This is a genomic window from Acidaminococcales bacterium, from assembly GCA_031290885.1.
In the GTDB taxonomy this organism is placed as follows: Bacteria; Bacillota; Negativicutes; order Acidaminococcales; family JAISLQ01; genus JAISLQ01.
The window spans coordinates 57,672-112,598 of the sequence record JAISLQ010000006.1 but is presented as its reverse complement, the minus strand read 5'-3'; the positions used below and the strand labels follow the sequence as shown (position 1 = coordinate 112,598).

Genomic DNA, 54,927 nt, shown 5'->3' with positions numbered 1-54,927 from the left:
AGGGAAAATATTTTCACGACAACAAACAGAGCCGCGAGTGCCAACAATAAAACAGCCAGTTCCGACAAAAAAATCATTCCCCCGTCAATTTTTCCGGCCAGCGGCGGTTACATTTTACGCCTGTTCTCCAGCGCCAGCGACAAAGTCAGCCCGTCCGCGTATTCCAGGTCGCCGCCGGCCGGCAGTCCGTGCGCGATCCTTGTTACCTCTACGCCCAAGGGTTTAAGCAGCTTGGCGATGTAAACCGCCGTAGCGTCCCCTTCAATGTCGGAATTGGTCGCGACGATCACCTCGCGGACATCGCCGTCGTTTATCCGCCCGATCAATTCCCGCAGCTTGAGCTGTTCCGGGCTGACGCCGTCCATCGGGGACAAAACGCCGCGCAGCACGTGATACACCCCGCCGTATTTTCCGCCGCGCTCCAGCGCCGCCACGTCCTGCGGCTGCTCAACCACGCAGATTGTACGGCCGTCCCGCTCCGGCCGGCGGCAAATTTCGCACAATTCTTCGTCCGACAGGTTGAAACAGCGCGCGCAAAAGCGCGTTTCTTTTTTGGCTTCAACGAGCGCGCGCGCCAGTTCCGCGACTTCGTCCCCGCTCATGTCCATGATGTGATAGGCCAGGCGCAAAGCGGTTTTTGAGCCAACGCCCGGCAGTTTTCTTAACTGCTCGTACAGCCTGCTCAAAGATTTTATCATGCGCATGGCCCGCGCTCACAACAAGCCGGGCAGTTTCATGCCGCCGGTTATCTTGCTGATTTCCCTTTCCAGGGTTTCGTCTATTTTCCGGTGCGTTTCGTTGACGGCGGCTATTATCATGTCCTCCAGCATCTCGGCGTCGCCTTCGTTTAAGGCCGAAGGGTCGATCTTTACCTTGAGCAGCTCTTTGCCGCCGCTGGCCGTAACGCAAACCGCGCCGCCGCCGACGGCGGTTTCAAATTCGCGCGACTTTATTTCCTCCTGCATTTTCGCCATATCGGACTGCATTTTTTGCATTTTTTTTGCCATCGCCTGCATGTTGCCCATGTTGCCAAACATCGCCGCGCCCCCTCATCCATTTTTTTTGCAAAGTTTCCCGCCAAACACATCCAGCGCGTCTTTTACCGCCGCCGGCAGTTCTTCCGTTTCCGCCCGCGCAAAATCGCTGGGCGGCGGCTCCTGCTCCCCGTCCGCCAGGGCGCCTTTTATTGGCGCGCCGCCGGCAATTTCCAGCGCTGTCGGCCGCCCGGTTATGCCGGAGATTATTTCTTCCAGCAATTTAAGGTATTCATCTTTTTTCAGCTTTTGCAGAAAATGGCTGTCGCCAAATTCTACCCTGAGCCGATCGCCGGTAAATTCTGCCGCCCGGCCCTTCAAGGCGTAGGCGTACAAAGACCCTTTTTTGCGCCCAATGAGCTGGCGCAGGGTTTCCTCCCAGACGCCTTCCGCTGTTTGTTCTTGCGCCGCCGGCAAGCCCCCCGCCGTTTCTGCGGCGGCGGGCGGGGGGCTTGCCGGAGCCGTTCCCAAAGCGGCCGGCGCGGCCGCTTTGGGAACGGCAGCCTTTAACGGTGGATTTTCCCGCCCGGCTGCCGGCGCGTCCGGCGGCATCCGGGCATCTGCCGGTTTTTCAGGCGATTGGCCTGACGCGCCAGTCCATTTCCCTTCTTGAAGCATGTTTTCCAATTTTTCCAGCCGCATGGCGACATTTTCTCTTTCCAGCGTATCCTGCAGCCGACAAAGTTCCAGGAGACAAAGTTCCGCCGTTATTCTGGGCTGGAAACTAAGGCGCAGCTCGCCCGCCGCTTCGTGCAGGCGTTTGCCGGCTGCCGCGAGCTGCTCCCAGTTGAAAAGCGCCGCCAGTTCATTGAGGCTTTCCGGACTGTCGGCCAGATATATGTCGGAAAAAACCGGCGGCCTTTCTTGCCCTTGGTACAGGCTGTGCAGCATGAGCGCGCGAAAATATTCCCCCAGCTCCGCCAATAGCTGCCTTACATCGGCGCCGCCCGACAAAAGAGCCGAGAAAGCTTCAAGCGCCCGCCGCCCGTCCCGCCGCCCGACCGCCCCGGCCAGGGCGCGCAGTTCTTCGCGCCGGACCGAGCCTAAAAGCAAACGCAAAGTTTCTTCGTTTACCTCTTTTTCCGCCATTACCGCGCATTGGTCAAGCAGGCTCAAAGCATCCCGCATGCCGCCGTCCGCCTGGCCGGCGATAAGCGCCAGCGCGCCGGGCGTCGCCTTTATTCCGCTGTCTTGCAAGACCTCGTTCAGCCGCCCGATCATGTCAGGCACGCTAAGGCGCCTGAAATCGTATCTTTGGCAGCGCGACAGTATGGTGGGCGGCACTTTATGCGGCTCGGTCGTGGCCAGAATGAAAAGGACATGTTCGGGCGGCTCTTCCAATGTTTTTAAAAGCGCGTTGAAAGCCTCGCTTGTCAGCATGTGCGCCTCGTCGACGATATAGACCCGCTTGCGCCCTTCCACCGGCGAGAAGCAGATGTTTTCCTGCAAGTCGCGGATCATGTCAATGTTGCGGTTGGAAGCCGCGTTAATCTCAAACACGTCCATGGAAGCGTCTTTGTTTATGCGCTGGCAGTTCATACAGGCATTGCAGGGTTCCGGCGTCGGGCCTTCGGCGCAGTTGACCGCTTTGGCCATTATCTTGGCCGCGCTGGTCTTGCCGGTGCCGCGCGGGCCGGCAAAAAGATAAGCGTGCGCCAGGCGGTTGGACAAGAGCGCGTTGGAAATGGCCGACCGTATATGGTTTTGTCCCACCAGCGACGAGAAACCCTGCGGCCGGTATTTTCTGTATAAGGCCATATATTCCATGAGTCTTGCCTCCCGCAATCCACAAACAAAAAGGGCGTCCGCCAAAAAAGCGTTCGCCGCGCCTTTCGCTCTCCCGCCGGGCCGCGGCGCAGCCAGGTTTGCCTGCGGCGCCTGCAAAGGGCCACTTACCGCTGCTTCCTTCCGGACCTGACGGGGTTCATGGTTTTGCAACGCGCAGGGCCAGGCCGCCGCAGCCCGGCGGAAGAGCGAACCGTTGCCGGGAAAGCCCCGGGCGTCCGCCAGTCTCTCCAACAGGTTTCATATCTTCCAGCGTTTTTATTTTATTATACACCAAGGGACGCTATCCAGCAAACGCTTCTTTGCGCGGGCGTTTATCGGCGCCGCCGTTCAGCGCCCGCCTTGCGGCGGATTTTCCGCTATATTTTGCGGGAAAACCCAAGCTAAGCATGCCGTCGATTTTCTGCCGCGCCTTACGAAAAATTCCATCAGGAATTGAACGTTTCAGACAGCGGCAAAACGCCCTATGGAAAAAATTTGAGCATTTCCCCAAAAATTTTTTCCGCCTCGGGCAACAGTTCATTGTTATTAAAAAGCCAGACGGCGAAAACGCCGGCAGGCCCGGATGCCAAGCTAAACGCCGTGCCGACGATGTCGCCGAGCACGGAAAGAAAACGGAGCAGCCGCAAAAAAAGCCAGCAAATGCCCATGCCCAAAAGCAGAGCGGCAATATAATAAACGCACGCCTCCGGCGCTATTGTCACAAGGATATAAAACACCATGCCGATGGCGGCAAAGATAGACGCCACGTTGCTGATGTTGCGCAGCGACAGCAAAAAACCGCCGATAGAGCCCAGATGCTTGTTTTGCCAGGAGGAGAAACCAACGAAAAAACCGACGATAAAGCCCAAAAGCAGAATATCGTCAGGCCGTCCGGCCCAAAAAGTCTTTGCCCAATCCACGACATTGCCCCCCAAATTGCCAATTTCCGCCATGAAACAACCCCTTCCGGCCCGTCTGCGCCGCGCCGCCGCCCGGCAAAATTTAACACGGGGCCTCCTTATTTATTCAAAGATATTGTGCTATCATAAAAATACCAATAAGTTCACCAATGAACATCGGAGATGTCGGATGCTCAAAACGCAAATAACCCGCTATGCGATGATTACTTTGGGCGCCGCCCTGTGCAGCGCCGCCATAAACATTTTTTACATCCCCAACAACATGTTGAGCAGCGGCGTCGGCGGCGTTTCCATGATCTTGTACTTTACTTTGGGTTTGCCCATGAGCGCGGTCAACATCGCGGCCAACGCGCCGCTTTTTATCTTCGCCTACCGCCTGATGAACCGAAGTTATGTGCTTGCCTCGCTTTACGGCATGTTTGTTTTCGCTTTTTCGCTGGACGCTTTCCGCTTCATGTCTTACTGGCGCGCGACCGACGACCTTTTGCTCGCCGCTTTGTGCGGCGGCCTCGGCAATGGCGTCGGCGGCGCGCTTATGTACAGGGTGAACGGCGGCAGCGGCGGCACGGACATCATCAGTGCCATTTTGAATAAATTTTACGGCATAAGCTACGGCACGGTCAGTTATGCCATAAACAGCGTCATCATGGTTGTATGCGTGTTCCTTTTCGGCTTGCAGCCGGCCGCGTATACTTTCATCGCCATATATATAGCCGCGCGCGCGACCGACAAGGTTACGGCCGGCTTTGACAACAAAAAGAGCATTCTGATCGTCTCTGCCCTCAACGATGAAATCGCGTGGGACATTACCCGCGAAATCGGGCGCGGGGTTACTTTTTTGTTCGGCGAGGGCGCTTATACGGGGCAGCGGCGCAAAGTGGTTTTCGTCGTGATCAAGCTTACGCAAATCGCCAGAGTAAAAAATATCGTCTATAGACACGACCCGCAAGCTTTCATGATCGTGCAGGAGGCGACCGACGTGATGGGCAAGGGGTTTACCCTGAAAAGCGACCGTGAACTGTCGGACGAGAAAAAACGCGTCCGTTTGAAAAACATCGCGCGCATACACAAAATGCGCCTGGAGCTTGAGGCTTTGCGCAACGCGGCCAAGCATCCCCCGCGCCCGGATTAGCGCCTCGGCGCCGCTGGGTTTTCCTGAAAAGCCGCCCCTTCGGCAAGGAAAATATGATATTCAGCGCCGATGGGTTTCCCTCTCCTCCAGCGCGGTCAAAAAGGCGGACAGCCAAGCGTTGTTTTGCTCTATATATTCAGGATGGGCGAGTATCTCCCGCGCGCTTTGCACATAGGGCGATTTGGTAAGGTCGCCGGCGAATTCCGCGGTAAATTGCCTAAGCAGCAGTTCGGTTGCCTCAAGATGAAACTGAAAGCCGAAAACCCGCTCTTTGTAAACAAACGCCTGATGGGCGCAGGCCGCGCTTTCCGCCAGCAGCCGCGCGCCGTCGGGCAGTTTGCTGAACGTGTCGCCGTGCCACTCAAGAACCGTCGCCTCCGGCGGAAAACAGGCAAACAAAGGGTCATCCAGCGCTTCTTTCCGCCAGCGGACAGGCAGCCAGCCAATCTCCGGCAAAGGGTTTTTGGTCACGAGCCCGCCCGTGACGCAGGCGATCAACTGGCCGCCGAGGCAAATGCCGATAACGGCCTTCCCCGCGTCTATGGCCGCGCGCAGAAAAACTTTTTCCCGTTTGAGCCACGGATGGCGATTTTCTTCGTACACATTCATCGGCCCGCCCATGACCACCAGCCAGTCAAAATCGCTTAAAAGAGGCAGCGGCCCGTCCGCGCACAAAAGCGTACAAGACGCGTCGTGCCCCCGCCGCTTTGCCCAGTCCAAAATGCTGCCGGGAGTTTCCGCCGGGTCGTGCTGCAAACAATGAATACGCACACCAAACATCCTTTCTCGCGGGGCTTCGTGGAGGCAAAATTGATTGCCGGATGTCCCCCTTATGAAAATAGAGCGCTTAGGCCATTTTGTGCTCACAGTAAAAGACATTGAAAAAACCATGCGTTTTTACACGGACGTGCTTGGCCTGGAGCCTGTCGCCGCCTAAGGAAGGCATGCGGTAAAATTCGGCGGGCAGAAGATAAATTTTCACAGGGAAAAAGGGGAGTTTTTGCCGGCCGCCCCAAACCCCGCCTATGGCAGCGCCGATTTTTGCCGGATTGCCGACGAGCCGTTGGCAGCGGTGGAAAGCCAGTTGAAGGAAAAAGGCGTAACGCCGGAAACGGGCATTGTCCGCCGCTCTGGCGCGGCCGGGCAGATCGACAGCCTATACCTTCGCGGCCCTGACGGCAACCTGGCGGAGATCGGCTGTTATCCGCAAAAGTCAAGGCGTGCGAAGGTCAAACGCCGTTGAAACGGTTCATCGCCGCATCCGCGCCCTCCGCCAGCCAACATTCGATCGCCTCGGCCGTTTTTTGCACGGCTTCCGCCACGGCCGGCAGTTCGCTTTGGGCAAAGCCGGTCAGGACGTGCCGCAATACCGCGCCTTCATAGTCCATGGGATGGCCGATGCCGATTTTAAAACGAACGAAAGCGTCCGTCCCCAATTCCTCTATAACAGATTTTACGCCGTTATGGCCGCCGTCCCCGCCTTTTTTGCGCACGCGTATCCGGCATCCGGGAAGATCCATGTCGTCGTGGACGATGGCCGTCCCTTGCGGCCCGACTTGAAAATAATCGGCATAATGCCTGACCGCCTGGCCGCTCAAATTCATGTAGGTGGCCGGCTTGATGACCAATACCTTGCCGCCCCGGTAAACTTCGCCTACCAGGGCAAGCCGCTCGGGGCGCCAGGCGAACCCCCAGCGGGCCGCCAATTGGTCGGCGACCGCAAAGCCTATGTTGTGCCGGGAGTTTTTATATTTTTCCCCAATATTGCCCAAGCCGGCGATAAGTTTCATCAGGCAGCCCTAAAAATCTTTCACAGGTTGAACAACTGGCTCACCGACATCTCATTGTAAATGCGCAGAATAGCCTCCCCCATAATGGGCGCGACCGACAGCACCTTGATTTTTTCGCTTTGCTTGTCCGGCGTAAGGGGTATGGTGTTGGTAACGACAAGTTCTTTAATCGGCGAATTTTCTATGCGCGGCACGGCCGGATGGGTGAGCACGGCGTGCGTGCAGCAGGCGTAAACGTCCCGCGCGCCGAATTTGACCAACGCGCCCGCCGCTTCCACCAAAGAACCGGCCGTATCGACCATGTCGTCGATCATAACTGCCGTTTTGCCTTTCACGTCGCCGATTATGTTCATTACTTCCGCCACGCCCGGCGCGGGGCGCCTTTTTTCGATAATCGCGATGTCGGAATCCAGTCGGTCGGCCAAGCTTCTGGCCCTGGTCACCCCGCCCAGGTCGGGGGAGACGACAACGAAATCCTCCAGCTTTTTGGCGCGGACATAATCGGCCAAAATGGGAACGCCCAAAAGATGGTCGACCGGTATGTCAAAAAAACCTTGGATCTGCCCGGCGTGCAGGTCCATAGTTACGACCCTGGTCACGCCGGCGACGGACAGTAGGTTCGACACCAATTTGGCCGAAATCGGCTCGCGCCCCCTGGTTTTCCTGTCCTGGCGCGCGTAGGCGTAATAGGGTATCACCGCCGTTATATGTTTGGCGGAGGCGCGCTTGAACGCATCGACCATTATTAAAAGCTCCATCAGGTTTTCGTTTACCGGCTGGCTGGTCGATTGCAGGACGAAAACTTCCTTCCCGCGCACGCTTTCCTCAATCATCACCTGTATTTCGCCGTTATTGAACCTGCCGATCCGCGCCTCTCCCATCGCCGCGCCCAAATAACGCGCTATCTCCTGCGCCAGAAGCGAATTCGCCGTACCGGTGAAAATGCGCAGCCGTTTGTTGTCGTCCGCCAGCATGATAGTCTCCCTCCACAAGCTTATTTGCCTATTTTTTCCAATTGTCCATATTTTGCTGCCTGGCGCGGGCTATGCCCAAAGAGTTGGCCGGCACTTCTTTGTTGATAGTGGACCCGGCCGCCACATAACAGTTCTCCCCTAGTTCCACCGGCGCGATAAGATTCGCGTTGCAGCCAATGAAAGCGTTGTCGCCGATTTTCGTGCGATATTTTTTCTTGCCGTCATAATTCACCGTAACCGTGCCGCAGCCCATGTTCACGTTTTCTCCTACATCCGCGTCCCCCACATAAGCAAGATGCGGCAGTTTGCTGCCTTTGCCCACCCAGGAATTTTTCACCTCGACAAAATTGCCTACTTTCACGTCGTCCGCTAAGCGGGTACCCGGCCTTATATGCACAAACGGGCCGATATTCGCGTTGCGGCCAATCGCCGCGTCGTGAGCGTAAGTAAAATGCAGGACGCTGTTGTCCCCCACCTGCGCGTTGCAAAGGCGCACGTTCGGGCCGATTACGCAATCTTTGCCGATGACGGTGCCGCCTTCTATCCACGTGTTGGGGCGCACCGTTGTGTCGCGGCCGATAATTGCCGTGGCGTCTATGTAAGTCCTGTCAGGGTCAACGATGGTTACCCCCTCGTCCATCAGGCTGCAGTTGGTTTTCATCCGCAGCCATTTCTCTGCGGCCGCCAGATCCCGGCGGGAATTGATCCCCATGACGGTATCTTTGTCCGCTGCGGCAACGGCGCCCACTTTTGCGCCTTTTTCCACCAGCCGGGCGATGACGTCGGTCAGATAATATTCGCCCTGGGCGTTGTCGCAGCCGACCGTCTCCAACGCGGCAAAAAGCTCATGGCTGTCGAAACAATAAATGCCTGTATTGATTTCTTTGATCGCCATCTCCTGCATGCCGGCGTCTTTTTGCTCAACGATCTTTGCCACCCGCCCGTCCTCGCCGCGCACTATCCGCCCGTAGCCGGACGCGTCGTTCAAAACGGCGGTCAACACGGTCGCTTTGTTGCCGACTTCGCTATGATGCTCATAAAAACGCCGGAGCTCGCGGCCGTCGAGAAGCGGCGTATCGCCGCACAAAACCATGACGGTGCCGTCAAACCCGGCCAGCAGGGATTTGGTTTGCCTGACCGCGTGCCCTGTCCCCAACTGTTCCTTTTGTTCGGCCAGTTCCGCCTGGCCCTCGGCTATGGCGGCTACTTTGCCCGCGCCAAACCCTATTACCACGATCTTTCGTGCGCAGCCGGCTGTTTCCGCCGCGCCGATAACATAAGACAGCATGGGCCTGCCGGCCACGCAATGCAATACTTTCGGCAATTCGGATTTCATCCGCGTACCTTTGCCTGCCGCTAAAATAACAGCCGCCAACATTGACATTTTATTTCCCCTCCATGAATTTCTCCTAAAATATTTGGCGTTGCCTTTAAAATCAAAATACCTCCACCTTGTACCCCGCCTGGCGGAGCGAGGCCACTACCGCTTCGGCGTGTTTGGCGTCGCGGGTCTCAAGATCCATTTCCACGTTGGTATAGCCTATCGGCAGGTTTTTCCCCGCGTGTTCATGGTATATATAAACAATGTTCGCCTGATGTTCGGCGATGGTTGTAATGAATTTGCGCAATTCGCCCGGCCTGTCCACAAGATCCGTTTCCAGTTTGATCCGGCGGCCGGCCTTGATGAGGCCGTTCTCAATTATCCGGGAAACAAAGTTTATGTCGATATTGCCGCCGGAGATGACGGTGGCGGTCCTTTCGTGATGCGGCACCAAGTTGTGCAATATAGCGGCGAGCCCCACCGCGCCGGCGCCTTCCGCAACCAGTTTGCTGCGTTCCAGAAGCAAAAGGATGGTTGCGGCGATATCTTCGTCTTTAACTACAAATATATCGTCAACGTATCTTTGTATATGGCGGAAAGTTATCTCGCCCGTTTTTTTCACCGCTATGCCGTCGGCCAGGGTATGGACGCCGGGCGCTTCCACCGGGCGGCCGGCGTTGCGGGAAAGATAGGCGGAGGGCGCGCCGCTCGCCTGTACTCCATAAACTTTGACGTGCGGGGCGATTATTTTGATGGCGGCGGCAATGCCGGCGATCAAGCCGCCGCCGCCGACCGGCACGACCACCGCTTCTATATCCGGCCTCTGGCGCATCATTTCAAGCCCGATCGTCCCCTGGCCGGCGATTACCGCCATATCGTCGAAAGCGTGGACAAAACTGAGACCTTGCTCTTTTTGCAGCCGCAGCGCCTCCTCGTAGGAATCGTCGTAAACGACCCCGGCTTGGATGACTTTTGCGCCGTACCCGCGGGTAGCGGCGACTTTGGGCAAAGGAGTGTTCTCGGGCATGACAATGGTGGCCGGCACATTGGCCGCCGCCGCGCCCAGAGCCACGCCCTGGGCGTGGTTGCCAGCCGATGCCGTGATGACCCCGCAGGCGCGCCTTTCCCCATCCATCGCCTGTATGCAGTTGTAGGCACCGCGCACCTTAAACGACCCCGTCCGTTGGAGGTTTTCCAATTTCAGGTAAACGCCCGAGCCTGACATTAAACTGAAGGTGTTGTTGTATTCAAGCGGGGTACATTTTATAACGCCGCCCAGCCGTTCGGCCGCCGCCTTTATATCGCCAAGCGCAACGAAATCCTGTGCTTTCATCAAATCACTTCCTTAAAAATAGCCGCTTTGGCGTTTTGCCGCCGAATCCGTCAGCTGTTCGCGCGCGCCGCCTCAATCGCTTTCAAAAGCGTCCGCTCGGCGTTGCGCATGTGTTCCAAAGCCCTTTGTTTTGCCAGCTCCGGCTCGCGCATGGCGATGCTTTCCACCAAAAGTTCATGTTCCAGCATAGTGTCTTTTATTCTGTCCTGATAATTCATGGAGGTTACGCGCAGCCTGGTGAGCTGGTCGCGCAGGTTGTTGATGATGCCCACCAGTCGGTCGTTTTTGCCCGCCTTGTACAAAACCTCGTGAAACGCCCAGTCGTATTCGCCGATTTTTTCCATATCGCCATGCTCGACCACTTCTTTTATGATTCCCAGGCGCTGGCGCAAAAGCGCAAGCTCATCGCCGGTTATGCGCTCGGCGGCCAGGCCGGCGGCCAAAACATCAAGCGCGATCCTTATTTCATATACATCTACGACATCTTTGATGGAAATATTGGCGACATACGCGCCGCGCCGCGGCAGCATGTCGATAAATCCTTCCTGTTCCAGTTTGCGGATCGCTTCCCTGATGGGGGTCCGGCTTACGCCAAGCTCTTCCGCCAGCTGTATCTCCATCAGGCGTTCCCCCGGTTTCAGCACCCCCCCGATGATCGCCGTGCGCAAAGATTCGCAGACTATTTCCCGGAGCGGGCGATAGGTATTGAGATCGACCGGCCGCAAACGATATTTGGTCATGCTTTTTCACGCCCTCCTGTTTTTGTAACCCATACCCGCGCCTTTGTTTTGTCTTTAACGGCGGCGGCGGCTCTTTCGGCCGTTTCCCTATCCGGCGCCAGAGCGAACACCGCCGGCCCGCTGCCTGACATGGCGCTTGCTGCGCCCGCGTCAATAAGCGTATGTTTTAACCGCTCAACTTCCGGGAACATCTTAAATGTGACAGACTCCAGCACATTGCAAAGCTGCCCGGCCAGAAGCTCCCGATCGCCCAGCGCCAGGGCCTTGGCGGCCAATTCCGTATCGGGCCGCCTGCCGGCGGCTGCCGGCGCGTAATTGGCGTATACCGCGCTTGTCGCCACCGCAAAATCCGGGCAAGCCAGGACAACCGCAAAATCCGGGCAATCCGGCAGAGGGGCGACAATCTCGCCGCGCCCGGACGCCAGCGCGCTGCCGCCGCGCAAACAGAAAGGTACGTCCGATCCGAGACTGGCCGCGATCGCCTCCAGCCGCGCATCGCACCAGCGCAGGTTCCACAGGCGGTCAATCCCCCGCAGGACGGCGGCGGCGTCGGCACTGCCGCCGGCCAGCCCGGCGGCGACCGGAATGCGCTTGACGATTTTTATCGTGAGCGCCGGCGACCTCCCGGCGGCTGCGGCCATAAGGCGCGCCGCGCCAAAAGCTATATTGCCCTCTCCGCCCGGCAAATCCGCCCCTTCCACGCTGACCGACAGCGGGCCGTCCGTTGCGCCGATCTCGATGCTGTCGGACAGGGCGAGCGACTGCATGATCGTCTTTATTTCATGATACCCGTCCGGCCGCTTTCCCAACACGTCGAGCGTCAGGTTGATTTTGGCGCGGGCGGTTTCCGTAACGGTCAAAAATGGCAAAAAAATCACCCTTTGGGAAGGACTCCGAGCCATTGGCCGGATTTTTGTATTGTTTTGACAATTCGCATTTATATTTTATACTGCCTTATCCATATTCGCAACATATTTTCTGGGGCAAGCGCCCAATTAATGCCGCGAGTGCATTGCAAAATGAAATGCCGCAGATAAAAACCACAGGGCAAAGCGCCATCATTTAGTCTGAGGAAACGACAATGAGGGGAGCGCAAGCCTGTGGCAGAGAAAGAGCATGACGGAAAGCGGCGCGGCAAAGGCGTTGATGGCGGATTATTCCGTCCGGCGGCTTGCTTTGTACAGCAATATGCCGTTTTCGTCCCGGCGCTCTATTTGCCCGCGCCGGCACAGGTGTTCCAAATGCGCCATCGCTTCCCCGGCGGCGAACCATTTTTGCGCCTTGGGAAAATCTTCCCACGATTTTGCCTTTATCTCCCAAGTCATCCTGCCCGCCGTAGCGGCCACGCTCTTTTCGCCGCCTTGCAAGATGTCCTTTATTTCCGCCAGCCGCTTTTCGTGATGGGCCATCAGCTGGCCTATCCGCCGGCCGTGGTCTTTCAGCAAAGCCCGGTGGCCGGTCAGCAGAAACTTCACGGGCAGCCGCCTGATTTTGTCCAAGGTATCGAAATACACCTGAAGTATGTCATGCTCAAAACCCCAGAAAGTAATGGTGGGGGTAATTTTCTCCAATATCAAATCGCCGCAAAACAGCAACCCATGTCCCGCTTCGTAAAGGGCTATGTGACCAAGGGTGTGCCCGGGCGTCAACAAAACCTGGAAATTGTAGCCGCCTTTTTTTAATGTTTCGCCCGCCGATAAAGTCCGATAATCGTTTATGTCGCCAGGCCGGAATCTGTAGCCGGGATGGTCGCCGATTTCCAGGCCGTATTTTTCCAGATCGTACACGTGCGCCAATTTTGCCATTTTGTCCCAATAGCGCGGGTCATTGAGGGCAACGATGCTTGGCGACTCCAATTCCCCCATCATTATGCGGGCGCCTCTTTCCTGCAATTCATGAATCAGCCCGCAATGATCGGAATGAAGATGAGTAATCAAAACGTCGGTTTGCCCTATGTCTATGGACAGTTCCTCCAGCCCGGCCAGAAAGCACTCGCGGCATTCCGGGCGGTTGAACCCGGTGTCGATGACCAAGGGGCGCTCGCCGTCTTTTATGATGTAACTGTTGAGATATTTCAGCGGGCTGTTGGGCAGGGTTATTTCGTTCAGATAAATATTTTCGTATATTTCACTAAGCATTGCGTTTTAAGTTTCCATGCTGGCGCCGCGCTTTTTGCGGTAACCTGCAAGGGCCGCTTTGCCAAGCAAAAAAGCCGCCGCGAAGGACAGGGCGACTCCGGCCAGCCCAGCCGCCGCAGACGCGATGGCCGCCGTCGCGCCGCCTTCTTCCTCGGCGTCCGCCAAAGTATAATCGGGAAAAACGGAAAACTTCTCCTGCGCCTGCGCCAGGGAATCGTATATGCCGCCCGCGGGCGTTTCTAACTCTTCCTGGCCGCTGGCGCGCAGGAGCGACCACTCCAGACCGTCCGGATAACTTGAGGCAAAAAGGGACAGCCCGCCCGCGGCAACCGCTGCCGCCAAAATGAAGAAGGCAAAAAGCGAGCGCAAAGAATAACTGTTTTTCAAATCAGCCTGTTCGCCGATATTTATGAGTTCCGGCCGCTGGCTGAAAACATACATAATGACCGCGGCGGTGATGAAACCTTCCACAATGCCGATCGCCAAGTGTATCGGCTGCATGAGCAAGAGAAACAAGCCCGTCGGCAATTGCGTGACGCCGGAGAGGGTAACTTCGGCCACGACGCCCAAGGCCCCGATCTGCAGGCCGATGGCCGACGCGCACACGGACGCGCGGCAGATGCTTTTGCCTGTGGGCCTTTCAGTCAAAAGCCGTTTGTAAATCAGGGGGTAGGCTATATAGCAAGGGATCGCGCCCATGTTGAAAATATTGCAGCCCAAGGCCAGAAGGCCGCCGTCCGCGAAAAATAGTGCCTGTACGGTCAAGATAGAGGCAATAGTCAAGAACGCCGCGTGCCTTCCGAGCAAGGCGGCCAACAATATGCTGCCGACCAAATGCCCGCTGGAGCCGGTAGCGGGGATGGTAAAATTTATCATCTGCGCGGCAAAAACAAAAGCGCCTACCGCGCCCATGAGCGGCGCCTTGCGCTCGTCGCCCAAGCCCCCGGTTTTTTTCGCCGAATACGCCACAAGCCCCGCCGACGCGGCCCACATTGCCGCTCCCACCGCCGGTGAAATCAAAGCATCCGCCATGTGCAATATGATCATCTCCCCATAACTTTTAGCGCGAACCGGCCTGCGGCAAAAGCCGAACTGCACATAAAACAGCGCCTAAGCAAGTCCCGTTCGCAGTTAGATTTTAACACAGCCCGGGCAATAAGGAAACCTACGCGGTTTTAAAATATGATAGGGCGTCCGGCCCTAATGTTTTTCAATTGGCCGTTTTCGAGCGCCAACGACCCATTGACAAACACATATCCGATGCCTTCCGGCGGGGCGTCCGGTTGCTTTTCCGGCAGAAAGCCCGCCCGGTCCGCCATCCGCGCCAAGTCAAAAGTCACAATATCGGCGTCACAGCCTGCGCGCAAACGTCCTTTTGTTTTCAGCCCCAGCGTTTGAGCCGGCAAAAGGGTCGCTTTGCGTACGGCTTCCTCAACCGTCAAAAAATTTTTTTCGACGACCATCTTGCGGAAATAACGCGGGAAACTGCCCGCAATCTGTGGATGGCCTTCGCCCGGCAGGTAGCGTCCCGTATCGGTAGACGGCATGCACCAGGGATGCCGGAGGGCGGCGTATATTTCCGACTCGACGCCGGTAAAGACGACGACCGAGGTATGCGCTCCGGGATTGCCGGCCGCGCGCAGCCGGTCGTAAAGTTCCGGGTCGAGCCGCCGCCCTTTGTAAGGGCCGGTTATTACCAATATGTCGCTGAAATCCCATTGGTTTTCCCGCAAATAGTCGCGGTCGAAAAGCACGGCCTGCAGGCCGGTGGCCCATTGGGTATACATGCCGCTGTCCAGCCGGACGTCGATGCCTTCCCCGCGCGCCCGGTCTATGGCGGAGAGAGCCTCCTCCACCAGGCCGTCGCCGTACTGATAGACAAAGTGCGATATCTGGACGCGCGCCCCGGTATTTTTGGCGAGCAGCAAAACTTCCACCAGCGAATACAGATCCAGCGGCGTGCGCATACGGGTGTCGACGCTGACGATCCGGCCGTATTTGGCCGCGATTTCGGCGAGGGAATATATTTCCTCGTCGGAGGAACCGGGGGCGTAGGCCAGGCCTATGGACAGGCCGCACGCGCCTTCGGCAAAGGCGGTTTGCGCCAGTTCCTTCATCTTTTCGATCTCTTTCCGGCCGGCCGCCATCAAGGGCTCTATCCCGCCCAAATGCGCGCGCAGGCTGTAGGTCATGCCAAAAAGCTCCGCTTGGTTTATCGGCAAAGGATCGGATTGCTGCCGGGCAAAGAAATCCGCCATTAAAAGCGGGCCGCTGCCGCAATTGCCGCCGACGGTAGTGGTGATGCCCTGGCGCAGGGACAACTCAGCGGAATAAAAATTGCCATCTATATGGCCGTGAATGTCAATAAAACCTGGCGCCACCAATTGCCCCGCCGCGTCAAAAGTATCTTTCCCGGATAGCTTTTCCCTGCTGACGGCGGCGATCCGGCCGCCGGTTATCCCGATGTTTTTGCGCTCGCTTGTCATGGCCTCCGGGTCAACCAATATTCCATTCTCGATTACCGCGTCAAAAAACATAATCTGCTTTCCGGCCCTAATGACGGCTGAATTTGAAAAATTCCTTTTGCGCCTTGAAATAGGCCATGCGTCTGTTTTTGTCAAATAAAATAGCTTTTGCTGCTATCAGATTAAAACCGTACCGTCTTTGCGGCCAATTTACCGCCCCGCTTTGTCCTGAAGCCTCGCCGAACGTAGGGGGGTCGCCTGTGTTTTGCGCCGCGCAGGACGCTAAATTGCCCCGCGAATCTTAAAGCGTGGTTTAGTCTTTGAACAGTATTAAATAGGGGCAATGTAAAAGGCGGCAAATCTTTGCGCTAACGTAAAGATTCGCCGCCCGTTTTCCCGCAATGCACTATGCATAGAACTTATGATTGTTCTGACGCATAGACACTGATTTGCCGGTCAAAGCGTCCGCGGCGCTCGAACGCGACTTTGCCCGCTATCTTCGCGAACAGGGTGTGGTCGCGGCCAATCCCGACATTGAAGCCAGGATAAAAACGGGTGCCGCGCTGGCGCACAAGTATGCTGCCGGCGGTAACGACCTGGCCGGCGTGCCTTTTTACGCCCAGGCGCTTGGATTGGCTGTCGCGCCCGTTGCGCGAACTGCTGACCCCTTTTTTATGCGCGAACAGTTGCAGATTAAATCTAAACATGGCACTTACCTCCGATATTCCGCCAGTTCCAGGCTGTTTTTGTATGTTCCGGCTATTTCCGTCAAGCCCAAAAGCATTGTTTCCAAAATAGCGTCCGTTTTGTCGTTCGGGGCGTCTTTTAAGGCAAAAGACAACAAGGCCGGCCGCCGGCTGACTTTGTATTCAAGCCGCGCCCCGGCGCAGCGCCCCAAGCCTAAAAGAGCGGTTTCCGTAAGCGCGGACACGGCCGCGCAAACAATGTCCTTGCCTTTTTCGTCCGTACCGGCGTGGCCGGTAACTTCGCAGGCCGTTATCCGGCCATTGCTGCGCCGGATTTTTATTTTTATCATCAAGCCTCAATTTTTTCGATTTCGATTTTGGTAAAAAGCTGCCTGTGCCCTTGGCGACGGCGATAATTGGATTTGGCCTTATATTTGAAAACAAGTATTTTCTTGTCTTTGCCTTGTTCCAGCACTTTCGCCTTGACGCTTGCCCCTTCCAATAAAGGCTGGCCGATCTTGACCCCTGAATCGTCCGCGCAGAAAAGCACTTGGTCGAAGACGACAGTTTCGCCTTCGGCGGCTTCCAGTTTTTCCACCGAAATGGCGTCGCCTTCGCTGACTTTGTATTGTTTGCCGCCTGTTTTGATAATCGCGTACATTGGGTGTTCACACCTCCTTAAAACATAGACTCGCCGGATACGGCACCGCTCAAGGCGGTTTGGGGGCGCACATTCGCGGCTTGGCAGCCGCAGGCGCGCAATCATGGCCTCTCCGTGCGGTTAAACAATACGGCCGCAAAAGCCGCATCGTCCAAAAAAGATTGGGTACAAAACTAATGCCCAATAAGTTCGCGCCCAAACAATATATCATTTATTGACTTTTTTGTCAAACGCCAACACACAAAAATCAATTTTCAAAAAGAGCGGGGAAGACAAGGCGCAATGAGAACATGAGAGAAGAAAGAGGGCTAAACATCCACATCCTGAAGCAGGTGGGCTAGCGCATAAATGCGCGCCGGTTGAAAGCCGGCACAAGGGCGCAATCCTCGGAAAGAACACTTGCTCAAAGCAAGCTGGAACTGACGGGAACTCATTTTTCGAATGGTTTCGCGCAAAATTCATAAAATCCGCGCCGAAAGGCGGCGGGCCCAGACCGCGCGGCAGAAGTTAAATCACTCTGATGACAAACCGAAAATTATCGTCGTATTCGCCGGGCCTGACCTTGCTGCTTTGCTCGGCGCTGCCGTTAAGGGAATAGGTGGCGGACATATAGGCTACGCCGCTTTTCAATCCCTCGGGCGTATGCAGGTAAAAATAGATGTAGTTCCAGTTGCGGCGGGCTTTGGCGTCCTTTTCGACAATGTCCCCGGCAATCCGCGCAAATTCCGCTTCGCTGGGGGTGTTCTTTTCGACCAGTATGTTATAGGTCAGGCTGCAGGCAAGGCCCCGGCGCCACGCCCGTACTTCCCGCTCGCTGGGCGCGTTCACCGACCGGATTTCGTATTTTATCAGGTCGGCTGGCTCAAATTGGATCTTCGGCGGCCGGATCTTTTCTTCAACGAAAGGGGCGGCGGCCAAGCCCGCCGCCGCCAAAAGACCGCAAAAGGCCATGCCGGCGCAAAATCCCTTCCACAAAGCGTTTTTTTTGCGCACCAAATAAAAAGCCGCAACGGCGCAAATCAAGGTGCCAAAAAAACCGGCGTTGATCAAAGGCTGCATAAATTACTCCTAACATTCTCGCAAAACTTCAGGGGATCTCTGGCAATCTCCTGTGGCGGCGGGCAACCTTGCCCTCTGAACGGGCATCTCAACGTTCGCCGTCCGCCCGCGGCCGGCAACGCGCTTTGAAGCGAAGCCGCCGCAAAGGGCCGCCGGGTGCTATGGACATTCTTGGCGCGCCCGGCATTTGCTCTCGCGCCCATTCGCCTGCTGCCCGGAAAATGTCCGGCAAAGCGTCGCCATGGATTTATCGGAGGCTTCCCCTGATCGTTTGCCGCAAAGCGGCTTTAATTGGGGTCATCTTATGGTTTTCAGTTCCGTCCAGTATTGATCGTAAAGGGTCAGGGCGCTACCGACGTCGGTCAGCCACTCGCTGTTTTTGATGGCGGCGTTGCTGTCGTTGAAAATTTTGTTTTCCCGGTATTCTTTGCTATGAAATTCATAGGCTTTCTCGTTCGGGTCAATATAGCCGATGGCTTCAAAATTCCTGGCGCTTACCCGGGGTTCGTAAAGATAGTTTATGAATTTTTCCGCCAGTTCTTTGTTTTTGGCGTTTTTGGGTATGGCCAGGGTATCGGCAAAGATGACGCCGTTTTCTTTGGCCGTGACGTATTCGATGTTGGGATTTTCCGCTTGGGTAAAGACGGCGTCGCCTGACCACATGGTACCGATCCAGACTTCTTCGGCGATGAATTTTTGCTTGATGTTGTCCGTATCGTAAGCCAGCACGTTGGGCGCGAGTTTTTTCAGGTCGTTAAAAGCCGCCTCCAGCTGCCGGCGGTCGCGCGTGCTGTTGGAAAACCCGTTTTTCCTGAGCGCCATGCCCAGCACTTCCCGCCCGTCGTTGAGCAAAATGACGCGCCCCTTGTAATCGGGCTTCCAAAGATCGGCCCAGCTTGACGGCGGTTGCTTGACATATTTTTTGTTGTAGGCGATGCCCGTAATCCCCCAAGTATAAATAGCGGTGTATTCGCCGCTGGGATCAAAAGGCGGCTTAGTGAAGCTTAAAGTGATGTTTTTGAGGTTGGGCGTGTTTTTGAAGTTGATTTTATCCAACAGGCCAAGTTTAATCATGGCCGCAACCATATAGTCAGACGGCTGTATGATGTCGTACTGGGCGCCGCCGGCCTGCATTTTGGCCAATAGTTCCTCGTTGTTGGCGAAAACGTCATAGTTGACTTTGCAGTTGTATTGTTTTTCAAATTCGGCGATTATTTCAGGGTCAAAGTAATCGGCCCAGCCAAAAAGGTTAAGCACTTGCGGCCCGGCCGGTTTTTTTGTTGCCGGCGGTTTTTCCGCGCCGCAGCCGGCAAGAAGGAAAATGGCGCCCAAGAGCAAAGACAGCGCGAAAAAAAGTGTTTTTTTCATTTTGTCAGATCGTCCTTTCCTTGTTCGTTTTTATTTTCAGCTCGCTGCCGGATAAATTGGCCGAGCAAGATAAGCGCCACGGTCGCCGCGATCATGATGGTGGACAAAGCGTTGATCTCCGGGCTTACGCCGCGTTTGACCATGGCGTATATGTAAAGGGGCAGGGTGGTCGACTCAGGGCCGGCGACGAAAAAACTGATGACAAAGTCGTCAATCGACAGGGTAAAGGCCATGAGCGCGCCGGCGACTATGCCGGGCATAGCCAGCGGCAAAGTGATGTAGCGGAAGGTTTGCCAAGGCGTCGCGTAAAGATCCTGCGCCGCCTCCTCAAGATCCGCGCGCATCCCTTCCAGCCTTGCGCCAACCGTTATTATGACAAAAGAGATGCAAAATGTTATGTGCGAAATGACCAACGTGTTTTTCCCCAGCGGAATTTTAAGCTGCGAGAACATGACCAGCAAAGACAGCCCCATGACTATTTCGGGGATGAGTATCGGCAGGTACAGGAGATTGTTGATGGCCGCTTTGTGCTTGAACCGGTAACGGCTTAGGCTGATCGCCGCCATCGTCCCTAGTACGGTGGAGACAACGGTGGTTGCGCCGGCGATGATAAGGCTGTTGCGCAAAGCCTCCAGTACGCGGACGTTCTTGAAAAGCGACAGGTACCAGTTCAGGGTAAAACCGGTCCAAGCAGCGTTTATGCGCGACGAATTAAAAGAATAGGCGGCCAAAAGAAAGATCGGCAAATACAAAACGGCAATAACCGCCAGCGCGTAAGCGGCCAAAAGCTTTCCCGCGCGCCGGTTCATAGCAGGCCGCCCCCTTTCCTTATGCCGAGCGCCCTATAATAAAGAAAGATAAGCAGCATTGACAAAAAGGCCAGCAGGATGGAAAGCGCCGAGCCGAAAGGCCAATTGCGCGCGCTCAGGAACTGGTTTTGTATCAGGTTGCCGATAAGCGGCGATTTGGCGCCGCCCATTATGTCCGGTATGACGAACATGCCGAGGGTAGAGATGAAAACAAGTATGGATCCGGCCGCGATGCCGGGCAGGGTAAGGGGCAGGGTTATTTTGAAAAAAGATCTCAGGGGGGACGCGCCAAGGTCGGACGCCGCCTCCAAAAGGCGCTGGTCAAGTTGTTCTATGGATACGTAGGCCGGCAGCACCATGAAGGGGATCATGGCGTAAACAAGCCCAAGCAGCACCGCGCCGTCGTTATACAATAGGGGCAGGGGGCTTTCAATCAGCCCGGCACTTAGGAGCAAGGAGTTGACCACGCCCTGCGAGCGCAGGATAATTACCCAGGCGTAGGAACGGATGAGAAAATTGATCCAGAAAGGGATCATGACCAGCAGCAAGCCGGTTTTCTGCCAGCCGCGCCGGGCGCGGGCGATCGCGTAGGCAAGGGGGTAGCCTAGCAGGAAAGTGATGAAGGTAACGGCAACCGCCGTGCCAAAGGTAGAAAAAAGTATGTTAAGGTAAAGAGGTTCAAAAAAGCGCCGGTAATTTTCAACCGTAAAATAAAACAGCAACTGGCCGTAAGGCGTGCGGCCCAAAAAAGAAATGACGACAACGATCATGAGCGGCACCGCAAAAAACAAGGCAAGCCAGCCGAGCGCCGGCACCGCCATTAATTGGCCGCGCTTCATCGCTGTAGCCTCACTTCGTCCTGGGGGCGCCACCACAGGCCGACCCTTTCTTCTGCCCGCCATTTTCTTTTGTCGTCAAAATATTGGTACGCGGTAACGATTTGGCGGCTGTTGTCTATGAGTATGAATATCTTGTCGATAGTTCCGTAAAAAACCACGTCCACGATTGTGCCGAAATAACGAGGGGCCGGGCAGGGGCCGGCCTCCGGCGGGCAGCAAGGCAAAGCTGCCCCGGCTTCGGCAAGATTTATCTTTTCCGGGCGCATGGCGATCTTGCCGCTTGCGCTTTCAAATATGTTCACTTCGCCGATAAAAGTCGCGACGAAAGTGGACTCCGGCCGGTGATAAAGCGTATCGGGGCTGGAATCTTGCTCCACCGCCCCTTTGTTCATGACTACTATCCGGTCGGACATGGTCAGGGCTTCTTCTTGATCGTGCGTTACGTAAACAAAAGTTATGCCCAGCCCTTTTTGCAGATTTTTCAATTCCAGCTGCAAATTTTTGCGCAGTTGATAATCAAGCGCGCCCAAAGGCTCGTCCAGAAGCAGGACCTTGGGGCTGTTCACCAGCGCGCGCGCGATAGCCACCCGCTGCTGCTGCCCGCCGGACAATTGCTGTGGGCGGCGGGCGCGAAATTCGTCAAGCTGGGTAAGGTACACCACCTGATCGACGAGCTTTTTTTGCTCGGCGGCCGGCACCCTTTTCATGTTGAGCCCGAAACGGATGTTTTCTTCCACCGTCATGTGCGGAAAAAGCGCGTAGTGCTGAAAAATCATGTTGACATTGCGCTTGTAGGGCGGCAGTTTCGTCACGTTCCGGCTGTCGATGTATATTTCGCCCTGCGTGGGCGTTTCCAGCCCGGCAAGCATACGCAGCAAAGTAGTCTTGCCGCAGCCGGACGGGCCGAGCAGGGTAAGGAATTCCCCGTTGTTTATGGTAAGGTCAAGGTGGGGGATGACGACGGTATCGTCAAATTTTTTTTGCAGCCCCCTGATGCTGATCATCGCGTTTTTATCAGGCAATTATCGCCCCTCCGCCTTGCAATGAGTTAAGTAATACTTTATTTACATTCAAACTTAATGCTTACCGCTTTTTATAATATTAAAGCATTTTGCGCGAATATGCAAGGTTTTTTACATAAGGCATTTAATGGCATTTGGCTTTTCGCGATAGTGCCACTCAAAGCAGGAATTTGCCCGCCGCAGCCGAATTATCTTTAAATAGCGGCGTGATGGGCAAAGAAGTTTTTGCTTTCGCGCTCTCCTGGCAAAAGCTGAAAATTGGCGGAGGGACATCTTGCAAAATATTTTTGAATATTCCCGGAAAAATGGCGGCGAGATGGCCGAAGAACTTTTCCGGCTGAAAGAAGGGCGGATAACGAGGATAATATCCACAGGGCAAAAATCCGCCCCGGGTTTTTGGTATGAGGAGGAGGAAGACGAATGGGTGATTGTCCTTGCGGGCAAGGGCGAAATAGAATGGCCGGACGGGCGCAGGAAACTTTTGGAAACGGGAGACTGGCTGCTTCTTCCGGCGCGGGAAAAACACCGCGTGGCTTACACTTCCGCTTGCCCGCCCTGCGTTTGGCTGGCCGTTTATGGAAAGGAAATTGAACATGCGTAAAAATCTGCCGCGTATTTTTCTCATATTGTTTATGCTGGCGGTTTCGCCGCCGGCTTTCGTCGCCGGAGGGAAAGGCCAGCCGCCGCCGGTAAAAACCGGCCTGGAAAGGATCGACGAATTTGCCGGCCTGTTCGCCGGCAAGCGCATAGGGCTTATCACCAACGCGACCGGGGTGGACAAGGACCTGAACGACAGCGCGAAAATTTTGGCCGGCAAAATGAATTTGACGGCGATCTTTTCGCCCGAGCACGGCTATCTTGGGCAGGCGGCGGCCGGCGGCGCAGTCGGTGCTTATTTTGACGGGCGCTTGGGCGTGCCGGTATATAGCCTGTACGGCGCGGTGAAAAAACCCACGGCGCAGATGCTGGAAAATGTCGATATGCTGGTTTTTGACATACAGGACATAGGCGTGCGCAATTATACCTATCTTTCGACTATGGTTTACGCCATGCAGGCCTGCGCCGAAGAAAAAAAACAGTTTGCCGTGCTCGACCGGCCCAATCCCCTTGGCGGCAAAATGGAAGGGCCGGTGCTTAAAGCGGGGTTTGAGTCTTTTGTCGGGCTTTACCCCATACCTTTCCGGCACGGGCTGACGCCGGGGGAAGCGGCGCTTTTTTATAACGGCGAGTTCGCCATAGGCGTCGATCTTTTTGTAGTCCCCCTTTCCGGCTGGACGCGCGAAATGTATTTTGAAGAAACCGGCCTTCCCTGGGTCATGACCTCGCCGAACATACCGACGCTCGACAGCGTGATAGGTTACGCCGCCACCGGCGCTTTTGCCGGACTGGGCGTTACAAACGGAGTGGGGACGACCAGGCCGTTTGAGTTTGTCGGCGCGCCTTGGATAGACCCTTACCGGCTGGCTCGTCTTGGCAACCAGGAGAACCTGCCCGGCGTCATCTTCCGGCCGGTGGCTTTTACGCCCGCTTTCGGCGGTTACGCCGGCAAAACCTGTTATGGCGTCCAATTGCATTTTACGGACAAAAAAAAAGCGGCCGCGGTGGAAACCGGCGTAAGGCTGTTTTACATCCTGCGCCGGATGGCGGGGGTGGACAAAATAGACGCAGGCGGCACTGCCCGGCTGGATAAAAACCTCGGCGAAAATTCGGTTTGGGACAATCTGCCGCTGGAAGAGCTGCTTGTCAGATGGCGCGAAGAATGCGCGGCTTTTTCCGTGAAGGCGCAACCCTATCTTTTGTATGAATGGGGCGGAGGGCGTGGACATGCTGACCAAAGAGCTGATTGAGAAGATTTACGATGCGGCCAATTCCCAACGCTGGAAAGATCACCTGCACCCGCACCAAGGATTTACGGAGTTGGACAAACAGGCGCACAAGATGGTCATCGCCTATGTTCTGGCCAAATATGAGGAACGCCGGAAAAACGCCGTCAACTGGCGCGCCCTGATCGAAGGCGGGCTGTTTGAGTTCTTGCACCGCACGGTCGTTACCGATATAAAGCCGCCTGTCTATTATGAATTAATGCGCGGGAACGGACGGGAGATCGACGGGTGGGTGACCGGCCGGCTTGAACCGGCGCTCCGCAGCTTGGGCGGCGGCTTCTTTGACGCTTTCAAAGCTTATTTCGCCGAGCCAAAATGCCTGGCCCGTGAAAAACGCATACTGAAAGCCGCCCATTACCTTGCCACCAATTGGGAGTTTCGCATCATCTACCGCATGAACAGGGGCGTGGTGATCGGCATTGAAGATACGCGCAGGGAGATTTTATCGCAGATAAAGGACTATGGCGATCTTGCCGGCGTACAGAAACTGTCCGGCAGCGGCAAAATACAAAAGTTCATTGCCCTGGCCGGGCAATTGCGCTTTCAAAAACGCTGGGCGCAGTCGCCGCGCATACCGGAAACTTCCGTCATGGGGCACATGCTGATCGTCGCTATCTTTGGCTATTTTTGCGCCCACGCGCTCGGCGCCTCCGACGAGCGGATCGTAAACGACTATCTGTGCGGCCTCTTCCATGATCTGCCCGAAGTGCTGACGCGCGACATCATCTCGCCGGTCAAACGCTCGGCCACCGAAATTGAGGACAAAATCAAAAAAATTGAAAGCGGGTACATGCGGGAAAAAATATTCCCCCTCTTGCCGGCATCCTGGCACGGCGAATTAAGATATTTCACCGAAAATGAATTTGACACGCGCTACGTCAAAGACGGCGCGCCGCAAAAACTGGAAGGGGAGTTCGTCATACCGCCGGAATATGACCGCGGCGGGCTGAAGCCGGTGGACGGGGTTATATTGAAATGCTGCGACAACCTGGCGGCGCTCATTGAGGCCGTATTGTCCTACAAACACGGCGTTTTTTCCGATCATTTGTACACGGCCGTATGCAACATAACCAAAAGCATTTCCGGCCGGGGCGCGGACGCCGACGCAAAAATAGCCGCCGCCGGCATTGATTTTCACAAACTGATCGCTGAATTTTCCCTGATCGAAGAAATAAAGAAAAACCACCAAGCCCGCTTTCATTGTCTGGAATGACCCGAAACGCCCTGCGAAGGGGGCGCGGCTTGACCGGCGGCCTTGTGCCGTGTTGGAATTTTCTTCATTGCGTGAAAAGGGGAAATTGCGAAAGGTTGGACCAAGCGGCCATCTAATGGGAACTGTCAATGGCTGTTTGCGGCGTTTGGGCGGTCAGCGGCAAAAATCCGCGATGATTTCTTCCAGATGCGCGGCTCCTCGGCCGCCGAAAGGTATCTCCCGCGCCATGGCGGAAATTCCCGCCAGCGCTTTTTTGATTTTGGCTTTGGGCATTTTTTGGCATTGCCCTATGATTTCATCGGCGAAGTACGGCTTTATGCCGGCTTCGGTTATGACGCCCTCCCGCCCGCCGTCTTTTTCCAGAATGCTTTTGACCGCCAGCAGCCGGCGCAATTGCAAAGCGACAAGCCCCAACGTTTTCGGCAAATATACGCCGCGAGCGGTTGTTTCGCGCAGTATGGCAAGCGCTTTGACGGCGTCCCTGTCCGCAAGGGCGCGGATGAGCACAAAGCCGGACAAGCCCGTCAGATCGGAGAAGATGGTTTCCGCGTCCTGCCTGCTCCAACTTTTTCTGTCGCCGGCGTAAAGGGGCATTTTTTCGATTTCCCGCGCCAATTGGGCGAGGGATACTTCCTGCAGCAGGGACAGGCCGTCCGTTATAAAAGAGAGCGCATCGCTTTCCCAGCGGCTGCCGTATTCGGCCGCCGTCCGCGCCAGCCAGTTTTTCAGTTTGCCAAGGTCACCTTTTTTGCTTGGATCAAGGAGCGCACATTCCACAACCTGGCCCACGGCGCTGGCCGCTTTGTAAAATTTTAGCCTGGCGTCGGCCTTTTCGCTTTGAATTACTATCCGGCAGTGTTCAGGTATGGTTTTGAACATCGCCAGGTACGCGCCGGCCTCCGCGTCGGAAACTTGCTTTGCCGTGGACAAAAGCCTGCTTTGCCGCACTTCGATCAGAGAGCGCGCGCTGAAAAAGGAACTGCCGGACAAAAGCAGCGAAAATTTCTGCGCCGCCGGTTCGGACGGCAAGACGGCAATGTCTTTTTCCGCCTCGCCGCCCAGCCATTTTGCCCTGATTTTTTGCCGTATTTTTTCGACATAAAAGTGTTCGCCGCCTATCAGCAGCGTCAGCGGCGGCACAGCGGCGTCAAGGCGCCGCAGGAATTCTTCCGCTTCCATAAAAAGCTCCTTTTGAAGTATATTCAGTTGGGCGAAAGTCCAACTTCTTCCGCCCAAGGACGGGCAGGGACTTGTAACCGGCGGGCATGGCCCGGTTCTGCGGCGAAGGATGAAAATATCCGGCTTGGCGCCGCAAGCATACGCTTTGTATGAGTTCAGGGGACATTCGGTTCAGCATCAGAAATGTTCGGGGTTTTGTTTGTAAGTGTGCCACTTTAAGGCGCCGTTTGTTACCTCGACCAGCACGGCGCCGTTAAAATCGGTGCGCAAGGTGGCGCAGCCCTGCCGGGAGAGCCTCTCGAGCGTTTCGTAAGAAGGGTGCCCGTACCGATTGCCGCCGCCGACGGAAATGACCGACAGTTCCGGATTAAGCGTTCCGATGAACAAAGGGTCGCTGGAGGCGCCGGAACCGTGGTGCGCCACCTTCAGCACGGATATTTGCCCGGCCAGGGGCGCTATTTCCCGTTCGGTTGCGGCCGTTATATCGCCGGTGAACAAAAAATCCCGCCCTTGGTAAGACAGCTTTATTACCGCCGAGGTTTCGGCGGTTTTTTTGCGCGCGGCATAAAGGCTGTCCGGCGCGTATATGACTTTTATTTTGGCATCGTCGATTATTGTTGCCGTGCCTTCAGCCATTACGACTTTTTTGCTGTGCGCGCTGTTTTTGAGCAATCTTTCCACATCGTCCGAAACTTGGCCGGCGGGAAGCCATATTTCCCGCACCGGCAGGCTTTTCGCTACCGCCGCCGCGCCGCCCGCGTGATCGTCATGGCCGTGCGACAAGATAAGAAGCTGCAATTCTTTTAGCCCATAGTATTTAAGGTAGGGCAGCACGACCCGTTCCCCCGCGTCGTAGCCGCCGGAAAACCCGCGCCCGCCCGCGTCGATCAAGATTGCCCGCTTCCGGGGCGTTATGACCAGCGCGGCGTCCCCTTGCCCAACGTCCATAAAGTGTACGGCCAGCCGCCCGCCGGTATCGGAGCGCCAGAGAAAACCTATCAGCACGGCGCAAAGGGCGCCGCCGCATATAATCAGCCGTCCGCGCTTTGTAAAACCGCCCGGCAGCCAGTCAAAGGCGGACAATAGCGCCAGATAGTAACAACTCCAGAGCAAGGGCGGCAGATACGGCACGGACAGCGCCGCGAAAGGGAAAGCGGCGATAAATTCGGCCAGCCGCAGCGCGATCCCCAAAAGCAGCCCGGCCGCTATAAAAACTAAACTGCCGACCGGAGGCAGGATGTAAAGAAAAGGCAGGGCGAAAAAAGCAGCGACCAGGCAGCCTTCCAAAAGGGGCAAAATTAAGATGTTGGCTAAAAAAGCGACTAAAGAAATTTGATAAAAATAGTTGGCGAGAAAAGGCAAAGTTGCGATTTGCGCCGACAAAGTCAGCGCCAGAGCGGCCGCCGGCATTTCCGGCAAAACGTCCAGCTTGGCCTTCAGCGGCGGGTAGATATAGATAATGCCCGCCGCCGCCAAAAAAGACAGTTGCAAACTTATTGAAAAAATCCAGCGCGGTTCATAGATAAGCGAAAGCAGCAGCACAAAGGCCAAAATCGCGCCGCTGTCGGCTTTGCGGCCGAACAGTCGCCCTACGAGGACAGCCGTGCCCATAGCGGCGGAACGTATCACCGGTATGGAGAAGGACGACAAAAGGGCGTAAAACCAAATGGCGGCAATGACGAAAGGGGCGGCTTTTTTGCGGTTCAGCCGGCATCTGCCCAACAACCAGCCGACAAAGCCCGCGATCATAGCGACGTGCGCGCCGGAAACGGACAATATATGGATGAGGCCGGTGGTGGAAAAATCCTGGATAATCTCTCCGTCTATTCCTTCCTGCCCGCCAAAGAGCATCCCAAAGATGATCGCCCTGTCCGAAGGCGGCAGTATTTTGCCCGCCGCGTCTTTCAGTCCGCCGAGCCAGCCCTCTGCCCTGGCGGCCAGGCTGGTTTCGTTTTCGGCCACCGCTATGTCTTCGTAGTCTGCGGATACGCGCCCGTAAACGTCCCGCCGCCGTTCGTAGGCGACCGTATCGATGCCGCCCGGGTTGGCAAACCCCGAAAGCGGCCTTATTTCCCCGCCGATGCTGACAATGTCGCCGGCTTTCAGCCTTGCCCCTTCCGGCACGCGGCGCAAGGTTATGCGCAAATTGCCGCTTTGGGCGCCGGTTGCCCCTTGCGCGTGAAAAGACGCGCTTTGGAGCAGGAAGGCGGCGTAGCCAGCCCTGCCCGCCCGCCAGGTGCCCGGGACTACGCTGCCGGTGATCACGCCGGTACGCCCGGCAAGATAAAAAACACTGTCTGGAGCGGGCGCATTGGCGTTCGTTCCGATTAAAAGGCCAGAAGCAAAAAAGAAAAGCATAGACCCGCCATAGCACAAAAAACGCGCCGCCGCATTCTTAAACAAGCCGCTAAGTGCCATGGCCGCGCCACAGGCCGAAAGGCCGAAAGCAAAATATGAAGGTACGGCAAAGGCCTGGGCAAGATAAACCGCCAGCGCAAAAAGCGCCCCGCCGACGAAAAATAATTTTTTCGGGTTCATATTTTTAACCTGTTCCTGAACAGGGAGAATTTAGCTTCGCCGATCCCGTCAACGTCTTTAAGTTGCCCGGTAGTTTTAAAAGGTCCGTACCGCGCACGGTAAGCCACGATCCTTTTGGCCAGTTCCGGCCCTATTCCGGGCAGGCGCGAGAATTCGTCCTCGCCGGCGCTGTTTATGTCGATCGTTTCGCCCGGCGGCGGGACATCCGTACGCGCGCGCCGCGGCCTTTTCTCCGGCGGTTCGGCTTTTTTGTACGGAACCAATATGTTCATGCCGTCGGAGCAGCGCCGGGCGAGGTTGACTTTGTCCCGATCCGCCTGTGGCAGAAAGCCGCCCGCTTTGCTTATCGCATCCGCCGCCCTGCTGCCGGGCGAAAGATCGTACAGGCCGGGCGAGGCTACCGCGCCGGCCACGCTTACGGTGATCTGCTGCTTTTTCAGCGCCTCATAGACGGTCGGGGGAGTTTCCGGCGGCGAGCCGGCCACGCTTAGGCGGCGTTCCTGCCGCCAGACGCCGGCGCCGGTAAAGAGGGCGAGCAAAAGCATGATGGCCGCCAATTTGTATTTTTCCTCTTTTTCCATGGCAATTCCTTTAGGAGATGCTGACACAGCAAAGCGCAAAATTAGCCGTAAAGAGGCCGCAACGGATTTTGCAAACACGCCCTAACCTTAGAACAATATTGCGCGGCGTCCTTAGAGGCCCCGTTATTTCACGACTACGTTGACAAGTTTGTCGGGCACGCAAATCACTTTGGCAACCCGCGCCCCGCCGAGCGAATCTTTTATCTTGGGCAGGGAAAGGGCGAGCCGCTCCGACTCTTCGGCCGACAGTCCGGCAGGGACGGTCATTTTATCGCGGATCTTGCCGTTTAATTGTACGACGATCTCAACTTTTTCGGCTTTGGTCGCCGCAAGGTCATAGGCAGGCCATTGCCGGGCGTGGACGCTGCCCCCATAGCCGCCGAGCGCCCATAACTCTTCTGTTATATGCGGCACGAACGGCGCGAGCAAGCGCAAAAGTACACTTATGATTTCGCCGGTCAGGGCGGCGTTCAATTTTTCGGTTTTTTCTTTGTAAATATAAAGGGCGTTGACCAATTCCATTACCGCGCTTATCGCCGTATTAAAATTAAAACGCTGCGCTATGTCGTCCGTAACCCGTTTAATAGTAACATTGAGCAAGCGGCGCATTTCTTTTTCGTCTTTTGACAGTTCGCCTTTTGCGTACCCGCCGTCCGCCGCAAGCGGCGCGAGCTGCCGCACTATGCGCCAGAGGCGGCCGAGGAAGCGGAAAGACCCTTCCACGCCCTGATCGCTCCAGTCAAGGTCGCGTTCAGGCGGGGCGGCGAACAAGATGAAGAGCCTGGCGGTGTCCGCGCCGTATTTGGCGATTATTTCTTCCGGCGAAACAATGTTGCCTTTGGATTTGGACATTTTAGCGCCGTCTTTTATCACCATGCCTTGGGTCAAGAGGTTACGAAAGGGCTCGGCGGCTTCAATCATGCCCGCGTCCCGCAATACCTTGGTAAAAAAGCGCGAATACAGAAGATGCAGTATGGCGTGTTCTATGCCGCCGATATAAATGTCGGCCGGCAGCCAGTAATTGACCTTGTCCGCCGCAAAAGGCGCTCTGGCGTTATTGGGGTCGGTATAACGCAGGTAATACCAAGACGAGCAGATGAAGGTATCCATAGTGTCTGTTTCGCGCCGCGCCTTAGCGCCGCAGCGCGGACAGGCGCACGTTACGAAATCGGGAGCCGTTTCCAGCGGTGATTTTTTAAAATCGCTGAAATCCACTTCCTTCGGCAATTTTACCGGCAGATCCTCCTTCGGCACAGGCACTGCGCCGCACTTGTCGCAATAAACCATCGGTATGGGCGCGCCCCAATAACGCTGCCGGCTGATCAGCCAGTCGCGCAGACGGTAATTCACGCGGCATAGGCCGATGGAGTGCGCGATCATATAGTCGGCCACCGCTTTTTTGCCTTTCTCGCTGTCCAACCCGTCAAATTCGCCGGAATTCACCATAACGCCCGGCCCCTCATATGCCCCGTCCATTTGGCTTGTTTCCAGCGCTTTGCCTTCGGGCCGGATCACGATGATTTTAGGCAGGCCGTATTTATTGGCAAACTGCCAGTCGCGCTCGTCATGCGCCGGCACGCCCATGACGGCGCCGGTGCCGTATTCATAAAGCACATAATTGGCGATCCAGATAGGTATTTCGCCGCCGGTCATGGGATTTACCGCGTAAGCGCCGGTAAACACGCCTTCTTTTTCAAATTCGGCCGACGTGCGCTGCAATTCGCTTTGGGCGCGCACGCGCTCGGAAAACGCAAGCACGGCATCCGCCCCCGCGTAGCCGGCGACAAGCTTGGCGAGCAAGGGATGTTCCGGCGCCAGCACCATATAGGTAACGCCAAAGACAGTATCCTGCCTGGTCGTATAAACAGGTATCTTGTCTGCTATGGACGGCACGGCAAAGGAAAACTCCATCCCTTCGCTGCGCCCTATCCAGTTCTGCTGCATCACCTTTACCCGTTCCGGCCAGCCCTTTAGTTTTTCGATATCGGCCAGCAGAAGGTCCGCGTAGTCGGTAATGCGCAGGAACCATTGTTCGAGGCTTTTCCGCGATGCGGCACAGTCGCAGCGCCAGCACTTGCCGTCAATGACCTGTTCGTTGGCCAGCACGGTGTTGCAATGCTCGCACCAATTGACGACGGCTTTCTTCTTGTAAGCCAGCCCCCTTTCGTAAAAAAGCAAAAACAGCCATTGCGTCCAGCGATAGTAATCTTCGTCGCAGGTGGTTACCTCGCGCTCCCAGTCATAGGAAAACCCCAGCCGTTTTTGCAGGGCGCGCATGTTCTCTATATTGGAATAAGTCCAGCGGGCGGGAGGTATGTTGTTGGCAATGGCGGCGTTTTCCGCCGGCATGCCGAAAGCGTCCCAGCCCATGGGGTGAAGGACGTTGAACCCATTCATTCTTTTAAAGCGCGCGATCACGTCGCCAATGGCGTAGTTGCGCACATGGCCCATGTGCAGCTTGCCGGAGGGGTAAGGGAACATCTCCAGCACATAATATTTTGGGCCGCCGGCGCCGCCTGTTGCGAAAGCCGCCTCCCGCGCCCACGCCGCCTGCCATTTCTCTTCAATTTCGTGCGGAGAATATCTTTGGTTAAATTGCATTTTCCTGCCTCCCAAAATTAATGGCGCCCCCCTGATACTGCCTATTGTTTAAAGCATAAGGATCTTTGCGGCTGATTCGCCGCGCCGCTTTGCGCAAAATCCTTGCCGGGCTTTGCGGCTCGCCTGCGTTTCGCGCCTTGCCGGGCGGCGAATTGGCCCTTAAAATCTTGTCCGTGTCCTATCTCGGCGGCAGTATAACAAAAAATCCCCGGCCCATAGGCCAGGGACGACGCATCGCGGTACCACCCTGCTTGACGGACGAGAGCGCAACCGTCCGCCCACTTTAACCGTTAACGCCGGGCGCGCGGCGGCCGCTCAAATATTTCACGGCCGCTTCTTGGCAGCGAGTTCGATTTTTCAAGTTTGGCTTGCATCGGCCGCCAAATTTCTGTAACATGATAGAGAGGGGATACGGCTCCCAAATCTACTACTCTGCTTCATCGAATTTACGAAACCATTATAAACGAGCGGACAAGAAAAGTCAATTGAGGCAGACATGAGCATTTACGCCATCGGCGACCTGCATCTTTCCGGCCGGCCGCCGGCCAAGCCTATGTCGGTCTTTGCGCCGGAATGGGAGAACCACTGGGAAAAAATACAAAAATCATGGCTGGCCGCCGTAAGGAAAGAAGACCTTGTAATCATCTGCGGCGACATTTCTTGGGCCATGCGCTTTCCTGACGCATTGGGCGATCTGAAGGAAATCGCTGCCATGCCGGGCGGCAAAGTATTAATCCGCGGCAATCACGATTTCTGGTGGACCGGCTTGGCGAAAATGAATGCGGCGATAGGCGGAGGCTGTTTTTTCCTGCACAATAATTTTTACGCCGCAGGCGGGCTCGCCGTTTGCGGCAGCCGCGGCTGGCTGACGCCGAACGCGCCGGATTTTACGGAAAAAGACGACGCCATTTACCGCCGGGAACTGATCCGCGCGGAAAGCTCCCTGCTGTCCGCCAAACGCGCCGGTTATGAAAAACCGCTCCTCGCCCTGCATTATCCGCCGCTTTATGTTGACGGCAAGCCAACGGGGTTCAGCGCTCTTTGCGAAAAATATCAGGCAAGGATCTGCGTTTACGGCCACCTGCACGGAGAAAGCGGCGTTTTGGGCTATCAGGGCGAAAAAGACGGGACAATCTACAGCTTGGTCGCGGCCGACGCTTTAGGCTTTCAGTTAAAGCTCACGCTTTAGGGCGTGTTGGCATGGCCTGTCCGAACCGCAAAGGGTCAAAGATAAAACCAAACTATTATTTGCGACAGTTTGTTTGTGTATAAAAGCGCGCCTATTGCGATTAAGGACAGTCCGGCCAGTTTCTGCCCCGCCCCCAGCCAGGGCGACGCCAGGCGGCGCAGCCTGTGGGCGAAGCTGTCGGTGGCCAGCGCGGTCAGCAAAAGCGGCAGGCTAAAGCCGGCGGAATAAGCGGCCAGTAAAAAAGCGCCGTAACGAACGCTTTCTTGCGTGCCGGCATAAATGAGTATAGCGCCAAGCACGGGGCCCGTGCATGGCATCCAGCCGAATACGAAAGCCATGCCGAGAATGAACGCGCCGCCGTTTTGGCCGGCGGCGTCAAGCAGCGGCCGCCGCTCCCGCAGCAAAAAGCCGGGCGAGACGATCCCCAACTGGAAAAGTCCCATGCCGATCATAAAAAGAGCGCCGGCCTTGCGCAAAGCGTTCCGGTATTCCGCCAGGAACGCGCCCAGGGCGGACGCGCTCAACCCCAGCAAGATGAATATCAAGGTAAAGCCGGCCACAAAAGAAAGCGCGCCGGCGAAAACCGCCAAGCGACCGCGGCCGGCCCCGCCCGGCGCGATCGCCGAAAGATAAAGCGGCATGAGCGGGAACACGCACGGCGAAAAAAAGGAAAGAAGTCCCGCGGCGGCCGCCGCACCAAAGGTTATATCGTGCGGCATCGTCAAATACCGGCAAGCGCGGCTTCCAATTCTTCTGCCGTAATCGCGCCGATTTTCCGAAAAATGATCTTTCCGTCGGCGCCGGCAATAATAGTGGTCGGAATGGCGGAGGTGTAAAGCATGTCGACCGCTTCGCCCCGCAGATCCAAAATGACCGGCATCGCCAAGTTGTTTCGCCGCATAAATTCTTCGACGGACTTGGACGGCTCGGCGTGATTTATAAGATACAACGCTATGTCCGGATTGTTTTTATGCTTGTCGTAAAAAGCTTGCAACTGCGGCATTTCCCCCCGGCAGGGTGGGCACCAGGAAGCCCACAGGTTGAGCACGCAGGCTTTTTTGCCTTGGAGCGGAAGGGTTACCGTGCCGCCGCCCAAAAGTTCAAAACTGCGCGCGCCAAGCACGTCGCCCACGTTCGCGGCGGCTTCCGCCGAATGGCTCGCCGCGCCGGCGAGCATGAAAATCAGTAAAAGGCTTAAAATTGTTTTTTTCACAATCAAACACACCCTTTTGAAAATTTAAAGGCCGCCAATAATCGCTTGCGGCTGCTGCGGCGAGAGGTTTTTATGTAGAAAAGCGGCGGGCGGGCATGGCCCGCCGTTAGGGGGCGCACAAGCGCCTTGCCATGTAAGGCGGAAAATTGCCTGATCGAGCGCCGCAATGGATTGTCGGCGAACCCCTTTATTTAAACTGAACATACAATCATTCGGCGGCCGGCAAACCTTTCGCCGGATGAAATGCCGTTCAATCAGCCTTGGAGGGCTTATGCACCAATATCTTTTCCATATTGGCGGGTTTCCTGTCCGTTCCTACGGGCTGGTACTTTGCCTGAGCATCATTCTCGCCACGGGGGCAGCTTATTTCCTGGCCAAACAGGACGGGCGCTGGCACGGGCACGTTCCCGACATGGGCATATACTGCGGGCTGGCCGGACTGGTCGGCGCAAGGCTATGGGATGTTTTTTTCTTTGACTGGGATTACTACAGTGGGCATCTCACCGAGATACCTTTTGTCTGGCAAGGCGGCATGGCCATACAGGGCGGCGTAATCTTCGGCGTGCTGATCGGCGTGGCGTACACAAAAACGCATAAAATCGACACTTGGGCCTTTGGCGACATAGTCGTTCCCGCCATCGTCCTCGGACAGGCGCTTGGGCGCTGCGCCAACCTGCTCAACGGCGACGCTTTCGGCGCGCCTACCGGCGGCGATTTCGGGATTGTCTATCCGGAAGGGACCCTGGCCCGGCAAGTTTATGGTGGGCAGCCGCTTTGGCCGGCGGAAGTCTGGGAAGGGCAGATCGACATAGCGATCTTCGCCCTGCTCCTTATCTTTCGTGCGCGCCGGCACGCCAAAGGGCAGGCTTTTATCCTGTACGCCGTGTTATATTCGCTGGCCCGGTTCTTTTTGGAGCATCTGCGCGGCGATTACGTCGAACCTTTGGCTTTGGGGCTGAAATCCGCGCAAATCACCAGCCTGGTCATTGTTGCCGCCGGCGCCTTTTTGTTCTTTTGGCGCGAGTGGAAAGAAAGGCAAACCGGCGCTTTGGCCGGCAAAAAATAATACTGCCGCCGGCAAAAACATGAACTGGCTTGATGATTCACGTGTACTCAGGCAAAAAGCGCGGTTCAGGACGGATAAGCGGCGATTATTTCTATTTCCACTTCCGCCCCCCGGGGCAGGCGGGCTGCCTGGACGCAGGATCTTGCGGGCGGCGCTTCTTTGAAATATTGCGCGTAAATATCGTTTACCGTTTTGAAATCGTCCATGTTGACGAGAAAAACCGTGCTTTTGACCACGTCGGCGAAAGAGAGTGCCTCGGCCGCCAATATTGACTTTATGTTTGCCAGTATCTGGTGCGTTTGCACGGGCACGCCGCCGTAAACTAAATCGCCTGTAACCGAATCGAGCGGTATTTGCCCGGAAACAAACAGAAAACCGTTTGCCTTGACCGCCTGCGAATAAGCGCCAATCGCTTGCGGCGCCCCTGGTGCGTTTATGATCTTTTTCATAAAAACCGACCTTTCGCTAAAATTAATGCCGCCGAAATGCCCATGTTTGAACGTCTTCAACCATGTCGCCGCCATTACCTTTATGGTAACAAAAAACAGGAAAAAGCGCAACCGCAACTGCCGGAAGGTCGCCCCCAATGAAAAATAGTGGTTTTTGCCGCATGTCCGGCAAGGATTTAGCGTGTTTCGCGTCGAAATAAAACGACAAAACTTATTCATTTCGCCGTCAAATGGCGCATACCCGGCTTCGCGCAAAGATTCCCGCCTTTGCCGCCGGGGATGCCGCCTTGCCGGTTTTTGCGGAGAGAAGGCCTGTCATGCCAACTTACAAATTAAACAATGTTTGCCCATCGCAGGTGGATTTTGTAATAGAAGGCAATTTGTTAAAAAAAGTTTTCTTTTACGGCGGCTGCCCCGGCAATCTAAAAGCGATTGCCGCGCTGGTCGAGGGGATGCCGGCCGACGAGGTGATCGCAAAGCTTGAAGGCATCCGTTGCGGCGCAAAAGAGACTTCTTGCGCCGATCAATTGGCCAAAGCGCTTAAAACCGAACTTGGCAAATAACGGCCGCTATCTGACGCCGGTCCGAGGCGCGGCGGGAAACGCCGCCCGAAATTGCCGTCACGGCAATGGTCGCGAGAGGAGGGGGAGCCATGATCAACATATATAAGACCGTGGGCACGCGCATTAAAGAACTGGATTTTGAAAACCGGGAAAAGGGCTGCTGGATAGATTTGCGCAACCCCACAAGCGACGAACTGGCGTTGACGGCGCAAAAAACTGGCGCAATGCTGGATTTTCTCATGGCGGCGACCGACGAGGAAGAAAGCGCCCGTATTGAGATCGAGTCCGATCAGGTGCTTATTTTGATTGACATACCTATTTTCCGCAGCAGCAAAGACTATGAAACGCTGCCTTTGGGCATCATCATAAAAGAAGACTGCTTTATCACCGTATGTTTGGAACCCAACGCGTTGATCGGCGAATTGGCCGCAGGCGCGCCCGGGCTTTTCGACACGGCGAAAAAAACCCGGTTCCTTTTTCAACTGCTGTTCAAATCCGCGACGCTCTATCTCAAATATATCCGCAACATCAATAAACGCACAGATGAACTGGAAAGCCATCTGCGCAAATCCATGGAAAACGACGAACTGTTTAAATTGCTTGACTTAGAAAAAAGCCTAACTTACTTTTCCGCTTCGCTGCGCGGCAATTACATACTGACGGAAAGGCTGCTGCGCCTGCGCGCCACCAAACAGCTTTCGCAGCTCATCCGCATATTTGAGGAAGACGAAGATCTCTTGGAAGACGTCATCGTCGAATATAAACAAGCCATCGACATGGTGGAAATGTACATGCGCATACTCAGTTCCATGATGGAAGTTTTCGCCAGCATCATTTCCAACAACTTAAATATTGTCATGAAATTCCTGGCGGCCATGACGATCACTATGGCCGTGCCGACAATGATCGCCAGTTTTTGGGGCATGAACGTGCCCGTGCCCTTAGCCGGGGCGCCGCAGGGCTTTGCCATAGTTTGCGCCATTGCCTTTGCCATAGCGCTTGTTACCGCCTGCCTGCTTTGGAAAAAGCGCCTGTTTTGACTGCCGTCGGCGCGTTGGGGAAGGATGAACGATGAGCAACCATATTACAAAGGAAAAACTCGCCGCCGGGGTCGTTTTCGGCGATACCGCCAACAACGACTACATTTACATGCCCGGCGGGGAGATCGGCTGCGCCCGGCCGGTATGCGTAATGGAAAGAGGCTCCGCCCGCGAGGAACTGTCTATGGACGAAGCGGCGGAAAAAGTCATGAAACTAAGCCTCAAACCTTTAAATCTGCCTCCTTTCGGCAAAAAGTAACCCAAAGGGGCAAGAACGCGCAATCATCCTGGATCGGTCTTTCTTCCGTCATTTTCCCGTCTTTTTGTCGCATTTTACGATCAACACGGGAACATTGGCGTATTGGGAAACGTTTGAGCTGACGCTCCCTAAGACAAATTCGGCTATGCCGGAAAGCCCGCGCGAGCCGATCACGATCGCGTCGCAGCCTGTTTCGCTCGCTATTTTCAATATGCGCTCCGAGGGATGCCCGGTCTCTAGTTTTGTCGCTACTTTGACGGAATAAGGCGCGAGTTTTTCTTTAGCCGCCGCGAGGACGGATTCGGCGTTCTTTTTCAGATCGTCCATTTGCATTGCCAACAGGCCGCTGTCTATGGGCAAAGCAAGCAAACTGGCGTTGTAAAAAGGCTGGACAATATGGGCGACCAAGAGTTCGCTTTCAAATTTCGCGCCGATTTCGGCCGCGTATTTCAGCGCCTGCCAGGATGGTTCCGACCCGTCTACCGGCACGAGTATTTTCCTTAACATAATTTTCCCTCCCGAAAACAAATTCCGCAAGCGTCCGCCTTGCCTGTCTTAACTTCTGCAACCACCGTCAAAATCCTGCGCGGCCGCCGCCTGCGAACACTTGCCCGTGCGGGCAAAGGCGCAAATGGCCGCCGGAAGTCATTTGCCCGCTTTAAATTCGACAAATTCGTCAATGGCCGCTCCCGGCGCAACCATAGGTTTTACCATGGCGTCCGGGCAAATGGAAAGCTCAAGCAGAAAAGGTTGCCGAGCGGCTTTAGCTTCCACCAACGCCGCCAGGAATTCTTCGCGGCTGCCGGCCTTTCTGCCTTTTGCCCCGCAGGAATCGGCGAATTTCACAAAGTCAAAATATTCCAACAAAGTGGAGGAAAAGCGCTTGTTAAAAAATAGTTCCTGCCATTGTTTCACCATGCCAAGCACATGGTTGTTCAAAACTATGCTGATGATGGGCAGTTTTTCGTTTACTGCGGTAAAAAGCTCCATCCCGGTCATCTTAAATCCGCCGTCGCCGGCGATTTGCACCACCCGCGCCCGCGGTTTGGCGATCTGCGCGCCCACGGCCGCCGGCATGGAAAAACCCATCGTGCCGCTGCCGCCAGAGGTTATATGAGTGCGCGGCTCCATAATGCAAAGGGCCTGCGCCGCCCACATCTGATTTTGCCCCACGTCGGTAACGAAGATTACTTCCTCGTCCTGGAAAGCCTTGTTGATTTCCCTTAAAATCCAGTAAGGGTTGAAGTCGCCTTCGTCGCTATACGCGTGTTCTTCCCGCCATTTTGCTATTTGTTCCCACCAACGCGAAATGTCCGGGCGCACTTCCACTTCCGCCGCCAAGGCGGCCATGGAGTTTGACAGATTGGCAACGATCGGCAGGGCGACGGTTACATTTTTGTCCATTTCCGAAGGGTCTATGTCAAATTGGATGATCTTTTTGCTTTTTACGTACCGGGAACGGTCGCCGGTTACGCGCTCGCTAAAACGGCTGCCAACGACGACGATGACATCCGAATTGCTTACGGCCAGATTGGCCGCCTTTTGGCCGTGCATCCCGCTCATGCCCAGAAATTGCGGATGGCTGCCCGGAAAAGCTCCCAGCCCCATTAGAGTGCTGACGACCGGCATGCCGGTTTTGCCGGCCAATTCACGGATTGCCCAGCTGCAGCCGGCCTGTATCGCCCCGCCGCCTACCATAAGCACCGGGCGCTCGGCCCGGCAGATGAGGCCGGCCGCCGCCTTGACCGCCGACAGGTCAAAAGGCAGGTCTTCTTCCTCTATGTCCATTTCCGCCGCGTTGCCCTCTTCGTCCCAATCAATCAAAGCCCTTTGTATGTCGCTCGGAATGTCGATCAATACCGGCGCCATGCGCCCGCTGCGGGCGACCGCGAAAGCCTCGCGCAAAGTGCCGGCCAAATCCTCCGGCCGCAAAACGACCGCGCTGTATTTGGTTACGGCAAGGGAAACGCTGACTATGTCCACTTCCTGAAAAGAGTCGCGGCCGATCTGGGGGGTAGGCACCTGCCCGCAAATGACGACTAGCGGAATGGAATCGAGGTAGGCCGTAGCCAAGCCGGTAACTATGTTGGTTGCGCCCGGGCCGGAAGTAACGATGCAGACGCCCGTGCGCCCGCTCACGCGGGCATAACCGTCCGCCGCGTGTATGGCGCCTTGCTCGTGCACGGGCAGCACTTTCCTGAGCGGAGCATCATAGAGCGCGTCATAGAGCGGTATGACCTGCCCGCCCGGATAACCGAAAACCGTGTCCACGCCCTGTTCCAAAAGTATATTCACAATGACCTGCGCGCCTGTGATTTTCATTCCATCTCTCCTTGCGCCGTCGTCAGACAGCCAGCGAAACTTCTTCTTTCAAAAGGCTTACGTCCATGACCAGTATCTGTTTTTGCAGGAGTTTAATCAGACGAAGCGGCGATTCCTGACAGTCCAGCAACAAAAACAGTTCCAGCGCGGTATCGTCCGCGACCGGCTGCAAAGTGAGTTTTTTCAGCGCGCAGCTTTGCCGCGCCGTTATGCGCAGAACGCGCGGCAAAGCGGTAGATTCGTTTCTGGTTGTGATTCTTAGTTCGACTGTCATTAAAATCACCTCGAAAAATAATAATCAGGCGTCACATCCTAAGCCGGCACGCTCCCGCTGGGCCCTTATTTTATCGTTTGCGGCATGCTGCGGCGAGAAATTTTTCCGCGTGGCATAATGCGATGTTTCTGTCTGCCGATTGCCCCCTGCGGGGGCAATCGGCGTTTCAGGCGGAAAAACATTCGGCGCTGCGCCGCAACAGACAGTTATAAATTTCCCCAAGCGCCCCGCTATCCCAAAGAGAGCGGGAAATCCGGCCGCCACAGCAGCATAGCCCGTTGATTCCGAGCCGGACATTGAAAACGCCCCTGCCCTTTAAGGACAGGGGCGCTCAAAAGCTCGGTACCACCCTGGTTTGTCGCTAAACGACGATCTGCAAACCGTCCCCGCGATAACGTGCGGGCAACGCATCAGGCTACTGGACGCGCGTTCGCCTATGAGTTCATGGGTGATCCAGCCGGCCGCCCCGCGCGCCGGTTTTCAGCTGCCCCGGCTCTCTATGGCTTAGCGCGAACCGCATATTCCCAATCATCACTTTTAAATAACATTAAATTGAAAAATGATTGGCTCCAATCAATTATATTACTAAGTATTATCGCATTTTTCCATACAACTGTCAAGCAGCATGACGAACTGGACACACTTTGTTAATTATTATGTGGTAGCAAGATAATTTTGTGTTATAATAGTGGTATCTGCATTAAAAAAAGAATATTGCGATACGCCGCCCTTTGTGCCGCGGCAAATGTTGCTTGGATTACAAAGCGGCAGGCAAGGACTTTGCCTTTTTGCCCAGGGGAATCTCTAATGGCCGCTTGGATATGCGGCGGCGAGCAGGTATCGTCCGCCCATTCGGGGACGGCGCAAGCGCCGGGTTTACTGCGGAAGGCAAATTTTCGGCGGCATGGACGGAAAAACATCCGGCGCCGCAGTGGATTGTTGGGAAGTTCCCTCAACATGAACTTTATGTTCATCTTTATCGAAACGGAGGTTAATCCATGGGGATAAAAAGAGTAACCGTTGACAGCCTGAAAGTTGGAATGATGCTGGCTGAACCGATCGTGATAAGAAACAACATCATTCAAAACAGCGAGGAACCATTGTCGGCGGACGCGCTCCGGCAAGTGCGGGATTATGGCAAACTTTTTTCTTTGAGCATATTGTTTCCCGACAACGACAAACAATCGGATGTTTCCGCCAAAGACGACGATATTTCCGATTTTTCTTTTGGCAAGCGCAATATTGAAGATTATACGACGGAAGAAAAAAAAGTCGTCATAGAAAAATATGTGGGGACGGTCTCTTACGTTAAAAATGTTTTTGACATAGCCAACCAATTCAACACTATTTCCCTTGACGATGTCATGAGCATGGCCAAAAGCACCGTTGACGGCCTCCTTGACAACTATTCCCTTGTGCACGTGATGAAGAACCTGCGCGGCCGGGATGATTACACTTACCAACATTCCGTGAACGTCGGCGTCCTGGCCGGCATTATCGGGCGCTGGCTTAAAATGGACGAAATCCAGATCGACACCCTTGTCCTGGCGGGAATGATGCATGACATAGGCAAGGCAAAAATTCCCAAAGAAATAGTAAACAAGCCGGGCAAACTGGATGCCGCCGAATTTGAGCTGATGAAGCAGCACACGGTAGAAGGCTACAAAATTTTGACCAATGTGGACGGCATCCCGGAAGATGTCCGGCTGTCCGCGTTGCAGCATCACGAACGGATTGACGGCAGCGGTTATCCGCTTGGGCTGAAAGCCGAATCCATACGCGACTTTTCAAAAATAATAGCGGTTGCCGACACTTACGATGCCGTAACCACCGACCGCGTCTACCAGCCCAAACGTCCGCCGCTGGCCGTTATGGAAATACTTGACGATGAAATGTTCAAAAAGATGGACGCGCGCAGTTGTTTGTCCATGTTAGTGCAGATACGCGACTCCCTGCAAGGCAAGCGCGTTGTTTTGAAAAACGGCGAAAGCGGCACCATTGTGTTCGTCGGCAAACATGGGACGGACGATCTGGTCGTCAGGACGGACAAAGGGCGCAGCATCAACATCGGCAAAAGCAATTACCATAAAGAAATCAGCAAATACCTCGGGTAAAGAACCCCGCGTCCGCGTAAGCGCGGACGCGGGGTTTTCAAATATGGCGCCGGCTCAAAAGTGTCGACGCCCAAACGCTTGATAAACGGCGCTTGCAACATCCTTTTTCATTTTTGCCCGCTTGCGAATTGCCGGGCATTGTTCTTTCGGCTTGCGCCCGGGTTTCCGTTTCCCCGTGCGCGTTGGCTTGTGGCCGCCATCCGGGATGGCCCAAGCATTTCCGAATTTCGGCGCGCTTTCAATCTTGCCGTTTTTGCAAAGCCATTGAACTTGGCGCGCAGACACGTTCCAACGCGCCGCCATTTCTTCCGCTTTGACATATCCGTCCATCTCGTCCCTCCAACGTCCAAATGCGTCATTGCCGCTATTATGTTCGTTTATGCGCAAAAATCAGGCGCATGGCTGGCTGTTTACAAAAAATTTACAAATTCGCCGCGAACAAACTTGGAAAGCGGCCTCGGCAAAATGGGAATTTTAGAAGTTCCTTATTGACAAAAGGGAAAAAATCGCCTACAATAAAACATACTAAATATATAAATATGATATATTTTAGCCGATTAGAAATCTAAAGGCTGGATGTAACGCGCATATCCGGCCTTTTGCGTTTTTCCGGACATAAAACGCGCCCGCATAAGAATGCGGGAGATTTGGAGCCGGACGCGCCTTGCCGTACAAAGCCGGGCGGAAAATACGCCCCCAAACAGCGCGTTCAACAATGGCGCGGACATGCCCTGGCTTGGCGCCAAGAGAAAAAAAGGAGGCGATTGTTGATGAAAATCGAAAAGTATTTCTTTTCCGGGCTGCTCATTTTGCTTGCCGGCATTTTGATCTTGTACGGCGGTTACAACCGCCCCGGTTTCAAAACTTTGCCGGACGGGGCAGCCCGGCACACAAACGGCGCGCCCGCCGCGGCGCCGCTTCCGCACGCGGCCGGCGGGCACAAATGAAAGGATGGCATGGCAATGAATAAGGTGTATAAAGGACTGTCGGCATTTTCTCTTTTGATCAGTTTGTGGCTGCTGGCCATAGCGCGCCTTTTCCCGATCTGTTCCGGGCTTGGCAACGGCCGGCCCATGCCTTGCCATTATACTTATCAGGCAGTGTTCCTGTTCGCTTTGCTGGCGGCGATCGCGTCTTTGGGCCTTTTCGCCCTGCGCACGGACGAAGCGAAGGCCGCGGCCGGATTTTTTGTTTTCGCCGTCGGCGTGTTTATATTGGCTTTGCCGCAAAGCTGGGCGTCAGGCATTTGCGCGCACGGCGGCTCTTGCGCGAAAACCGCTTTTTTCTCGAACATCGGCGCGGCCGCTTTGGCGGCCAGCGGCGCGTTTCTATGTTTTTCGCGCCTGCGGATGCTAAGGCTTCGTTCTGAAGGTTAGCCGCCCTAATGTTAAAAAAGGAGCTTGGTCATGTGGCCATTGATTTTTAAAAACCTGCTGCACCGCAAACTGCAAAATGTTTCGCTCGCTTTGTCCGTGGCCGCCGGCATTGCCATCCTTTTTTGCGTGGCCAACATTATGAAGGGCGTCGATGAAGGCCTGCGCGTTTTAACGGAACGCATGGGCGCCGATATCATCGTCGTGCCGGGCGGAGTGGAAATGGAATACGGCGGCATGTATCTTTTCAGCGGCGCCACGGTCAACCGCTACATGCCCGCGGACACCGCGGCCAATCTGGCCCGGATACCCGGCGTGGCTCGCGCCAGCCAGCAGTTCTTCACGCATACCCTGGCTGCCGACTGCCACGACATAGGAAACGAAAACCGCATGTTGGGCTACGACCCGGCAAGCGACTGGATAGTAAAGCCCTGGCTGAAAAAAATAAACAAGGCGCAGCTCGCCGCCAACGAGGTGATTTTAGGCGCCAGCGTCCCTACCTGGACGCAGGACAAAATTTCCATACTGGGCAAATGGTACAACATTGTCGCCGTCGCGGAAAAAACCGGCGCGTCTTTGGACAAATCGCTGTTTGTCAGCATGGCGGAGGCCAGGCGCGTAGCCAGGGAAAGCCCCATGCTCGCCCCGGTCTGGCAAAAAGCGGGCGACCCGGAGGGGCTTATTTCTGCTGTTTTGCTAAAAACCGCTCCCCAAGCCGACATTAATCTTATTGTGGAAAGAATACAAAACGAAGGCTATTTAAAGACGATCGTCGCATCCCAGGCAAAAGAACAGATAATAAAACAATTTACGGCTCTGGGGCTGCTTTTGGCCGGAACCGGGGCGATAGCGGCTTTATGCGCCATTTTCCACCTTTTCGCCCGGTTTTGTTCCATGATCGTTGAGCGGCAGGCGGAATGGGGCCTTTACATGGCGCTGGGGGCGTCCGCCGGCGACCTGTCCCGGCTGGTGCTGGGAGAGGCGGCGGCCGTTACCGCCTGCGGGGCTTTGCTCGGGTTGCCGCTGGGCGGGATACTTTATCTGGGCGGGCTGGCCGTGCTGGAAAATTATCAGCAGTTCCCTTTCGCCCAACCATCGGCGGCGTTTATGGCTGCGGCGGCGGCCGCGCTCACGTTGGGCGTCTTTGCTTTCAGCATGTTGTCGGCCTGGCTGCCGGCTTTGCGGCTAAACAGCGTTGAGCCGGGCGTGGTTATGACCCGCGGCGAATTCGACTGACGGCGGCTCGCGCCGGGAAGCTTTAAATGTCTTGCGCAGGAGGGGCGCTTTGGCCATTTTAGAATTAATGAACGTAACAAAAAAATACGGCAGCGACGTAATTTTGTCCGATGCCAGCTTCGCGCTCGCGCCGGGGACTTCTTTGGCGATAACGGGCGAATCGGGCGGCGGCAAGACCACCCTTTTGTCCCTCGCCGGTTTGTTGCAGGACGCCAGCTCCGGGCGGATAATGCTGGACGGGCGCGAAACGGCGCAAGCCACGAAGGCGGAAAAAGCGAAACTCAGGGGGAATTATTACGGGTTCATATTCCAAAGGGCCAGGCTGGTAAACTCCCTGAACGCCCTGGAAAATGTCCTTGCGCCCGTCCGTTTTATACGGCGGGGCAAAGACAGCGGGCAAAAAGCGCGGGCTTTGTTGGCGGCGCTAGGGCTTGAGGGCAAAATGCACTGCCGCCCGCAGGAACTTAGCCTGGGGCAGTTGCGGCGGGTAGCGCTGGCCAGGGCGCTTTTGACCAATCCCCCCATCTTGCTCGCCGACGAGCCGACTAACGACCTTGACCAGGAAAACGCGCGCATCGTTTCCGAACAATTGTTTTTAGCCTGCGCCGGGGGCAGCGCCGCCATTATCGTCACGCACGACTGCCGTCTGGCCGAAAGCTGCGATAGATGGCTCCATCTGAAGCAGGGCGCTTTGCAAGAAAAAAAGCGCCCCTTGTAACGCGGCCGGCCTGCTTGTCCGGGAAAAATATTCAGCGGGAGCGATCGCTCCCGCTGAATTAAGTTTTGCTCAAGCGCAAAATGCTTTTTGCGGCAACAGCCGTTTGGCGATTGCGGCAAATGCTACATCATGCCGCCCATGCCGCCCATGCCGCCCATGCCGCCGCCGGGGAGGGGCGCCTCTTTCGCCGGTTTGTCGGCGACGAGGCTTTCGGTGGTCAGGATCATCGCCGCAATGCTGGCGGCGTTTTGCAAAGCGGAACGGGTAACCTTTGCCGGATCCACTATGCCGGCTTCAATCATGTTTTCGTATTTTTCGGTCAGGACGTTAAAGCCTACGCCCTTGCCTTTGACTTTCAGATTGGCTACGACCACCGAGCCTTCCATGCCGGCGTTGTTGGCGATTTGGCGCACGGGTTCTTCAATGGCGCGGTATACGATGTCTACGCCGGTTTTTTCGTCCCCGGACGCTTTGATTTTTTCCAGGGCCGGCTGTATGTCGATAAGGGTTACGCCGCCGCCGGCGACAATGCCCTCTTCCACCGCCGCCCGCGTAGCGTTCAGCGCGTCTTCTATGCGCAGTTTCTTTTCTTTGAGTTCAACTTCGGTGGCGGCGCCGACTTTGATCACGGCCACGCCGCCGGACAGTTTGGCAAGCCTTTCCTGAAGTTTCTCCCGGTCAAAATCGGAAGTGGTTTCTTCTATCTGGAGGCGGATCTGCCCGATGCGGGCGGTGATCAATTTCTTTTCGCCGGAACCGTCGACGATCGTCGTAAGTTCTTTGGTTACGCGTACCTGGCGGGCACGGCCAAGGTCGGCAATGTCCACGCTGTCAAGTTTGCGGCCGACTTCTTCGGAGATGACCGTGCCGCCGGTCAGGATGGAAATGTCTTCGAGCATGGCCTTTCTCCTGTCGCCGAAACCGGGCGCTTTTACCGCCACGGCCTTGAAGGTGCCGCGCAGTTTGTTGACGACAAGGGTGGCCAAAGCCTCGCCTTCGACGTCTTCGGCAATAATCAGCAGTTCGCGGCCTTGCTGCACGACTTTTTCCAGCACGGGCAGAAGGTCGTTGATGACGTTTATTTTGCGGTCGGTAATCAAAATGTAAGGCTCGCTGAGCACCGCTTCCATCTTGTCAGGATCGGTGGCCATGTAGGGGGAGATGTAGCCGCGGTCAAATTGCATCCCTTCTACTGTTTCCAGTTCCGTGCCCATGGTTTTTGATTCCTCGACGGTGATGACGCCGTCTTTGCCGACTTTGTCCATAGCGTCGGCAATCAGGCCGCCAATCTCCTCGTCGGAGGCCGATATGGAAGCGACCTGGGCGATGGCGTCTTTGGAATCCACCTTTTTGGCGACATCTTTTATTTCGGCGACCAAAATGTCCACGGCTTTTTGTATGCCGCGCTTCAATACCATCGGGTTTGCGCCCGCGGCAACATTTTTCATGCCTTCGCGCACCATGGCCTGCGCCAGGAGAGTGGCGGTGGTAGTGCCATCGCCCGCTACGTCGTTGGTTTTGGTGGCCACTTCTTTGACCAATTGCGCGCCCATATTTTCAAAAGGATCTTCCAATTCTATCTCACGGGCGATAGTTACGCCATCGTTGGTGATGGACGGAGCGCCAAACTTTTTGTCCAATACGACATTGCGCCCCTTGGGGCCGAGCGTTACCTTTACGACGTCGGCGAGGGCGTTCACGCCGCGCTCAAGCGAGCGGCGGGCTTCCTCATTGAATGCAATCTGTTTTGCCATATTAATTTACCTCCAAATTTTTACGTTTTATATTTTTGTCAACTATTCGACGACAGCGAGAATATCGCGTTCGCTTAAAATCAGGTATTCTTTTTCGTCTACCTTGACTTCCGTCCCGGCGTATTTGGAAAAAATAACTTTGTCGCCCGCCTTGACGTCTATGGGGACCCTTTGCCCGTTTTCCAGTATCTTGCCCGAACCGGCGGCGATTATTTTTCCTTCCTGCGGTTTTTCTTTCGCCGAATCCGGCAATACGATCCCGCTTTTAGTTTTCTCCTCTTTGGCCAGAACTTCGATGATGACTCTGTCCGCAAGTGGTTTTAGTGTTTTTGACATTGTCTACTACCTCCTGATTGATATCTTTCTTTAATTGTTAGCACTCATCAACATTGAGTGCTAATCCATTTACTATAATACAGAAAAGTTTTTTAAAAATCAACCCCCCTTTGAAAATAATTTAAGGGAACGGAAGAATCCATTGCCCTTCCTTGTCCGTCTGCCGTCCTTTTTGCCCCTTGCCCCATATTTTATTGGACTTTTATCGTCGGTTTGTGCTATAATGCCTCTTGATGTACAAAACACACGCAAGTTTTTTTCATCCTGTGCCGGATTTACATGGCTTGCGGAGGAAAAACAGGAGGGCAAAAATGGCTATTATTTCAATGAAGCAACTGCTGGAGGCGGGGGTTCACTTCGGGCATCAGACAAGGCGCTGGAACCCCAAAATGGCGCCCTATATTTTTACGGAGCGCAACGGCATCTACATTATCGATTTGCAAAAAACCGTAAGAAAGATTGAGGAAGCGTATAATTTTATGCGTTCGGTTTCCGCCGACGGCAAAAGCGTGCTTTTTGTCGGCACGAAAAAACAGGCGCAGGAAGCGGTGCGCGAGGAAGCTTCGCGCTGCAACATGTTTTTTGTGAACGAAAGATGGCTGGGCGGCATGCTCACCAATTATCAAACTATCCAGAAGCGGATAAACCATCTCAGGCAATTGGAAAAAATGGAAAGCGACGGGACGTTTGACGTCCTGCCGAAAAAAGAGGTGCTTACGTTAAGGCACGAAATGGCGCGCCTGACCAAGTTCCTCGCCGGGATAAAGGAAATGGGCAAACTGCCGGGCGCGCTCTTTGTCGTGGATCCGCGCAAAGAAAGGATCGCCGTGCTGGAAGCGCGCAAGCTCAAAATCCCGATTGTCGGCATTGTCGATACAAATTGCGATCCGGACGAGATAGATCATGTCATACCCGCCAATGACGATGCGATCCGGGCGGTCAAATTGCTTACGGCGAAAATGGCCGATGCGGTTTTGGAAGGAAGGCAAGGCATGCAGCTGCGCGACCTGCCGGCCGGCGGCGCTCCGGACGCCAGCGCCGACGAGGAAGCGGCGGTCTGATAATTTTGTCTGACTAATGATCTTGATAATGATCTTGAACGATTTTGGGGAGGAAACAGTTTATGATAACAGCCGCTATGGTTAAGCAACTGCGCGAGATTACCGGCGCGGGCATGATGGATTGCAAAAAAGCCCTGGCCGAAACTGACGGCAATATAGAAAAGGCCATTGACCTGCTCAGAGAAAAAGGGCTGGCGGCGGCGGCGAAAAAGGCCGGCCGCATCGCGAGCGAAGGCGCGGTGGAAGCTTATATCCACGGCGGCGGCAGGCTCGGCGTATTGGTCGAGGTAAATTGCGAAACTGATTTTGTGGCCAAGACAAGCGATTTCAAGACTTTAGTCAAAGATATCGCCATGCAGATAGCGGCCGCCAACCCGCTTTATCTTAACCGGGAAGAAGTGCCCGAGGGCATATTGGAACACGAGCGCGATATACTGCGCGCGCAGGCGCGTAACGATGGCAAACCCGAAAAAATCATTGAAAAGATGGTTGAAGGGCGCATCGAAAAATATTACAGGGAAGTGTGTTTGCTGGAGCAACCGTTCGTGAAGGACGAGGACAAGACTATAAACCAGCTGCTTACCGAGAATATCGCTAAAATCGGGGAAAACATTTCCATCCGCCGCTTCGTGCGTTACCAGCTGGGCGAGGGCATAGAGAAAAAAAGCGCCGATTTTGCCGCCGAAGTCATGGCGTTTGTAAAAAAAGACTGAAAAAAGGGAACACGCCGTGTTCCCTTTTTATAACAATTACCGTGTTGGGAGGGACGGCCATGACAAAAAGCGCGTTTCGCCGGATTGTGCTCAAATTAAGCGGCGAGGCCCTGACCGGTAAACGAGGCTACGGCATAGACCCCGAAATCGTGGAGGCGATAGCCGCCCAGATACGGGAAGTGAACCGCAGCGGCATAGAAATAGCCGTCGTAAACGGCGGCGGCAACATCTGGCGCGGACTTTCCGGCAGTTCTCAGGGCATGGACAGGGCATCGGCCGATTATATGGGGATGCTGGCCACGGTCATCAATTCGCTTGCGCTGCAGGACGCCTTGGAGTCTTTAGGCGTTGTTACGAGGGTGCAGACCGCCATAGAAATGCGGCAGATAGCGGAACCGTATATCAGGCGCCGCGCTATCAGGCACCTTGAAAAAAGGCGCGTCGTCATTTTTGCCGCCGGCACAGGCAACCCGTATTTTTCCACCGATACGACGGCGGCGCTCCGGGCGGCGGAAATAGAGGCGGACGCCATACTCATGGGCAAGACCAATGTTGACGGCGTATACGACTGCGATCCGCAGGCCAATCGGAACGCGGTCAAGTTCAGCCGCCTTCCTTATCTGGAAGTGATAAAGCGCGGCCTGGCCGTTATGGATTCCACAGCGGTCAGCCTTTGCATGGACAACAAAATACCTATCATCGTGTTCAATATAGACCGGCCCGGCAATATATTGAGGGTTGCAAACGGCGAAGAAATTGGTACAATTATAGAAGGGGGATAAATCATGGGCAGCATTTCCGAAATTCAATCAGACCATGAAGGCAGGATGAAAAAGGCCATTGACATACTGCGTTCCGATTACGCCTCAATCAGGGCGGGCAGAGCCACGCCCGCGCTCTTGGACAAGATTACGGTCGATTATTACGGGACGCCCGCCCCGATAAACCAAGTAGCCAACATTTCAGTGCCGGAACCGCGAGCGATAGTCATCCAGCCTTGGGAAAAAAACCTGCTGAAAAATATCGAAAAAGCGATTTTGAAATCAGACCTCGGCTTGAACCCCAATAATGACGGGGCGATTATCAGGCTGGCCATTCCGCAGCTCACCGAACAGAGGCGGCAGGAAATAGTAAAAATAGTCAAGAAAAAATGCGAGGAATGCAAGGTTGCCATCAGAAACATGCGGCGCGACGCCAATGATATAATCAAAAAAGAGGAAAAGGACAAGGCGGTTTCAGAGGACGAGGCCAAAAAGGCCCAGGAAGCCATGCAAAAAATCACCGACAAATATGTTAAAGAAGCGGATCAAATATGCCAGCAGAAAGAAAAAGAAGTGATGGAAGTCTGACGGCGGAAAGCCCCGATCTTTTGGCCCTTACTTTTCAAGAGGCCAAGGAGCGCCTTGAAGCGGCCGGACGCCCTTATGCCGCCGGCAGGACGTTGGCGCCTTTTGCGCGCGCCGGCGGGCCAACCGAGCAATATGTGGCCAATCTTAAAATTGCCCGGGACGGGACGGTAGAGCTTCTGCTCTGCGACAAACCGGCGCGGGAAGCTGTCCGCCGCAGCGCCGGCGATTGACGGGAAGACCTTTGCGGGCGCCATGGGCGGGGCCAGTCCGGCGGTTTCCGGCATACATAAAAGATTTGAATATAGGGGGCTTTCGGGGAAACGGAGAATATAAATTCCTTGTCCTTGGAGTCCCGTGGCGAAATTAAGACAAGGAGGTGTTAAATTATGGCATATAAAATCAACAGCAGTTGCGTGGGTTGCGGCGCTTGCGCTTCAACTTGCCCGGTGGAAGCGATAAAAGAAGGCTCGCCTTATGTAATCGGCGATTCTTGCGTAGAATGTGGCGCTTGCGCCGCCGGCTGCCCGGTAGGCGCCATCGAGGCGCCCTGACCGGCGCGTGTTTTGTCTGCCCCCCTTCTTTGGCGGAGGGGGGCGTATCTTTATGGACGACAGGGGACAAGTCGATGGATTGCGGGCACGAGCAGACAGGCGCGGCGGAAAATTTGCTGGACAAGCAAAAAATCCCCGGGCATATCGCGGTCATTATGGACGGCAACGGCCGCTGGGCCAGGCAGCGGGGTTTGCCGCGGACGGCCGGGCATAAAGCGGGCGCCGACGCTTTGCGCGCGGTTGCGCGCGCGGCCGGCGAACTTGGCGTAAAAGCCGTAACCGCTTACGCCTTTTCCACCGAAAACTGGAAAAGGCCGGCTTATGAAGTTAATTTTCTGATGAACCTGCTGGATCTTTATTTGACAGGGGAAATCAACAACCTCAACAAAGAAAACGTCAGGGTTGTCTTTAGCGGCGACATCGCCGCCCTGCCCGGCAAAGTGCGGGAAAAGGCGGAAAAAACGGTAAAAATAACCGCCCCCAATACCGGCCTGACGCTTAATCTGGCGGTAAATTACGGCGGGCAGGCGGAAATTGTCCGGGCGGCCAATCATATAATCCGGGACAAGGCGGACGGCAAAATAGGCGACATTGAAATAACCGTCGATCTGTTTGCCCAATATTTATACACGGCGAGCCTCCCCGGGCTGGATCTTTTGATCCGGACCGGCGGGGACATGCGCGTAAGCAATTTTCTTTTGTGGCAGGCGGCTTACGCCGAGATATGTTTTGTGGACGTGTTCTGGCCGGATTTCAACAAAGACGGCCTTTGCCGCGCCATATATGAATATCAGAGGCGCGAGCGGCGGTTTGGCGCCATAAAGGACGGGTAGGTGCTTGGCTTTGTTGTCCAAAAGGCTATTGACCGCCATCGTTGGGCTGCCGGCCGTCATAGCGCTGGTTCACGCCGGCGGCGGCGTTTTTTTGGCGGCGGTGATTTTTTTGGCGGCCGCTTCCCTCTGGGAACTGAACAAAATGGCAGCGCGGAAAAATATCGGCATCTACTTTTTGACAGGCGCGGCGCCTGTATTTATCCTATGCGCAGCCGCTTGTTTTCCAGGCCGCCGGCCATTGGCCGGTTTTATTGCAGCGCTGGCCGTGCTGTCTGTTTTAAGCGAAGGCGTTTGTCGCCATAAAGAGGACAATTCCCTGCAAAAAAGCCTTTTTACGCTTTTTGCGTTTTGCTATATAGGCATTTTTTCTTCCCAATTTATCTTATTAAGAAACCTGTGGCCAGAGACCGCGCTTGACACTTTTTTCGGTCGCATGCCTGCGGGCGAGGCCGCCTTCTGGCTGACGGCCGCCGGCGTTTGGGCGAGCGACACTTGCGCCTATTTTGTCGGCACGGCTTTCGGCCGCGCCAAACTTTGCCCGGCCATCAGCCCGAACAAATCCTGGGAAGGAGCTTGCGGCGGCTTTTTGGGCTGCGTGGCGGCCGTATGCTTTTTGGGCGGGCGCGTTTTGGGGTTGGAAGGCTTTACGGTTCCCGCGCCCGGTTTTTTGGAATTTGCGGGCGGGAAGATAAATCTGCCGCTAATCGGGGTGTTGATCGGCGTCTTTGCGCCTTTGGGCGACTTGGTCGAGTCATGGCTCAAACGTTTTTTTGGCGTCAAAGATTCCGGGGCTTTGTTTCCCGGGCACGGCGGCGCGCTTGACCGCATAGACAGCCTTTTGTTCGCGGCGCCGGTTGTGTGCGCGTATTTATCTTTGCTTTAGATCCTGTTAAAGCTACCGTTCAACGCCCATATTTTTGGATAGCGTTAACAGGCCCTGATTTCAGACAAGGTGGTTTGGCTTGAAAAACATAGCTGTTTTCGGCAGTACGGGATCCATAGGGCGACAGGCGCTTCAAGTCGCTTTTGCCCACAAGGACAAAATAAAAATACGCGTTTTGGCCGCCAATGCCAACGTCCGGCTTTTACGGGAGCAGATGGAACAATTTGAGCCTGACATCGCGGTTTTAGCCGACGAGTCGGCGGCGGGGCGCCTTCGTGCGGATTACCGGGGAAAAACAAGGATACTCTCCGGCGAAGAAGGCTTGGAGGAAGCCGCCGTCTATGAACATACCGATATGCTGCTGGCCGCCATGTCGGGCTTTGCGGGATTGAAACCCACCTTGGCCGCTATTGGGGCGGGCAAAGACATAGCTTTGGCCAACAAAGAAACTTTGGTGGCCGCCGGCGGCCTCGTCATGCGGGAAGCGGCGCGGCGCGGCTGCCGCGTATTGCCGGTGGACAGCGAACATAGCGCCATTTTCCAAGCATTAAACGGCGAAGACAAAAAAAACATACGAAAAATACTTCTCACCGCCTCCGGCGGGCCGTTCCGCGGCATGGACCGCCGGGCTTTGGCAAAGGCGACGCCATCTGACTGCCTGAAACACCCCAATTGGCGGATGGGCCCGAAAATCACGATCGATTCTTCCACCCTCGCCAACAAAGGCTTGGAAATAATAGAAGCGTACTGGCTGTTCGGCGTGGATTATGATAACATAGAAGTAATCGTGCATCCGCAAAGCATTGTACATTCCATGATTGAATACACGGACGGAGCGGTTATTGCGCAGTTGGGGCTGCCGGACATGAAAACGCCGATACAGTACGCTTTTTCCTGCCCGGACAGATGGCCGTCCGATTTTGGCCGTTTGGATTTTTTTCAACTGTCCGGGCTGACTTTTGAGCGGCCGGACTTGGAAACTTTCCCGGCGCTTTCCCTGGCCTTGCGCGCGGGGAAGATGGGCGGCGTCATGCCGTGCGTTTACAACGCGGCCAATGAACAGGCGGTAGCGGACTTTATTAAGGGCAGGATCGGCTACCTTGACATACCTGGCTGCATAGAATACGCCATGTCCGGACACGCCGCGCCGGCAGAGCCGTCTTTGCCGGACATTTTGCGCGCCGACGAAAGGGCGCGCGCGATGGCTGCGGAGTTTTCCGCCGGATAGCGGCGGCGCGGGCGGACTATCCAAAGGGAGGGCAGCATCATGTTTACGACTATATTGGCGACGTTGTTTGTGTTCGGGATACTCGTTTCCGTACATGAATTCGGCCACTTCGCGGCGGCGAAGCTGTCCGGGATGAAAGTGCTGGAATTTGCCGTTGGCTTTGGGCCCGGCCTTTATAAAAAGCAAAAAGGGGAAACTTTGTATTCGCTGCGAAGCATCCCGCTTGGCGGCTATACGAAGATCGCCGGCATGGATCCCGACGATCCGCAGGATCCGCGAAACTTTGACCGGCAATCTTTATTGAAACGCTTGATCGTCATTGTCGCCGGATCGTTTATGAACCTCATGTT

At 55.3% G+C, this 54,927-nt stretch carries 62 protein-coding genes, 1 other RNA gene and 1 other annotated feature (2 of these 64 running past the window's edge); of the genes, 26 read left to right on the top strand and 37 right to left on the bottom strand.

Annotation, left to right across the window (positions count from 1 at the left end; translation table 11 throughout):
- The 6 genes from LBO03_01200 to LBO03_01175 all read right to left on the bottom strand — a co-directional run.
- A protein-coding gene (locus tag LBO03_01200; protein ID MDR3348218.1) for a pro-sigmaK processing inhibitor BofA family protein crosses the window boundary here: on the bottom strand, positions 1-77 show its start. 175 nt of this gene lie to the left of the window's left edge; 77 of the gene's 252 nt are visible here — the first part of the coding sequence; its start codon is at positions 75-77; the stop codon falls past the left edge of the window.
- A gap of 30 nt (positions 78-107) precedes the next feature.
- On the bottom strand, positions 108-704 hold the full coding sequence (gene recR / locus LBO03_01195) for a recombination mediator RecR (GenBank protein MDR3348217.1): 597 nt from the start codon (positions 702-704) through the stop codon (positions 108-110).
- 9 nt (positions 705-713) lie between these two features.
- Positions 714-1,037, bottom strand: coding sequence for a YbaB/EbfC family nucleoid-associated protein (locus tag LBO03_01190; protein MDR3348216.1), 324 nt, complete (start codon positions 1,035-1,037; stop codon positions 714-716).
- Positions 1,038-1,049: 12 nt separating this feature from the next.
- Positions 1,050-2,801: a DNA polymerase III subunit gamma/tau gene (gene dnaX, locus LBO03_01185; protein ID MDR3348215.1), complete on the bottom strand. Its 1,752-nt coding sequence runs from the start codon at positions 2,799-2,801 to the stop codon at positions 1,050-1,052.
- A gap of 56 nt (positions 2,802-2,857) precedes the next feature.
- Positions 2,858-3,129: signal recognition particle sRNA large type (gene ffs / locus LBO03_01180), an RNA gene on the bottom strand.
- A 154-nt stretch (positions 3,130-3,283) separates the two neighbouring features.
- Entirely contained in the window at positions 3,284-3,754 is a 471-nt protein-coding gene (locus tag LBO03_01175) for a hypothetical protein (GenBank protein MDR3348214.1), read from the bottom strand.
- 136 nt (positions 3,755-3,890) lie between these two features.
- Between LBO03_01175 and LBO03_01170 the strand changes: the two genes are divergently transcribed.
- Positions 3,891-4,853 (top strand): YitT family protein, encoded by a 963-nt coding sequence (locus LBO03_01170; protein ID MDR3348213.1) that lies wholly within the window; start codon positions 3,891-3,893, stop codon positions 4,851-4,853.
- Positions 4,854-4,913: 60 nt separating this feature from the next.
- Here the strand turns inward: LBO03_01170 and LBO03_01165 are convergent, their stop codons facing one another.
- Positions 4,914-5,624: a type 1 glutamine amidotransferase gene (locus tag LBO03_01165; protein ID MDR3348212.1), complete on the bottom strand. Its 711-nt coding sequence runs from the start codon at positions 5,622-5,624 to the stop codon at positions 4,914-4,916.
- 61 nt (positions 5,625-5,685) lie between these two features.
- Here LBO03_01165 and LBO03_01160 point away from each other — a divergent pair, with 61 nt between their 5' ends.
- Complete coding sequence (locus LBO03_01160; GenBank protein ID MDR3348211.1) at positions 5,686-5,790, top strand: VOC family protein; 105 nt, start codon at positions 5,686-5,688, stop codon at positions 5,788-5,790.
- 63 nt (positions 5,791-5,853) lie between these two features.
- Entirely contained in the window at positions 5,854-6,096 is a 243-nt protein-coding gene (locus tag LBO03_01155) for a hypothetical protein (GenBank protein MDR3348210.1), read from the top strand.
- Here the strand turns inward: LBO03_01155 and pth are convergent.
- The 17 genes from pth to LBO03_01070 all read right to left on the bottom strand — a co-directional run bounded on the left by pth (position 6,083) and on the right by LBO03_01070 (position 22,040).
- Entirely contained in the window at positions 6,083-6,643 is a 561-nt protein-coding gene (pth, locus tag LBO03_01150; protein ID MDR3348209.1) for an aminoacyl-tRNA hydrolase, read from the bottom strand. The two genes, LBO03_01155 and pth, sit on opposite strands and share 14 nt — an antisense overlap.
- A 20-nt stretch (positions 6,644-6,663) precedes the next feature.
- The gene (locus LBO03_01145) at positions 6,664-7,617 is read right to left on the bottom strand and encodes a ribose-phosphate pyrophosphokinase (GenBank protein ID MDR3348208.1); all 954 of its coding nucleotides are present in this window, start codon (positions 7,615-7,617) and stop codon (positions 6,664-6,666) included.
- A 28-nt stretch (positions 7,618-7,645) separates the two neighbouring features.
- Positions 7,646-9,001, bottom strand: a complete 1,356-nt coding sequence (gene glmU / locus LBO03_01140) for a bifunctional UDP-N-acetylglucosamine diphosphorylase/glucosamine-1-phosphate N-acetyltransferase GlmU (protein MDR3348207.1) — start codon at positions 8,999-9,001, stop codon at positions 7,646-7,648.
- A 52-nt stretch (positions 9,002-9,053) separates the two neighbouring features.
- A complete protein-coding gene (gene ilvA / locus LBO03_01135) occupies positions 9,054-10,271 on the bottom strand; it encodes a threonine ammonia-lyase (GenBank protein MDR3348206.1) in 1,218 nt (405 codons plus the stop codon).
- A gap of 50 nt (positions 10,272-10,321) precedes the next feature.
- The gene (locus tag LBO03_01130) at positions 10,322-11,011 is read right to left on the bottom strand and encodes a GntR family transcriptional regulator (protein ID MDR3348205.1); all 690 of its coding nucleotides are present in this window, start codon (positions 11,009-11,011) and stop codon (positions 10,322-10,324) included.
- On the bottom strand, positions 11,008-11,889 hold the full coding sequence (gene ispE, locus LBO03_01125) for a 4-(cytidine 5'-diphospho)-2-C-methyl-D-erythritol kinase (protein ID MDR3348204.1): 882 nt from the start codon (positions 11,887-11,889) through the stop codon (positions 11,008-11,010). Before ispE ends, LBO03_01130 begins: the two co-directional genes overlap by 4 nt.
- A 276-nt stretch (positions 11,890-12,165) precedes the next feature.
- Positions 12,166-13,149, bottom strand: a complete 984-nt coding sequence (locus LBO03_01120; protein ID MDR3348203.1) for an MBL fold metallo-hydrolase — start codon at positions 13,147-13,149, stop codon at positions 12,166-12,168.
- A 6-nt stretch (positions 13,150-13,155) separates the two neighbouring features.
- Positions 13,156-14,181 carry an energy-coupling factor ABC transporter permease gene (locus LBO03_01115; protein MDR3348202.1) on the bottom strand — a complete coding sequence of 342 codons (1,026 nt, stop codon included), beginning with the start codon at positions 14,179-14,181 and terminating at the stop codon, positions 13,156-13,158.
- Positions 14,182-14,324: 143 nt separating this feature from the next.
- Entirely contained in the window at positions 14,325-15,686 is a 1,362-nt protein-coding gene (locus LBO03_01110; GenBank protein MDR3348201.1) for an amidohydrolase family protein, read from the bottom strand.
- 347 nt (positions 15,687-16,033) lie between these two features.
- A complete protein-coding gene (gene rpmA / locus LBO03_01105; protein ID MDR3348200.1) occupies positions 16,034-16,321 on the bottom strand; it encodes a 50S ribosomal protein L27 in 288 nt (95 codons plus the stop codon).
- Positions 16,322-16,326: 5 nt separating this feature from the next.
- Complete coding sequence (locus LBO03_01100) at positions 16,327-16,650, bottom strand: ribosomal-processing cysteine protease Prp (protein ID MDR3348199.1); 324 nt, start codon at positions 16,648-16,650, stop codon at positions 16,327-16,329.
- Complete coding sequence (gene rplU / locus LBO03_01095) at positions 16,650-16,961, bottom strand: 50S ribosomal protein L21 (GenBank protein ID MDR3348198.1); 312 nt, start codon at positions 16,959-16,961, stop codon at positions 16,650-16,652. Before rplU ends, LBO03_01100 begins: the two co-directional genes overlap by 1 nt.
- A 507-nt stretch (positions 16,962-17,468) precedes the next feature.
- Positions 17,469-18,020, bottom strand: coding sequence for a hypothetical protein (locus tag LBO03_01090; GenBank protein ID MDR3348197.1), 552 nt, complete (start codon positions 18,018-18,020; stop codon positions 17,469-17,471).
- A 297-nt stretch (positions 18,021-18,317) separates the two neighbouring features.
- Positions 18,318-19,388, bottom strand: coding sequence for a spermidine/putrescine ABC transporter substrate-binding protein (locus LBO03_01085; GenBank protein MDR3348196.1), 1,071 nt, complete (start codon positions 19,386-19,388; stop codon positions 18,318-18,320).
- Positions 19,385-20,197 (bottom strand): ABC transporter permease, encoded by an 813-nt coding sequence (locus LBO03_01080; GenBank protein MDR3348195.1) that lies wholly within the window; start codon positions 20,195-20,197, stop codon positions 19,385-19,387. Before LBO03_01080 ends, LBO03_01085 begins: the two co-directional genes overlap by 4 nt.
- Entirely contained in the window at positions 20,194-21,036 is an 843-nt protein-coding gene (locus tag LBO03_01075; GenBank protein ID MDR3348194.1) for an ABC transporter permease, read from the bottom strand. The genes LBO03_01080 and LBO03_01075 overlap by 4 nt, the downstream gene beginning before the upstream one ends.
- A complete protein-coding gene (locus tag LBO03_01070) occupies positions 21,033-22,040 on the bottom strand; it encodes an ABC transporter ATP-binding protein (GenBank protein ID MDR3348193.1) in 1,008 nt (335 codons plus the stop codon). Before LBO03_01070 ends, LBO03_01075 begins: the two co-directional genes overlap by 4 nt.
- A 292-nt stretch (positions 22,041-22,332) precedes the next feature.
- Between LBO03_01070 and LBO03_01065 the strand changes: the two genes are divergently transcribed.
- The 3 genes from LBO03_01065 to LBO03_01055 are packed head-to-tail and all read left to right on the top strand — an operon-like array spanning position 22,333 to position 25,154.
- Entirely contained in the window at positions 22,333-22,659 is a 327-nt protein-coding gene (locus LBO03_01065) for a cupin domain-containing protein (protein ID MDR3348192.1), read from the top strand.
- Complete coding sequence (locus LBO03_01060) at positions 22,652-23,905, top strand: DUF1343 domain-containing protein (GenBank protein ID MDR3348191.1); 1,254 nt, start codon at positions 22,652-22,654, stop codon at positions 23,903-23,905. Before LBO03_01065 ends, LBO03_01060 begins: the two co-directional genes overlap by 8 nt.
- On the top strand, positions 23,883-25,154 hold the full coding sequence (locus LBO03_01055) for an HD domain-containing protein (protein MDR3348190.1): 1,272 nt from the start codon (positions 23,883-23,885) through the stop codon (positions 25,152-25,154). The genes LBO03_01060 and LBO03_01055 overlap by 23 nt, the downstream gene beginning before the upstream one ends.
- A gap of 153 nt (positions 25,155-25,307) precedes the next feature.
- On the opposite strand, the gene holA is transcribed toward LBO03_01055, so the two are convergent.
- The 4 genes from holA to leuS form a co-directional block, all read right to left on the bottom strand.
- The gene (gene holA / locus LBO03_01050) at positions 25,308-26,333 is read right to left on the bottom strand and encodes a DNA polymerase III subunit delta (protein MDR3348189.1); all 1,026 of its coding nucleotides are present in this window, start codon (positions 26,331-26,333) and stop codon (positions 25,308-25,310) included.
- Positions 26,334-26,510: 177 nt separating this feature from the next.
- Complete coding sequence (locus tag LBO03_01045) at positions 26,511-28,871, bottom strand: DNA internalization-related competence protein ComEC/Rec2 (GenBank protein MDR3348188.1); 2,361 nt, start codon at positions 28,869-28,871, stop codon at positions 26,511-26,513.
- On the bottom strand, positions 28,868-29,452 hold the full coding sequence (locus tag LBO03_01040; GenBank protein MDR3348187.1) for a ComEA family DNA-binding protein: 585 nt from the start codon (positions 29,450-29,452) through the stop codon (positions 28,868-28,870). The genes LBO03_01045 and LBO03_01040 overlap by 4 nt, the downstream gene beginning before the upstream one ends.
- A 123-nt stretch (positions 29,453-29,575) precedes the next feature.
- Positions 29,576-32,053, bottom strand: a complete 2,478-nt coding sequence (gene leuS / locus LBO03_01035; GenBank protein MDR3348186.1) for a leucine--tRNA ligase — start codon at positions 32,051-32,053, stop codon at positions 29,576-29,578.
- Between the two features lie 219 nt (positions 32,054-32,272).
- Positions 32,273-32,503, bottom strand: a binding site (T-box leader).
- Between the two features lie 46 nt (positions 32,504-32,549).
- Here leuS and LBO03_01030 point away from each other — a divergent pair.
- Complete coding sequence (locus LBO03_01030) at positions 32,550-33,242, top strand: metallophosphoesterase (GenBank protein MDR3348185.1); 693 nt, start codon at positions 32,550-32,552, stop codon at positions 33,240-33,242.
- Between the two features lie 35 nt (positions 33,243-33,277).
- On the opposite strand, the gene LBO03_01025 is transcribed toward LBO03_01030, so the two are convergent.
- Entirely contained in the window at positions 33,278-33,961 is a 684-nt protein-coding gene (locus LBO03_01025) for a cytochrome c biogenesis protein CcdA (protein ID MDR3348184.1), read from the bottom strand.
- 2 nt (positions 33,962-33,963) lie between these two features.
- Complete coding sequence (locus LBO03_01020) at positions 33,964-34,455, bottom strand: TlpA family protein disulfide reductase (GenBank protein MDR3348183.1); 492 nt, start codon at positions 34,453-34,455, stop codon at positions 33,964-33,966.
- A 271-nt stretch (positions 34,456-34,726) separates the two neighbouring features.
- Here LBO03_01020 and lgt point away from each other — a divergent pair, with 271 nt between their 5' ends.
- The gene (gene lgt / locus LBO03_01015) at positions 34,727-35,521 is read left to right on the top strand and encodes a prolipoprotein diacylglyceryl transferase (protein ID MDR3348182.1); all 795 of its coding nucleotides are present in this window, start codon (positions 34,727-34,729) and stop codon (positions 35,519-35,521) included.
- Positions 35,522-35,586: 65 nt separating this feature from the next.
- Here lgt and LBO03_01010 read toward each other — a convergent pair whose 3' ends face one another.
- Positions 35,587-35,970 carry a RidA family protein gene (locus tag LBO03_01010; GenBank protein MDR3348181.1) on the bottom strand — a complete coding sequence of 128 codons (384 nt, stop codon included), beginning with the start codon at positions 35,968-35,970 and terminating at the stop codon, positions 35,587-35,589.
- Positions 35,971-36,287: 317 nt separating this feature from the next.
- Between LBO03_01010 and LBO03_01005 the strand changes: the two genes are divergently transcribed.
- The 3 genes from LBO03_01005 to LBO03_00995 all read left to right on the top strand — a co-directional run bounded on the left by LBO03_01005 (position 36,288) and on the right by LBO03_00995 (position 37,832).
- Complete coding sequence (locus tag LBO03_01005) at positions 36,288-36,533, top strand: TIGR03905 family TSCPD domain-containing protein (GenBank protein ID MDR3348180.1); 246 nt, start codon at positions 36,288-36,290, stop codon at positions 36,531-36,533.
- Positions 36,534-36,622: 89 nt separating this feature from the next.
- Positions 36,623-37,573, top strand: coding sequence for a magnesium transporter CorA family protein (locus tag LBO03_01000; protein MDR3348179.1), 951 nt, complete (start codon positions 36,623-36,625; stop codon positions 37,571-37,573).
- Between the two features lie 31 nt (positions 37,574-37,604).
- Positions 37,605-37,832 carry a hypothetical protein gene (locus LBO03_00995; GenBank protein ID MDR3348178.1) on the top strand — a complete coding sequence of 76 codons (228 nt, stop codon included), beginning with the start codon at positions 37,605-37,607 and terminating at the stop codon, positions 37,830-37,832.
- 48 nt (positions 37,833-37,880) lie between these two features.
- Here LBO03_00995 and LBO03_00990 read toward each other — a convergent pair whose 3' ends face one another.
- The 3 genes from LBO03_00990 to LBO03_00980 form a co-directional block, all read right to left on the bottom strand.
- On the bottom strand, positions 37,881-38,339 hold the full coding sequence (locus LBO03_00990; protein MDR3348177.1) for a universal stress protein: 459 nt from the start codon (positions 38,337-38,339) through the stop codon (positions 37,881-37,883).
- A 138-nt stretch (positions 38,340-38,477) separates the two neighbouring features.
- Complete coding sequence (gene ilvB, locus LBO03_00985) at positions 38,478-40,154, bottom strand: biosynthetic-type acetolactate synthase large subunit (GenBank protein MDR3348176.1); 1,677 nt, start codon at positions 40,152-40,154, stop codon at positions 38,478-38,480.
- A gap of 22 nt (positions 40,155-40,176) precedes the next feature.
- On the bottom strand, positions 40,177-40,428 hold the full coding sequence (locus LBO03_00980; protein ID MDR3348175.1) for a hypothetical protein: 252 nt from the start codon (positions 40,426-40,428) through the stop codon (positions 40,177-40,179).
- A gap of 998 nt (positions 40,429-41,426) precedes the next feature.
- On the opposite strand from LBO03_00980, the gene LBO03_00975 reads away from it, so the two are divergent.
- The gene (locus LBO03_00975; protein MDR3348174.1) at positions 41,427-42,542 is read left to right on the top strand and encodes an HD-GYP domain-containing protein; all 1,116 of its coding nucleotides are present in this window, start codon (positions 41,427-41,429) and stop codon (positions 42,540-42,542) included.
- A 54-nt stretch (positions 42,543-42,596) separates the two neighbouring features.
- On the opposite strand, the gene LBO03_00970 is transcribed toward LBO03_00975, so the two are convergent.
- Positions 42,597-42,929, bottom strand: a complete 333-nt coding sequence (locus LBO03_00970) for a helix-turn-helix domain-containing protein (GenBank protein MDR3348173.1) — start codon at positions 42,927-42,929, stop codon at positions 42,597-42,599.
- Between the two features lie 383 nt (positions 42,930-43,312).
- Here LBO03_00970 and LBO03_00965 point away from each other — a divergent pair, with 383 nt between their 5' ends.
- The 4 genes from LBO03_00965 to LBO03_00950 are packed head-to-tail and all read left to right on the top strand — an operon-like array spanning position 43,313 to position 45,869.
- On the top strand, positions 43,313-43,489 hold the full coding sequence (locus tag LBO03_00965) for a hypothetical protein (protein MDR3348172.1): 177 nt from the start codon (positions 43,313-43,315) through the stop codon (positions 43,487-43,489).
- Positions 43,490-43,504: 15 nt separating this feature from the next.
- Positions 43,505-43,918, top strand: coding sequence for a DUF4418 family protein (locus LBO03_00960; protein ID MDR3348171.1), 414 nt, complete (start codon positions 43,505-43,507; stop codon positions 43,916-43,918).
- Positions 43,919-43,948: 30 nt separating this feature from the next.
- Entirely contained in the window at positions 43,949-45,151 is a 1,203-nt protein-coding gene (locus LBO03_00955) for a hypothetical protein (protein MDR3348170.1), read from the top strand.
- Positions 45,152-45,200: 49 nt separating this feature from the next.
- A complete protein-coding gene (locus LBO03_00950) occupies positions 45,201-45,869 on the top strand; it encodes an ATP-binding cassette domain-containing protein (protein ID MDR3348169.1) in 669 nt (222 codons plus the stop codon).
- 122 nt (positions 45,870-45,991) lie between these two features.
- Here LBO03_00950 and groL read toward each other — a convergent pair whose 3' ends face one another.
- Both groL and groES read right to left on the bottom strand, forming a co-directional pair.
- On the bottom strand, positions 45,992-47,623 hold the full coding sequence (groL, locus tag LBO03_00945; GenBank protein MDR3348168.1) for a chaperonin GroEL: 1,632 nt from the start codon (positions 47,621-47,623) through the stop codon (positions 45,992-45,994).
- Positions 47,624-47,665: 42 nt separating this feature from the next.
- The gene (gene groES, locus LBO03_00940) at positions 47,666-47,959 is read right to left on the bottom strand and encodes a co-chaperone GroES (GenBank protein MDR3348167.1); all 294 of its coding nucleotides are present in this window, start codon (positions 47,957-47,959) and stop codon (positions 47,666-47,668) included.
- Positions 47,960-48,270: 311 nt separating this feature from the next.
- On the opposite strand from groES, the gene rpsB reads away from it, so the two are divergent.
- The 10 genes from rpsB to rseP form a co-directional block, all read left to right on the top strand.
- Entirely contained in the window at positions 48,271-49,020 is a 750-nt protein-coding gene (gene rpsB / locus LBO03_00935) for a 30S ribosomal protein S2 (protein ID MDR3348166.1), read from the top strand.
- A gap of 62 nt (positions 49,021-49,082) precedes the next feature.
- Positions 49,083-49,733, top strand: a complete 651-nt coding sequence (gene tsf, locus LBO03_00930) for a translation elongation factor Ts (protein MDR3348165.1) — start codon at positions 49,083-49,085, stop codon at positions 49,731-49,733.
- Between the two features lie 59 nt (positions 49,734-49,792).
- Positions 49,793-50,515 carry a UMP kinase gene (gene pyrH / locus LBO03_00925; GenBank protein ID MDR3348164.1) on the top strand — a complete coding sequence of 241 codons (723 nt, stop codon included), beginning with the start codon at positions 49,793-49,795 and terminating at the stop codon, positions 50,513-50,515.
- A 3-nt stretch (positions 50,516-50,518) separates the two neighbouring features.
- The gene (gene frr / locus LBO03_00920) at positions 50,519-51,082 is read left to right on the top strand and encodes a ribosome recycling factor (GenBank protein ID MDR3348163.1); all 564 of its coding nucleotides are present in this window, start codon (positions 50,519-50,521) and stop codon (positions 51,080-51,082) included.
- Complete coding sequence (locus LBO03_00915) at positions 51,046-51,312, top strand: hypothetical protein (protein ID MDR3348162.1); 267 nt, start codon at positions 51,046-51,048, stop codon at positions 51,310-51,312. Before frr ends, LBO03_00915 begins: the two co-directional genes overlap by 37 nt.
- A 156-nt stretch (positions 51,313-51,468) precedes the next feature.
- Complete coding sequence (locus LBO03_00910; GenBank protein ID MDR3348161.1) at positions 51,469-51,633, top strand: 4Fe-4S binding protein; 165 nt, start codon at positions 51,469-51,471, stop codon at positions 51,631-51,633.
- A gap of 74 nt (positions 51,634-51,707) precedes the next feature.
- Positions 51,708-52,466, top strand: coding sequence for an isoprenyl transferase (locus tag LBO03_00905; GenBank protein MDR3348160.1), 759 nt, complete (start codon positions 51,708-51,710; stop codon positions 52,464-52,466).
- A 4-nt stretch (positions 52,467-52,470) separates the two neighbouring features.
- Positions 52,471-53,349, top strand: a complete 879-nt coding sequence (locus tag LBO03_00900; GenBank protein ID MDR3348159.1) for a phosphatidate cytidylyltransferase — start codon at positions 52,471-52,473, stop codon at positions 53,347-53,349.
- Between the two features lie 79 nt (positions 53,350-53,428).
- Positions 53,429-54,577 (top strand): 1-deoxy-D-xylulose-5-phosphate reductoisomerase, encoded by a 1,149-nt coding sequence (locus tag LBO03_00895; protein ID MDR3348158.1) that lies wholly within the window; start codon positions 53,429-53,431, stop codon positions 54,575-54,577.
- A 39-nt stretch (positions 54,578-54,616) separates the two neighbouring features.
- On the top strand, positions 54,617-54,927 hold the 5' portion of the coding sequence (gene rseP, locus LBO03_00890; GenBank protein MDR3348157.1) for an RIP metalloprotease RseP. Its footprint extends 721 nt past the window's final position; only the first 311 of its 1,032 coding nucleotides appear in the window; its start codon is at positions 54,617-54,619; its stop codon lies off the right edge, out of view.

What these genes read in the sequence shown, in the direction of transcription:
- LBO03_01115 (MDR3348202.1), bottom strand. Translation starts at nt 14,181, where the DNA reads ATGGCGGATGCTTTGATTTCACCGGCGGTGGGAGCGGCAATGTGGGCC.
- LBO03_01005 (MDR3348180.1), top strand. Translation starts at nt 36,288, where the DNA reads ATGCCAACTTACAAATTAAACAATGTTTGCCCATCGCAGGTGGATTTT.
- LBO03_01025 (MDR3348184.1), bottom strand. Translation starts at nt 33,961, where the DNA reads ATGCCGCACGATATAACCTTTGGTGCGGCGGCCGCCGCGGGACTTCTT.
- LBO03_00990 (MDR3348177.1), bottom strand. Translation starts at nt 38,339, where the DNA reads ATGTTAAGGAAAATACTCGTGCCGGTAGACGGGTCGGAACCATCCTGG.
- dnaX (MDR3348215.1), bottom strand. Translation starts at nt 2,801, where the DNA reads ATGGAATATATGGCCTTATACAGAAAATACCGGCCGCAGGGTTTCTCG.
- LBO03_01060 (MDR3348191.1), top strand. Translation starts at nt 22,652, where the DNA reads ATGCGTAAAAATCTGCCGCGTATTTTTCTCATATTGTTTATGCTGGCG.
- recR (MDR3348217.1), bottom strand. Translation starts at nt 704, where the DNA reads ATGCGCATGATAAAATCTTTGAGCAGGCTGTACGAGCAGTTAAGAAAA.
- LBO03_01000 (MDR3348179.1), top strand. Translation starts at nt 36,623, where the DNA reads ATGATCAACATATATAAGACCGTGGGCACGCGCATTAAAGAACTGGAT.
- LBO03_00980 (MDR3348175.1), bottom strand. Translation starts at nt 40,428, where the DNA reads ATGACAGTCGAACTAAGAATCACAACCAGAAACGAATCTACCGCTTTG.
- groL (MDR3348168.1), bottom strand. Translation starts at nt 47,623, where the DNA reads ATGGCAAAACAGATTGCATTCAATGAGGAAGCCCGCCGCTCGCTTGAG.
- holA (MDR3348189.1), bottom strand. Translation starts at nt 26,333, where the DNA reads ATGGAAGCGGAAGAATTCCTGCGGCGCCTTGACGCCGCTGTGCCGCCG.
- LBO03_00955 (MDR3348170.1), top strand. Translation starts at nt 43,949, where the DNA reads ATGTGGCCATTGATTTTTAAAAACCTGCTGCACCGCAAACTGCAAAAT.
- pth (MDR3348209.1), bottom strand. Translation starts at nt 6,643, where the DNA reads ATGAAACTTATCGCCGGCTTGGGCAATATTGGGGAAAAATATAAAAAC.
- LBO03_01010 (MDR3348181.1), bottom strand. Translation starts at nt 35,970, where the DNA reads ATGAAAAAGATCATAAACGCACCAGGGGCGCCGCAAGCGATTGGCGCT.
- LBO03_01120 (MDR3348203.1), bottom strand. Translation starts at nt 13,149, where the DNA reads ATGCTTAGTGAAATATACGAAAATATTTATCTGAACGAAATAACCCTG.
- LBO03_00905 (MDR3348160.1), top strand. Translation starts at nt 51,708, where the DNA reads ATGGATTGCGGGCACGAGCAGACAGGCGCGGCGGAAAATTTGCTGGAC.
- LBO03_01030 (MDR3348185.1), top strand. Translation starts at nt 32,550, where the DNA reads ATGAGCATTTACGCCATCGGCGACCTGCATCTTTCCGGCCGGCCGCCG.
- glmU (MDR3348207.1), bottom strand. Translation starts at nt 9,001, where the DNA reads ATGTCAATGTTGGCGGCTGTTATTTTAGCGGCAGGCAAAGGTACGCGG.
- LBO03_01055 (MDR3348190.1), top strand. Translation starts at nt 23,883, where the DNA reads ATGCTGACCAAAGAGCTGATTGAGAAGATTTACGATGCGGCCAATTCC.
- LBO03_01070 (MDR3348193.1), bottom strand. Translation starts at nt 22,040, where the DNA reads ATGATCAGCATCAGGGGGCTGCAAAAAAAATTTGACGATACCGTCGTC.
- LBO03_01085 (MDR3348196.1), bottom strand. Translation starts at nt 19,388, where the DNA reads ATGAAAAAAACACTTTTTTTCGCGCTGTCTTTGCTCTTGGGCGCCATT.
- pyrH (MDR3348164.1), top strand. Translation starts at nt 49,793, where the DNA reads ATGACAAAAAGCGCGTTTCGCCGGATTGTGCTCAAATTAAGCGGCGAG.
- leuS (MDR3348186.1), bottom strand. Translation starts at nt 32,053, where the DNA reads ATGCAATTTAACCAAAGATATTCTCCGCACGAAATTGAAGAGAAATGG.
- frr (MDR3348163.1), top strand. Translation starts at nt 50,519, where the DNA reads ATGGGCAGCATTTCCGAAATTCAATCAGACCATGAAGGCAGGATGAAA.
- LBO03_00960 (MDR3348171.1), top strand. Translation starts at nt 43,505, where the DNA reads ATGAATAAGGTGTATAAAGGACTGTCGGCATTTTCTCTTTTGATCAGT.
- rplU (MDR3348198.1), bottom strand. Translation starts at nt 16,961, where the DNA reads ATGTACGCGATTATCAAAACAGGCGGCAAACAATACAAAGTCAGCGAA.
- LBO03_00995 (MDR3348178.1), top strand. Translation starts at nt 37,605, where the DNA reads ATGAGCAACCATATTACAAAGGAAAAACTCGCCGCCGGGGTCGTTTTC.
- LBO03_01110 (MDR3348201.1), bottom strand. Translation starts at nt 15,686, where the DNA reads ATGTTTTTTGACGCGGTAATCGAGAATGGAATATTGGTTGACCCGGAG.
- rpsB (MDR3348166.1), top strand. Translation starts at nt 48,271, where the DNA reads ATGGCTATTATTTCAATGAAGCAACTGCTGGAGGCGGGGGTTCACTTC.
- LBO03_01170 (MDR3348213.1), top strand. Translation starts at nt 3,891, where the DNA reads ATGCTCAAAACGCAAATAACCCGCTATGCGATGATTACTTTGGGCGCC.
- ilvA (MDR3348206.1), bottom strand. Translation starts at nt 10,271, where the DNA reads ATGAAAGCACAGGATTTCGTTGCGCTTGGCGATATAAAGGCGGCGGCC.
- LBO03_01100 (MDR3348199.1), bottom strand. Translation starts at nt 16,650, where the DNA reads ATGATAAAAATAAAAATCCGGCGCAGCAATGGCCGGATAACGGCCTGC.
- LBO03_01160 (MDR3348211.1), top strand. Translation starts at nt 5,686, where the DNA reads ATGAAAATAGAGCGCTTAGGCCATTTTGTGCTCACAGTAAAAGACATT.
- LBO03_01145 (MDR3348208.1), bottom strand. Translation starts at nt 7,617, where the DNA reads ATGCTGGCGGACGACAACAAACGGCTGCGCATTTTCACCGGTACGGCG.
- LBO03_01075 (MDR3348194.1), bottom strand. Translation starts at nt 21,036, where the DNA reads ATGAAGCGCGGCCAATTAATGGCGGTGCCGGCGCTCGGCTGGCTTGCC.
- ilvB (MDR3348176.1), bottom strand. Translation starts at nt 40,154, where the DNA reads ATGAAAATCACAGGCGCGCAGGTCATTGTGAATATACTTTTGGAACAG.
- LBO03_00915 (MDR3348162.1), top strand. Translation starts at nt 51,046, where the DNA reads ATGCCAGCAGAAAGAAAAAGAAGTGATGGAAGTCTGACGGCGGAAAGC.
- LBO03_01190 (MDR3348216.1), bottom strand. Translation starts at nt 1,037, where the DNA reads ATGTTTGGCAACATGGGCAACATGCAGGCGATGGCAAAAAAAATGCAA.
- LBO03_01130 (MDR3348205.1), bottom strand. Translation starts at nt 11,011, where the DNA reads ATGACCAAATATCGTTTGCGGCCGGTCGATCTCAATACCTATCGCCCG.
- LBO03_01080 (MDR3348195.1), bottom strand. Translation starts at nt 20,197, where the DNA reads ATGAACCGGCGCGCGGGAAAGCTTTTGGCCGCTTACGCGCTGGCGGTT.
- LBO03_00975 (MDR3348174.1), top strand. Translation starts at nt 41,427, where the DNA reads ATGGGGATAAAAAGAGTAACCGTTGACAGCCTGAAAGTTGGAATGATG.
- LBO03_01040 (MDR3348187.1), bottom strand. Translation starts at nt 29,452, where the DNA reads ATGGAAAAAGAGGAAAAATACAAATTGGCGGCCATCATGCTTTTGCTC.
- LBO03_01090 (MDR3348197.1), bottom strand. Translation starts at nt 18,020, where the DNA reads ATGCAGCCTTTGATCAACGCCGGTTTTTTTGGCACCTTGATTTGCGCC.
- rpmA (MDR3348200.1), bottom strand. Translation starts at nt 16,321, where the DNA reads ATGTTTAGATTTAATCTGCAACTGTTCGCGCATAAAAAAGGGGTCAGC.
- groES (MDR3348167.1), bottom strand. Translation starts at nt 47,959, where the DNA reads ATGTCAAAAACACTAAAACCACTTGCGGACAGAGTCATCATCGAAGTT.
- tsf (MDR3348165.1), top strand. Translation starts at nt 49,083, where the DNA reads ATGATAACAGCCGCTATGGTTAAGCAACTGCGCGAGATTACCGGCGCG.
- LBO03_01045 (MDR3348188.1), bottom strand. Translation starts at nt 28,871, where the DNA reads ATGAACCCGAAAAAATTATTTTTCGTCGGCGGGGCGCTTTTTGCGCTG.
- LBO03_00910 (MDR3348161.1), top strand. Translation starts at nt 51,469, where the DNA reads ATGGCATATAAAATCAACAGCAGTTGCGTGGGTTGCGGCGCTTGCGCT.
- LBO03_01175 (MDR3348214.1), bottom strand. Translation starts at nt 3,754, where the DNA reads ATGGCGGAAATTGGCAATTTGGGGGGCAATGTCGTGGATTGGGCAAAG.
- lgt (MDR3348182.1), top strand. Translation starts at nt 34,727, where the DNA reads ATGCACCAATATCTTTTCCATATTGGCGGGTTTCCTGTCCGTTCCTAC.
- LBO03_00965 (MDR3348172.1), top strand. Translation starts at nt 43,313, where the DNA reads ATGAAAATCGAAAAGTATTTCTTTTCCGGGCTGCTCATTTTGCTTGCC.